53 protein-coding genes (1 of these 53 running past the window's edge) are annotated in these 56,185 nt (G+C 62.8%); 18 read left to right on the forward strand and 35 right to left on the reverse strand.

What is annotated here, in order from left to right; translation table 11 throughout:
- The 3 genes in view from lysS to AC1DEK_RS21440 are tightly spaced (each overlapping or abutting the next) and all read left to right on the forward strand, a layout consistent with a single transcriptional unit that may run on beyond the window.
- On the forward strand, positions 1-817 hold the 3' portion of the coding sequence (lysS, locus tag AC1DEK_RS21430; protein ID WP_478127296.1) for a lysine--tRNA ligase. It extends 740 nt beyond the left edge of the window; only the last 817 of its 1,557 coding nucleotides appear in the window; its start codon lies beyond the left edge, outside the window; it ends in the stop codon at positions 815-817.
- Positions 814-2,091: an Hsp70 family protein gene (locus AC1DEK_RS21435; protein WP_478127297.1), complete on the forward strand. Its 1,278-nt coding sequence runs from the start codon at positions 814-816 to the stop codon at positions 2,089-2,091. Before lysS ends, AC1DEK_RS21435 begins: the two co-directional genes overlap by 4 nt.
- Positions 2,088-2,600 (forward strand): YgjP-like metallopeptidase domain-containing protein, encoded by a 513-nt coding sequence (locus AC1DEK_RS21440; RefSeq protein ID WP_478127298.1) that lies wholly within the window; start codon positions 2,088-2,090, stop codon positions 2,598-2,600. Before AC1DEK_RS21435 ends, AC1DEK_RS21440 begins: the two co-directional genes overlap by 4 nt.
- Positions 2,601-2,608: 8 nt before the next feature.
- Here AC1DEK_RS21440 and nagZ read toward each other — a convergent pair whose 3' ends face one another.
- From nagZ to rnc, 6 genes are read right to left on the reverse strand one after another with little or no spacing between them, the layout of a single operon-like run.
- The gene (nagZ, locus tag AC1DEK_RS21445; RefSeq protein WP_478127299.1) at positions 2,609-3,685 is read right to left on the reverse strand and encodes a beta-N-acetylhexosaminidase; all 1,077 of its coding nucleotides are present in this window, start codon (positions 3,683-3,685) and stop codon (positions 2,609-2,611) included.
- Complete coding sequence (gene acpS / locus AC1DEK_RS21450; protein ID WP_478127300.1) at positions 3,682-4,077, reverse strand: holo-ACP synthase; 396 nt, start codon at positions 4,075-4,077, stop codon at positions 3,682-3,684. Before acpS ends, nagZ begins: the two co-directional genes overlap by 4 nt.
- Positions 4,074-4,829: a pyridoxine 5'-phosphate synthase gene (locus tag AC1DEK_RS21455; protein ID WP_478127301.1), complete on the reverse strand. Its 756-nt coding sequence runs from the start codon at positions 4,827-4,829 to the stop codon at positions 4,074-4,076. The genes acpS and AC1DEK_RS21455 overlap by 4 nt, the downstream gene beginning before the upstream one ends.
- Complete coding sequence (recO, locus tag AC1DEK_RS21460) at positions 4,826-5,575, reverse strand: DNA repair protein RecO (RefSeq protein ID WP_478127302.1); 750 nt, start codon at positions 5,573-5,575, stop codon at positions 4,826-4,828. Before recO ends, AC1DEK_RS21455 begins: the two co-directional genes overlap by 4 nt.
- A gap of 43 nt (positions 5,576-5,618) precedes the next feature.
- A complete protein-coding gene (gene era, locus AC1DEK_RS21465) occupies positions 5,619-6,602 on the reverse strand; it encodes a GTPase Era (protein WP_478127303.1) in 984 nt (327 codons plus the stop codon).
- Entirely contained in the window at positions 6,599-7,240 is a 642-nt protein-coding gene (rnc, locus tag AC1DEK_RS21470) for a ribonuclease III (RefSeq protein WP_478127370.1), read from the reverse strand. The genes era and rnc overlap by 4 nt, the downstream gene beginning before the upstream one ends.
- Between rnc and AC1DEK_RS21475 the strand changes: the two genes are divergently transcribed.
- A complete protein-coding gene (locus AC1DEK_RS21475; protein ID WP_478127377.1) occupies positions 7,211-7,354 on the forward strand; it encodes a hypothetical protein in 144 nt (47 codons plus the stop codon). The two genes, rnc and AC1DEK_RS21475, sit on opposite strands and share 30 nt — an antisense overlap.
- Here the strand turns inward: AC1DEK_RS21475 and AC1DEK_RS21480 are convergent.
- The 15 genes from AC1DEK_RS21480 to AC1DEK_RS21550 form a co-directional block, all read right to left on the reverse strand.
- Positions 7,351-7,707: a DUF4845 domain-containing protein gene (locus AC1DEK_RS21480; protein WP_478127304.1), complete on the reverse strand. Its 357-nt coding sequence runs from the start codon at positions 7,705-7,707 to the stop codon at positions 7,351-7,353. The genes AC1DEK_RS21475 and AC1DEK_RS21480 overlap by 4 nt on opposite strands.
- A 32-nt stretch (positions 7,708-7,739) precedes the next feature.
- Positions 7,740-8,711 carry a signal peptidase I gene (gene lepB, locus AC1DEK_RS21485; RefSeq protein WP_478127305.1) on the reverse strand — a complete coding sequence of 324 codons (972 nt, stop codon included), beginning with the start codon at positions 8,709-8,711 and terminating at the stop codon, positions 7,740-7,742.
- Between the two features lie 2 nt (positions 8,712-8,713).
- Positions 8,714-10,525: a translation elongation factor 4 gene (gene lepA, locus AC1DEK_RS21490; RefSeq protein ID WP_478127306.1), complete on the reverse strand. Its 1,812-nt coding sequence runs from the start codon at positions 10,523-10,525 to the stop codon at positions 8,714-8,716.
- 523 nt (positions 10,526-11,048) lie between these two features.
- Positions 11,049-12,527 carry a DegQ family serine endoprotease gene (locus AC1DEK_RS21495; RefSeq protein ID WP_478127307.1) on the reverse strand — a complete coding sequence of 493 codons (1,479 nt, stop codon included), beginning with the start codon at positions 12,525-12,527 and terminating at the stop codon, positions 11,049-11,051.
- 56 nt (positions 12,528-12,583) lie between these two features.
- Positions 12,584-13,636, reverse strand: coding sequence for a MucB/RseB C-terminal domain-containing protein (locus AC1DEK_RS21500; protein ID WP_478127308.1), 1,053 nt, complete (start codon positions 13,634-13,636; stop codon positions 12,584-12,586).
- Positions 13,637-13,658: 22 nt separating this feature from the next.
- Complete coding sequence (locus AC1DEK_RS21505; RefSeq protein WP_478127309.1) at positions 13,659-14,297, reverse strand: sigma-E factor negative regulatory protein; 639 nt, start codon at positions 14,295-14,297, stop codon at positions 13,659-13,661.
- A 13-nt stretch (positions 14,298-14,310) separates the two neighbouring features.
- Complete coding sequence (gene rpoE / locus AC1DEK_RS21510; protein ID WP_478127310.1) at positions 14,311-14,985, reverse strand: RNA polymerase sigma factor RpoE; 675 nt, start codon at positions 14,983-14,985, stop codon at positions 14,311-14,313.
- Positions 14,986-15,480: 495 nt separating this feature from the next.
- Complete coding sequence (gene fabF / locus AC1DEK_RS21515) at positions 15,481-16,725, reverse strand: beta-ketoacyl-ACP synthase II (protein ID WP_478127311.1); 1,245 nt, start codon at positions 16,723-16,725, stop codon at positions 15,481-15,483.
- A 95-nt stretch (positions 16,726-16,820) separates the two neighbouring features.
- Complete coding sequence (acpP, locus tag AC1DEK_RS21520) at positions 16,821-17,060, reverse strand: acyl carrier protein (RefSeq protein ID WP_007830471.1); 240 nt, start codon at positions 17,058-17,060, stop codon at positions 16,821-16,823.
- 99 nt (positions 17,061-17,159) lie between these two features.
- The gene (gene fabG, locus AC1DEK_RS21525) at positions 17,160-17,903 is read right to left on the reverse strand and encodes a 3-oxoacyl-ACP reductase FabG (RefSeq protein ID WP_478127312.1); all 744 of its coding nucleotides are present in this window, start codon (positions 17,901-17,903) and stop codon (positions 17,160-17,162) included.
- 15 nt (positions 17,904-17,918) lie between these two features.
- Positions 17,919-18,872 (reverse strand): ACP S-malonyltransferase, encoded by a 954-nt coding sequence (fabD, locus tag AC1DEK_RS21530; protein ID WP_478127313.1) that lies wholly within the window; start codon positions 18,870-18,872, stop codon positions 17,919-17,921.
- Between the two features lie 45 nt (positions 18,873-18,917).
- Positions 18,918-19,895 carry a beta-ketoacyl-ACP synthase III gene (locus tag AC1DEK_RS21535; RefSeq protein WP_478127314.1) on the reverse strand — a complete coding sequence of 326 codons (978 nt, stop codon included), beginning with the start codon at positions 19,893-19,895 and terminating at the stop codon, positions 18,918-18,920.
- Positions 19,895-20,947 (reverse strand): phosphate acyltransferase PlsX, encoded by a 1,053-nt coding sequence (plsX, locus tag AC1DEK_RS21540; RefSeq protein ID WP_478127315.1) that lies wholly within the window; start codon positions 20,945-20,947, stop codon positions 19,895-19,897. The genes AC1DEK_RS21535 and plsX overlap by 1 nt, the downstream gene beginning before the upstream one ends.
- 95 nt (positions 20,948-21,042) lie before the next feature.
- Positions 21,043-21,225 (reverse strand): 50S ribosomal protein L32, encoded by a 183-nt coding sequence (gene rpmF, locus AC1DEK_RS21545; protein WP_028248601.1) that lies wholly within the window; start codon positions 21,223-21,225, stop codon positions 21,043-21,045.
- 138 nt (positions 21,226-21,363) lie between these two features.
- Positions 21,364-21,912 carry a YceD family protein gene (locus AC1DEK_RS21550; RefSeq protein WP_478127371.1) on the reverse strand — a complete coding sequence of 183 codons (549 nt, stop codon included), beginning with the start codon at positions 21,910-21,912 and terminating at the stop codon, positions 21,364-21,366.
- Between the two features lie 37 nt (positions 21,913-21,949).
- On the opposite strand from AC1DEK_RS21550, the gene AC1DEK_RS21555 reads away from it, so the two are divergent.
- The 3 genes from AC1DEK_RS21555 to AC1DEK_RS21565 are packed head-to-tail and all read left to right on the forward strand — an operon-like array spanning position 21,950 to position 24,451.
- On the forward strand, positions 21,950-22,531 hold the full coding sequence (locus AC1DEK_RS21555; RefSeq protein WP_478127372.1) for a Maf family protein: 582 nt from the start codon (positions 21,950-21,952) through the stop codon (positions 22,529-22,531).
- Positions 22,528-23,295, forward strand: a complete 768-nt coding sequence (locus AC1DEK_RS21560) for an SAM-dependent methyltransferase (protein ID WP_478127316.1) — start codon at positions 22,528-22,530, stop codon at positions 23,293-23,295. Before AC1DEK_RS21555 ends, AC1DEK_RS21560 begins: the two co-directional genes overlap by 4 nt.
- Before the next feature lie 16 nt (positions 23,296-23,311).
- Positions 23,312-24,451 (forward strand): MFS transporter, encoded by a 1,140-nt coding sequence (locus AC1DEK_RS21565; protein WP_478127317.1) that lies wholly within the window; start codon positions 23,312-23,314, stop codon positions 24,449-24,451.
- Positions 24,452-24,461: 10 nt separating this feature from the next.
- Here AC1DEK_RS21565 and AC1DEK_RS21570 read toward each other — a convergent pair whose 3' ends face one another.
- From AC1DEK_RS21570 to AC1DEK_RS21585, 4 genes are read right to left on the reverse strand one after another with little or no spacing between them, the layout of a single operon-like run.
- Positions 24,462-25,493: a S49 family peptidase gene (locus AC1DEK_RS21570; RefSeq protein ID WP_478127373.1), complete on the reverse strand. Its 1,032-nt coding sequence runs from the start codon at positions 25,491-25,493 to the stop codon at positions 24,462-24,464.
- Between the two features lies 1 nt (position 25,494).
- Positions 25,495-25,860 carry a Rieske (2Fe-2S) protein gene (locus tag AC1DEK_RS21575; RefSeq protein WP_478127318.1) on the reverse strand — a complete coding sequence of 122 codons (366 nt, stop codon included), beginning with the start codon at positions 25,858-25,860 and terminating at the stop codon, positions 25,495-25,497.
- A gap of 10 nt (positions 25,861-25,870) precedes the next feature.
- On the reverse strand, positions 25,871-26,539 hold the full coding sequence (locus tag AC1DEK_RS21580) for an HAD-IIIA family hydrolase (protein WP_478127319.1): 669 nt from the start codon (positions 26,537-26,539) through the stop codon (positions 25,871-25,873).
- A complete protein-coding gene (locus tag AC1DEK_RS21585) occupies positions 26,532-27,584 on the reverse strand; it encodes an RluA family pseudouridine synthase (protein WP_478127320.1) in 1,053 nt (350 codons plus the stop codon). The genes AC1DEK_RS21580 and AC1DEK_RS21585 overlap by 8 nt, the downstream gene beginning before the upstream one ends.
- A gap of 544 nt (positions 27,585-28,128) precedes the next feature.
- Between AC1DEK_RS21585 and AC1DEK_RS21590 the strand changes: the two genes are divergently transcribed.
- The 9 genes from AC1DEK_RS21590 to AC1DEK_RS21630 all read left to right on the forward strand — a co-directional run bounded on the left by AC1DEK_RS21590 (position 28,129) and on the right by AC1DEK_RS21630 (position 40,390).
- The gene (locus AC1DEK_RS21590) at positions 28,129-31,164 is read left to right on the forward strand and encodes an Rne/Rng family ribonuclease (RefSeq protein WP_478127321.1); all 3,036 of its coding nucleotides are present in this window, start codon (positions 28,129-28,131) and stop codon (positions 31,162-31,164) included.
- Positions 31,165-31,885: 721 nt separating this feature from the next.
- Complete coding sequence (locus tag AC1DEK_RS21595; protein ID WP_478127322.1) at positions 31,886-32,476, forward strand: sugar transferase; 591 nt, start codon at positions 31,886-31,888, stop codon at positions 32,474-32,476.
- A complete protein-coding gene (locus tag AC1DEK_RS21600) occupies positions 32,473-33,906 on the forward strand; it encodes a mannose-1-phosphate guanylyltransferase/mannose-6-phosphate isomerase (RefSeq protein ID WP_478127323.1) in 1,434 nt (477 codons plus the stop codon). The genes AC1DEK_RS21595 and AC1DEK_RS21600 overlap by 4 nt, the downstream gene beginning before the upstream one ends.
- 30 nt (positions 33,907-33,936) lie before the next feature.
- Complete coding sequence (gene fcl, locus AC1DEK_RS21605) at positions 33,937-34,902, forward strand: GDP-L-fucose synthase (protein ID WP_478127324.1); 966 nt, start codon at positions 33,937-33,939, stop codon at positions 34,900-34,902.
- Positions 34,903-34,931: 29 nt separating this feature from the next.
- On the forward strand, positions 34,932-35,906 hold the full coding sequence (locus AC1DEK_RS21610; RefSeq protein ID WP_478127325.1) for a hypothetical protein: 975 nt from the start codon (positions 34,932-34,934) through the stop codon (positions 35,904-35,906).
- Position 35,907: 1 nt separating this feature from the next.
- Entirely contained in the window at positions 35,908-36,585 is a 678-nt protein-coding gene (locus AC1DEK_RS21615; protein ID WP_478127326.1) for an acyltransferase, read from the forward strand.
- Positions 36,582-37,937, forward strand: a complete 1,356-nt coding sequence (locus tag AC1DEK_RS21620) for a hypothetical protein (protein WP_478127327.1) — start codon at positions 36,582-36,584, stop codon at positions 37,935-37,937. The genes AC1DEK_RS21615 and AC1DEK_RS21620 overlap by 4 nt, the downstream gene beginning before the upstream one ends.
- Positions 37,934-39,145: a glycosyltransferase gene (locus AC1DEK_RS21625; RefSeq protein ID WP_478127328.1), complete on the forward strand. Its 1,212-nt coding sequence runs from the start codon at positions 37,934-37,936 to the stop codon at positions 39,143-39,145. The genes AC1DEK_RS21620 and AC1DEK_RS21625 overlap by 4 nt, the downstream gene beginning before the upstream one ends.
- 6 nt (positions 39,146-39,151) lie before the next feature.
- Positions 39,152-40,390 (forward strand): WcaI family glycosyltransferase, encoded by a 1,239-nt coding sequence (locus tag AC1DEK_RS21630; protein ID WP_478127329.1) that lies wholly within the window; start codon positions 39,152-39,154, stop codon positions 40,388-40,390.
- A 38-nt stretch (positions 40,391-40,428) separates the two neighbouring features.
- Here the strand turns inward: AC1DEK_RS21630 and AC1DEK_RS21635 are convergent, their stop codons facing one another.
- From AC1DEK_RS21635 to hemC, 7 genes are all read right to left on the reverse strand, one after another.
- Positions 40,429-42,705, reverse strand: a complete 2,277-nt coding sequence (locus AC1DEK_RS21635; protein ID WP_478127330.1) for a polysaccharide biosynthesis tyrosine autokinase — start codon at positions 42,703-42,705, stop codon at positions 40,429-40,431.
- Positions 42,705-43,142 carry a low molecular weight protein-tyrosine-phosphatase gene (locus tag AC1DEK_RS21640; RefSeq protein ID WP_478127374.1) on the reverse strand — a complete coding sequence of 146 codons (438 nt, stop codon included), beginning with the start codon at positions 43,140-43,142 and terminating at the stop codon, positions 42,705-42,707. The genes AC1DEK_RS21635 and AC1DEK_RS21640 overlap by 1 nt, the downstream gene beginning before the upstream one ends.
- A 15-nt stretch (positions 43,143-43,157) precedes the next feature.
- The gene (locus tag AC1DEK_RS21645) at positions 43,158-44,312 is read right to left on the reverse strand and encodes a polysaccharide biosynthesis/export family protein (RefSeq protein ID WP_478127331.1); all 1,155 of its coding nucleotides are present in this window, start codon (positions 44,310-44,312) and stop codon (positions 43,158-43,160) included.
- Between the two features lie 233 nt (positions 44,313-44,545).
- Positions 44,546-45,829: a heme biosynthesis HemY N-terminal domain-containing protein gene (locus AC1DEK_RS21650; protein ID WP_478127332.1), complete on the reverse strand. Its 1,284-nt coding sequence runs from the start codon at positions 45,827-45,829 to the stop codon at positions 44,546-44,548.
- A gap of 4 nt (positions 45,830-45,833) precedes the next feature.
- Positions 45,834-46,910, reverse strand: a complete 1,077-nt coding sequence (locus AC1DEK_RS21655) for a uroporphyrinogen-III C-methyltransferase (RefSeq protein WP_478127333.1) — start codon at positions 46,908-46,910, stop codon at positions 45,834-45,836.
- A complete protein-coding gene (locus AC1DEK_RS21660) occupies positions 46,907-47,674 on the reverse strand; it encodes a uroporphyrinogen-III synthase (protein WP_478127334.1) in 768 nt (255 codons plus the stop codon). The genes AC1DEK_RS21655 and AC1DEK_RS21660 overlap by 4 nt, the downstream gene beginning before the upstream one ends.
- 4 nt (positions 47,675-47,678) lie before the next feature.
- A complete protein-coding gene (gene hemC / locus AC1DEK_RS21665) occupies positions 47,679-48,626 on the reverse strand; it encodes a hydroxymethylbilane synthase (RefSeq protein WP_478127335.1) in 948 nt (315 codons plus the stop codon).
- Positions 48,627-48,678: 52 nt separating this feature from the next.
- On the opposite strand from hemC, the gene ppc reads away from it, so the two are divergent.
- Complete coding sequence (ppc, locus tag AC1DEK_RS21670) at positions 48,679-51,612, forward strand: phosphoenolpyruvate carboxylase (RefSeq protein WP_478127336.1); 2,934 nt, start codon at positions 48,679-48,681, stop codon at positions 51,610-51,612.
- 17 nt (positions 51,613-51,629) lie between these two features.
- On the opposite strand, the gene AC1DEK_RS21675 is transcribed toward ppc, so the two are convergent.
- From AC1DEK_RS21675 to AC1DEK_RS21685, 3 genes are read right to left on the reverse strand one after another with little or no spacing between them, the layout of a single operon-like run.
- Positions 51,630-52,883: an AI-2E family transporter gene (locus AC1DEK_RS21675; protein WP_478127337.1), complete on the reverse strand. Its 1,254-nt coding sequence runs from the start codon at positions 52,881-52,883 to the stop codon at positions 51,630-51,632.
- Positions 52,880-53,629, reverse strand: a complete 750-nt coding sequence (locus AC1DEK_RS21680) for a LytR/AlgR family response regulator transcription factor (protein WP_478127338.1) — start codon at positions 53,627-53,629, stop codon at positions 52,880-52,882. Before AC1DEK_RS21680 ends, AC1DEK_RS21675 begins: the two co-directional genes overlap by 4 nt.
- A complete protein-coding gene (locus AC1DEK_RS21685; RefSeq protein ID WP_478127339.1) occupies positions 53,626-54,723 on the reverse strand; it encodes a sensor histidine kinase in 1,098 nt (365 codons plus the stop codon). Before AC1DEK_RS21685 ends, AC1DEK_RS21680 begins: the two co-directional genes overlap by 4 nt.
- Positions 54,724-54,745: 22 nt before the next feature.
- Here AC1DEK_RS21685 and argH point away from each other — a divergent pair, with 22 nt between their 5' ends.
- Positions 54,746-56,143: an argininosuccinate lyase gene (gene argH, locus AC1DEK_RS21690; RefSeq protein WP_478127340.1), complete on the forward strand. Its 1,398-nt coding sequence runs from the start codon at positions 54,746-54,748 to the stop codon at positions 56,141-56,143.
- Positions 56,144-56,185 lie beyond the last annotated feature (42 nt).

Consider the following 56,185-nt stretch of genomic DNA (forward strand, 5'->3'; position numbering starts at 1 on the left):
GCGCATCGCGCCGGAGCTCTATCTGAAGCGGCTGATCGTGGGCGGCTTCGAGCGCGTGTTCGAAATCAACCGGAGCTATCGCAACGAAGGCATTTCGGTGCGGCACAACCCCGAATTCACGATGATGGAGTTCTACGCGGCCTACTGGAATTACCGCGACCTGATGGACTTCACCGAAACGCTGATCCGCACGATCGCCGACAAGACGGTCGGCAGCCAACAACTGAGCTACCAGGGCAAGGAAGTGGACCTCGCGAAGCCTTTCGAGCGGCTGACGATCCGCGAGGCGATCCTCAAGTACACCGATGCAGGAACGAACGTCGACGACGCGAGTTGGCTGGTCAACGCCCTGCGCAAGCTCGGCCTGACCGAAGAGAAGGACAAGCTCTCGCAACGCAGTCTCGCCAGCCTGCAGGTGATGTACTTCGAGGAGACAGTGGAAGAGAAGCTCTGGCAGCCGACCTTCATCATGGAACATCCGACTGAAATTTCGCCGTTGGCGCGCGCCAACGACGATCGTCCCGAAGTAACGGAGCGCTTTGAGCTCTACATCACGGGCCGCGAGTTCGGCAATGGTTTCAGCGAGCTCAACGACGCCGAAGACCAGGCGGCGCGATTGAATGCGCAGGTCGCAGCCAAGGACAGCGGCGACGATGAGGCGATGTACTTTGACCACGATTTCGTGCGCGCACTCGAATACGGCATGCCACCCACAGGCGGCTGCGGCATCGGCATCGATCGCTTGATGATGCTGCTGACAGATTCGCCGAGCATTCGTGACGTGATCCTGTTTCCTGCCTTGCGTCGGGAATCTTGAACACCCGCGGATCGGCGATCGGAATCGACTTCGGCACGTCGAATTCCGCCGTCGCCTTCGTCGCGGAGGACGGGAAGGCGCGTCCGCTGGCCCTCGAAGGCGCCGCGACGACGATCCCGACCGCCGTCTTCTTCAACGCCGAGGAGCGCACCACGCACTTCGGCCGCGAAGCAATCGCGCTCTACCTGGCGGGCACCGAAGGCCGGCTGATGCGATCGCTCAAGAGCCTGCTGGGCAGCTCTCTGGTGCAGGAGCAGACAGAGATCTTCAACGAGCCGGTGCGCTTCGAGGACATCATCACCCTCTTCCTTTCGGAGCTCGGAAACCGTGCCGGAAAGCAACTCGGCAAGAAGCCGAGCCGCGTGGTGGTGGGTCGCCCGGTTCGTTTCGTCGATGACGACATCGACCGCGACAAACTCGCGGAGGAGACCCTTCGGCGGGCGGTGAAGAACGCCGGACTGGGCGAAGTGTCTTTTCAATATGAGCCGATCGCGGCGGCATTCGATTACGAGCGGCGCATCAAGCGCGAAGCGCTGGTCCTGGTCGTCGACATCGGTGGCGGCACTTCCGACTTCACGGTGGTGCGCCTCGGGCCTGATCGCATGGCCGCCAGCGATCGCGCTGTGGACGTGTTGTCCACCACGGGTGTCCACATCGGCGGCACCGACTTCGACCAGCGACTGAGCCTTGAATGCGCGATGCCGCAGCTCGGCTTTCGCCATATCGGGCCACAAGGCCGCGAGGTGCCGAGCCGCACCTTTTTCGACCTCTCGTCGTGGCATCTGATCAACTGGCTCTACGCGCCGAAGGCGATCCGGCAGGTTCAGGATCTGCGCACCAACTACGTCGAACTGCGTTTGCACGACCGCCTGATGAACGTGCTTGTGAATCGCGAAGGCCACCGCATCGCGAGCGAAGTTGAAGCGGCCAAAATTCGAGCGTCCATGGCCGAAGACAGCGTGGCCATCGACCTGTCTTGTGCGGAGGCCGGCTTGTCGGCGCAGTTCGCGCCCGACGCCATGGCACTACACCTGGCCACGGCGCTCGAGAACGTGATCAGGTGCGCGCGGGAATGCGTTCAGGGAGCGATGTTGGGCGGCAACAAGCTTGATGCGATCTACCTGACAGGCGGCTCGTCGGCGCTGCGCCCATTCCAGAGCGGACTGCGCAAGGCATTTCCCGACGTCGAGATGATCGAAGGCGATCTTTTCGGCGGTGTGGCTGCTGGGCTAGCTTATGCGGCGGCCTCGAAACGCGTCGCGGAAACCGCATGAAGTATCTGGCCGCATATCCTGCGGCGCTTCGCACCCAGATCGAGCAACTCATCGAGCGCAACGGCCTTGGCGAGTGGCTGCAAAAGCGCTACGGCAGCACGCACGACATCCGCACCGACCGCGCGCTGTACGACTATGTGGGCGACATCAAGAGCCAGTTCCTGCGCAATGCAGACCCGGTGTCCAAGGTCATGTTCGACAACAAGCTCCATGTGATCCGGAACGCCCTCGGCACGCATACAACGGTTTCGCGCGTGCAAGGAAGCCGCCTGAAGGCAAAGCGCGAGATCCGGGTGGCGAGCCTGTTCAAGGAAGTGCCGGAAGAGTGGTTGCGGATGATCGTGGTGCACGAACTGGCCCACACGAAGGAGCGCGAGCACGACAAGGCGTTCTACCAACTGTGCACGCACATGGAGCCGCAATATCACCAGTTCGAGTTCGACCTGCGTCTGTATTTGACGCATCTCGACCTGGGCGGCGAACGGCTCTGGTCGGTGACCGCCGCGTAGGTCATCGTTCAATCAAGCCGCTGCATCATCTCGATGGCTTGGCGATAGGCGGTCGATTGCATGAGTGTCGTCCACTCCACTGACGGCACCTTGGGAAGCAGGCTCAGGCGGCGTGTCTCGCTCGCGGGGTTCGGCGCCCATCCGCCATCCCGGACGGCCGCGGCGAAGCCATCCAGCAATTCGTCGAGCACAGCGCCGCCGCCCAGGCTCTGGTTGCAGAGCAGCGCCAAGTCGCAGCCGGCGTGGAGAGCAGCCATGGCGGCGTCCGTATAGCTCAGCAGTCTGCCCTGTACCCGGCGCGCAGCTTCCATGCTGAGGTCGTCGCTGAATACCGCGCCTTCGAAGCGCAACTTGCCGCGCAGGATCTCCTTCAGCCACTTCGAGGAAAACCCTGCCGGTCGCCCATCGACCTTGGGGTAAATCACGTGTGCCGGCATGACCGCTGCGAGCGAGCCGACAAGCCAGTCGTAGGGGCGAGCGTCACCCGCGAGGATTGCCTTGAGGCTGCGCCGATCGACCGGCATCGCGACGTGCGAATCGGCCTTGACGAAGCCGTGCCCGGGAAAATGCTTGCCGCAATTGACCATGCCCGCTTGAAGCAATCCATGCATGAGGCTCCTGGCCAGCATCGCGACAACGCGCGGGTCGCGATGAAAGCTGCGGTCCCCGATGACGCTGCTTTCGCCGTAGTCCAGGTCCAGCACCGGTGCGAAAGTGAAGTCCACCCCGCACGCCCGGAGTTCGGCCGCCATGACGTAGCCGCAGGCCACGGCGACCTGCGCTGCCCGGAGCGGGTCGTTCATCCACATCTCGCCAAGCTTGCGCATGGACGGCAAACGCGTAAACCCATCGGTGCGAAAACGCTGGACGCGACCACCCTCGTGATCGACGCAGATGAGAACGTCCGGGCGCAGTGCCCTGATCTCGGCATTCAGGGCACACATCTGCGCACGATCTCGCCAGTTGCGGGCGAAGTGAATCACTCCCCCGACCCATGGATCAGCGAGCCGACGGCGGTCAGCAGCGTTGAGTTCGGTCCCAGCGACGTCGATGATCAGCGGGGCGTGTGGTGCTTCGTCGGTCATTGCTTTCGCTCGACGACCACGAAGCTCGCCGCATAGTCGGTTTCGTCAGTCACAGTCACGTGGGCAATCAGGCCCTCTCCTTCGAACCATTCCTTCAGGGCGCCGTGCAGCACGATCACGGGCTTGCCGCTCTTCAGGTTCGCGATCTCGCAGTTCCGCCAGGTCATCGGCATCCGCATGCCCATTCCGACTGCCTTGCTGAAGGCCTCCTTGGCCGAAAACCGAGTTGCTAGATAGCGCAGGCCGCGGTGGGGCCAGCGAGCGCTGCGGGCCTGCCAAGTCGCGTACTCGGCGTCAGTCAAGACTTTTCGGGCGAACCGGTCGCCCTGTCGCTGCAACGTGGCGGCGATGCGCCGGACGTCGCAGATGTCGGTACCGATGCCGTAGATCACTGGGCCTCGTCGATTCGGCGCAGATACTCGCGCGTCGCGGCGGCGTATCCGAGTTCGAGCGCGTCGGAGACAAAGGCATGGCCGATGGAGACCTCGCGGACATCGGGCACGGCGCGCAAAAACTCCGTGAGGTTCTCGCGGCTCAGATCGTGGCCGGCATTGACCTCGAGACCGGCCGCCTGCGCCGCCCGTGCGGCTTCGACGTAAAGCTGCAAAACGGCATCTGCCTTCGAGGTATCACGGGAGGCCGCATAGCCTTCCGTGTAAAGCTCGACGCGATCGGCCCCGACGGCTTTGGCAGCCGCCATCATTTCGGGATCCGGATCCATGAACAGGCTCACGCGCACACCTAGCGCGCGCGCTTCGGCAATCACCGGCCTGAGGCGTTCGGCATCTTCGGGAAAGCTCCACCCATGGTCGCTGGTCGACTGTGACTCGCTGTCTGGAACGAAGGTCGCCTGGTGCGGACGCAGTTCGCGGACGAACTCCATCAGGTTGTGAAAAGGATTGCCCTCGATGTTGAACTCCGCGTCGGGCCAGTCCTTGTGCAGCAGCGCGGACAGATCATGCACATCCTGCGGGCGAATGTGCCGCTCGTCCGGGCGCGGATGCACCGTGATCCCATGCGCCCCGGCGTCGAGGCACAGGGCGGCCGCGAACACGACGCTGGGGATGCCGAGCTGGCGCGTATTGCGCACCAGGGCGACCTTGTTGAGATTGACCGAAAGGGCGGTGGAGTTGGAAGTGCTCATAGGGCTTGCAGGTCCCGCATCATCTGTCGCGTACGCAGCGTTGCAACGCCGCAATGGTAGTTGAGCAAGGTGCGCAATTGGGTACGAAGCGCGCCGTTCACACCAGCACACACTCGCAGAGTCGAGGCAAATGGCGCGCGATCATCGAGCGCTGTCTGCAATAGCAACCAATCGGCGCCCTGGAGCGCAGCCTCGTCGTCGAATGCTTCCCGCAAGCCCGCCTCCGGCACGAGCGCATAGCGCGCGGCGGGCGCCAGCGGCGCCAAGGTCAGCGTCTGCGCATCGAGTGCTGGAAGCAAGCCGACTTCGCGCAACAGAAGCAGTTCGAACGCGCGCAGTGCAGCGGCTTGCGTCGCGGCCTGAGCGGCCGCGTGGTCACCTGCCAAAACCTGGACAACCGCCGCATAGGCATCGAAAAGCGCCTCGTGCGGGTCGTCGCGAGCTAGCAGGCGCAGCAAGAGTTCGTTGACGTAGTAGCCCGACAGCAGCGCCTCGCCGGTAGGCATCACGTGCCCACCCATCCACTCGGCGCCCTTGAGGGTGCGGATTTCAGCATCGCCGCTGAAGTTCAACTGCAGCGGCTGCAGCGGCAGCAAGACGGGCCGGAAATTCGAGCTCGGACGCTTCGCCCCCTTTGCAACCAGCGCAATGCGGCCGTGGTGCCGCGTGAAGGTCTCGAGGATCAGGCTCGATTCGCTCCAGTCGTAGCGATGCAGCACATAGGCCGGCTCATGAGTGGCTCGCATACCCGCAGACTTGCTCATCTCGGGTGGCCGTCACCCTTTTTGCTCATTCATAGCCGAAAGATCGCACACGGGCTTCATCGTCGGCCCAGCCGGAGCGCACCTTGACCCAAAGCTCGATGAACACCTTGGCGTCCATCAACTTTTCGAGCTCCTGGCGCGTCTCGGTACCGATGCGCTTGATGCGCTCGCCCTTGTCGCCGATGACCATCGCCTTGTGGCCGTCCCGCTCCACCACGATCGTCGCGGCGATCTTGAGCAGGCGCTTCTGGCCCTTGCGCGCAGGCGGCTCTTCCTCGAACTTGTCGATGATGACGGTGGATGTGTAAGGGAGCTCGTCGCCCGTGAGGCGAAACAGCTTCTCGCGCACCATCTCGCTCGCCAGGAACTGCTCGCTGCGATCAGTGAGTTCGTCTTCGGCGTACCACCAAGCCTGTTCGGGCAGGTATTTTTCGCAGATGCCGAAGAGGCGCTCGATGTCTTTCGAATTCTTTGCCGACATGGGCACGAACTCCGCAAAGGCATGCTTCTGCTGCATCGTCTGCAGCCACGGTGCGACGTCGGCGCGGCGATGCACGTTGTCCAACTTGTTGGCGATCAATACCGTGGGAATACCTGTGCCGAGAAGCTTGAGCACGCGCTCGTCTGCCGGCGTGAAACTACCGGCTTCGACCACAAACAGGATCAGATCGACGTCCGAAACCGCCCCGACCACCGTCTTGTTAAGAGATCGGTTCAACGCGTTGGCGTGGAGTGTCTGAAAGCCGGGCGTGTCGACGAACACGAACTGCGTGGCTCTGAGCGTGCGCATGCCCGTGATGCGGTGGCGCGTAGTTTGTGCCTTGCGCGAAGTGATGCTGATCTTCTGGCCGACGAGAGCGTTGAGCAACGTCGACTTGCCGACATTGGGCTTTCCGACGATGGCGACGAGGCCGCATCGCTGGGAAACGGGATTGGCTGCTGTGGCCGTGTGCGCGGCTTCCGCACCACCTTCTGGCAATTGGGGAGCGGAGTCTTTGGGGTCGTTCATGGGGATGCTTTCGCGCCGCGCGCCTTGAGCCGGATCAACATCGCCGCCGCGGCAGCCTGCTCGCCGGCACGGCGCGAGCCGCCAATGCCGTGCTCACGCAGACCCAGATCAGGCGCTTCGCACTCAACCTCGAAAGTCTGCTTGTGCGCCGCGCCGAGGGTTCCGACTACGCGATAAACCGGCAACTTCATTTTGTGGCCCTGAAGCCATTCCTGCAATTCAGTCTTTGGGTCCTTGGCCACAGCTTCCATGCGCGGATTGATCTCGACAGGCTCGTACAGGCGTTGCACGAGCGCTTGAGCAGCGACGAATCCGGCGTCGAGGTAGACCGCGCCGATGACGGCTTCTAAAGCGTCAGCCAGGATCGATGGCCGGTTGGGCCCTCCTGAACGTGCCTCGCCTTCCCCCAATCGCAAGAGCGGCGACAACGCCAGCTTGACCGCGAGTTGATGCAGGGTTTCCTGTTTGACCAGATTGGCCCGAACCCTGGACAGGTCGCCCTCCGGCATTTCCGAAAGGCGGGTGAAAAGCAGATGCGAGACGGCCAAATTCAGGACGGAGTCGCCGAGAAATTCGAGCCGCTCGTTGTGATCAGAGGAGAAACTGCGATGCGTCAATGCCTGCTGCAGGAGTCGCAGGTCCGCGAACGAATGCTGAAGGCGCGCCTGAAGCGCAGCCAGGCCATTGCCGGTCACGACACGATCGGCGCTGCGGGCCGGCCACCGGCAAACCTGGACGTGCGTTTCATCTAGCTCGATTGGCCTCGGTACTTGAGCACCAAAAAGGCGGGTCCAAAAAGGTGAATTTCACGATCGTAGGCAAAGGACACCACCACCTTGTCGCCGTCCTTCTTCACGTCGAGATCCCGTCCGCTGACGGACTTGAAGTCGTCGATGGCCTGCGCGCGATCGAAGATGGCGCGGACTTCAGGCACGGTCGTGCCTTCCTTGGCCTTGTTGGCGGCCTTGGTGATCGCCTGATATTCAATCAGCGTCGGAATGACCTGGGCCACCACGACGCCCACGCACGCGACCACAATGGCCACGAACAAAAGTCCCAAGAACGAGATGCCGCGCTGCTTCTGCTTTGCCTGCTGAGTCCTCATGCCCTCTTTCCCCTCGATGAATTGCCGAATACTTATTTGAATGTGCCGATCCGCCTCAGGTCACCAAAATTCATCCAGATCAAAAACGCCTTGCCGACGATGTTCGCGTCTGGAACAAACCCCCAATAGCGCGAATCGAGCGAATTGTCACGGTTGTCGCCCATCATGAAGTAATAGCCAGGCGGCACCTTGCACACGACACCTTCAACACTGTAGCGGCAATTTTCCTGATTAGGGAACGGCATGATCTCAACTTCGGAAAGCCCGGCTCGGCGCGTATCGTCGTTGAGCAGCTTGTGCTGCGTGTCCCCCAGCTTTTCGGTGTATTGCTTGAGGTAGCGCATCGTCTCTTCGTCGAAGAAATCCGGCACCGCGTCCTTGCTCACGGGCTGGCCGTTGATCGTGAGCTTCTTGTTGAGGTATGCCACCTCGTCCCCCGGGACTCCCACCACGCGTTTGATGTAATCCATGCTCGGCTTGGGCGGGTAGCGGAATACCATAACGTCCCCCCGCGCTGGCGGTCGACCATCGGTGATTTTGGTGTTGATCACAGGCAGGCGCAGGCCATAGACGAATTTGTTGACCAGGATCAGGTCGCCCGTGAGAAGCGTCGGCATCATGGAACCCGACGGGATCTTGAAGGGTTCGAAGAGGAACGACCGCAGCAGGAACACGACGAGGATCACCGGGAACAGCCCGGCGGTCCAATCCAGCCACCATGGCTGCATGATCAGGCGTTCGCTGGCCTTCGCGTCGACTGTGTCGACCTGCGTGATGCCTTGGCGACTCAGCTCCTCACGCCGTCTCGCGAGCGAGGCGTCGAGCGCTTCGGCCGCGCGTCGGCGTCTGGGCAGGAAATAGAAGCGCTCGGCGAGCCAATAGGCGCCGGTGACAACTGTTGCCAGGAAGAGCAGCAGCGCAAAGTTGCCTTCGACTGCGCCGAAATACCAGGCGCCTACATAGCCGACGAAGGCCGCGAGAATCAGGGAAGTGAGAAATGCCATCTTTAGTCTTCGACTTGAAGGATGGCGAGGAAGGCCTCTTGCGGGACCTCGACCGAGCCGATCTGCTTCATTCTTTTTTTGCCCGCCTTCTGCTTTTCAAGCAGCTTCTTCTTGCGGGTAATGTCGCCGCCATAGCACTTGGCGAGCACGTTCTTGCGCAGAGCCTTGATTGTCTCACGTGCAATGATGTTGGCCCCGATAGCTGCCTGGATCGCAACGTCGTACATCTGCCGCGAAATGATTTCGCGCATCTTCGAAACGACGGCCCTGCCACGGAACTGGCTCTGGCTCCGGTGCACGATGATCGACAGCGCGTCGACCTTTTCTCCGTTGAGCAGGATGTCGACCTTGACGACGTCCGACGCGCGATATTCCTTGAACTCGTAGTCCATGGATGCATAGCCCCGGCTCACCGATTTGAGCTTGTCGAAGAAATCGAGCACGATCTCGCCCAACGGCATTTCGTAGGTCAACATCACTTGCCGCCCGTGGTACGCCATGTTCATCTGGACGCCGCGCTTCTGGTTGGCAAGCGTCATGACCGAACCGACGTACTCCTGCGGCATATAGAGATGAACCGTGACGATCGGCTCGCGAATCTCGGACATCCGGCCGACGTCGGGCATCTTGGAGGGGTTCTCGACCATGATGACTTCGCCATCGTTCTTGACGACTTGGTAGACCACGCTGGGCGCGGTCGTGATCAGGTCCTGATCGAATTCACGCTCCAGACGCTCCTGCACGATTTCCATGTGCAGCAGGCCGAGAAAGCCGCATCTGAATCCGAAGCCCAGTGCCTGCGAAACCTCGGGCTCGTAGTGCAGCGACGAATCGTTGAGCTTGAGCTTCTCGAGGGCGTCGCGAAGAGAGTCGTACTCGCTCGCCTCGGTGGGATAGAGCCCGGCGAAGACCTGGGGCTGGATCTCCTTGAAACCCGGCAATGCCTCGGTCGCTGTGGCGGCAGCACCACCCGTGCCCGGCTTGATCAGCGTGACTGTGTCGCCCACCTTGGCAGCCTGAAGTTCCTTAATCCCGGCGATGATGAAACCCACCTCCCCGGCTTCAAGAGACTGGCGCACTTCAGTTGCGGGAGTAAACACACCCAGGTTGTCGGCGTTGTAGGTGGCGCCCGAGGCCATCATCTTGATTCGATCGCCTTTGGCGAGACGGCCATCGACAACGCGCACCAGCATCACGACACCAACGTAGGCATCGAACCAGCTGTCGATGATCATCGCGCGCAGTGCGCCGTTTGGATTGCCACGCGGCGACGGCACTTTCGCGACGATCGCCTCGAGAATTTCATCGATGCCCATGCCCGTCTTGGCCGAACATGGAATCGCGTCGGTTGCGTCGATGCCGATCACGTCTTCGATTTCAGCCTTCGCGTTATCGGGATCGGCCTGAGGCAAATCCATCTTGTTGAGCACCGGCACAACCTCGACGCCGAGGTCCAATGCGGTGTAGCAGTTGGCCACTGTCTGTGCTTCAACACCTTGGCTTGCATCGACGACGAGCAGCGCACCTTCGCATGCGGAGAGCGAGCGGCTCACCTCATAAGAGAAGTCGACGTGGCCCGGCGTGTCGATCAGATTGAGGTTGTAGACCTGCCCATCGAGCGCCTTGTAGTGCAGCGCGGCTGTCTGCGCCTTGATGGTTATCCCACGCTCTTTCTCGATATCCATCGAGTCGAGGACTTGCGCTTCCATCTCGCGCTCAGCGAGTCCACCGCAGCGTTGGATCAATCGATCCGCAAGCGTCGACTTGCCATGATCAATGTGCGCAATGATCGAAAAATTTCTGATGTGATTCATCAACGGGAACGCTTAAGTACTTGAATTGGCTTGCGCGAAGTCGGAAGCAGGCAAGAAAAAAGGGCGCGTCTACAAGAGACGCGCCCTGAACCAACAAGCAATGGCAACTGCAGTAGTTGGAACTTCATTGTAGGCAAAAAGGGGTGCGCGTACAGCGGGACCGAGGTCCGGGATTGGTCGTTGCAGGCCAGCAACATGGCTCTTATGAACAGCTTATCAACAGGATCGGTGGACCGAATGCTTAACAACTTGTGGGCGAACTGTGGACCACCGGTGGACGGCTATTGGGCATCTCGCATCGTGAAGAAGATCGGGTTCCTTATGCAAAGTTGAACCGCCACGGCTCCTATATTCTACTGATTTTCGTCGTTAGCCGATCCTGTAGTTAGCGAGTGCCAACTACGAAACAACGCTTGGTGAGTCGATTTTTTTTGATCGAGACGCTGTCTCCGCGCGACAACCCGGAAAAAAATCGAACCCAAACCCGACCGCGCGGTGGGGCCACTTGACGCACGAGAAGAGTTCAGCGTGCGGGCCGGAGCAGCGCATATTGCGCCCAGTCGCCTCGACGGAAAAGCAGGCTCACAGGCTTGTTCTTGTCCGACTTCGCAAGGGCCGCCTCGAAGTCCTTCACATTGGCCACTTCCACGTTGCTGATCGCGAGGACCACGTCCCCCTCGCGCAATCCAGCCCGAGCCGCGGCACCCGAGGCTGCATCGACCTTCACGCCACCTTTCAGCTTCAGCTCTTTCTTCTGCGCTTCAGTGAGATCGCTCAACGTCAGGCCCATCGACTTGGCAGCGGCTGATGCTGGCGTTTTGCTGGACGAGTCTTCCCGATCAGAGGTTGGCTTGATTGGCTTGTCAGGTTCGATCTCAGCGACTGTCACGTTCAAGTCCCGCAAATTGCCGCGGCGGAACACAGTCACCGAACTCTTGGTCCCGGGCTTCGTGTTTCCGACCAGGCGCGGCAGATCGCTTGGCTTATCGATGGCTTTACCGTCGAACTTGGTGATGATGTCGCCCGGCTCGATCCCGGCTTTCTCGCCCGGAGACCCTGACTCCACTCCGCGCACGAGCGCGCCTTGTGCCTTGCCGAGGCCAATCGATTCGGCGACATCCTTGGTCACCTGATCGATTTGCACGCCGATTCGCCCACGCGAAACACGGCCGAACGCACGCAACTGATCGCTCACGCGAATGGCTTCATCGATCGGGATGGAGAAGGAGATACCCATGAACCCGCCGGACCGTGAATAGATCTGGCTGTTGATGCCAACGACTTCGCCGCGCATGTTGATCAACGGGCCGCCCGAATTTCCGGGATTGATCGCCACGTCAGTCTGGATGAAGGGCAAGTAGTCGCCGGTATCCCGTTGCTTGGCGCTCACGATGCCAGCGGTGACCGTGTTCTCGAGGCCGAACGGAGACCCGATCGCCATCACCCATTCGCCGACCCGCAGCTTCGAAATGTCTCCGACCTTGACCGCAGGAAGACCTGTCGCATCGATCTTCACGACCGCCACGTCTGTCCGCTTGTCTGCGCCGATGATCTTGGCCTTGAACTCACGCTTGTCCGGCAAGGTCACGAGCACCTCGGACGCGCCATCGACGACGTGGGCATTGGTCATGACGAAGCCATCCGACGAAAGGATGAAGCCCGACCCCACGCCGCGGGGCCGCTCCTCTTCCTGCGGCGCTTGAGGCCGATTCGGCCGGGGACCCTGCCGCGGCACCCCTGGCATGGGCTGGCCGAAGAAGCGCCGGAAGAACTCCTGCATCTCCTCGTCCATTTCGGGGTTGCCGCCCTGCGTCACCTTTTCGACCGTACGAATGTTGACCACGGCGGGACCGACCTGATCGACCAGATCGGTGAAGTCCGGAAGCACGCGCGTTTGGGCGGATGCCGGAGTTGATGGCAGCAATGCAGTTGTCGATACGACAGCGACAGCGCAGGCCAGCAAGCATGAGCGGAATGTGTTCCCCTCGACTTTGAACATCATCAGCTTCTTTCGTTTGAGAGACTTAGACTGAAAACACCATCTATGCGCGCCAACACTCAATGCAAGCGCGCGAGGTTTTGTGCAAAAGCGTCCAGCGCCTGCGGCGGCACCTCACCCACGGCAGTCAGCCACCATTCGCCATCCTTGTCGACCAAGCGGCGCGTGAGCGTGAAAGTGGCTCCGAGCGCAAGGAGCACTTCCTGCGGTTTGCGCTCGGCATCGTAAGGCTCCAGGAACAACGAGACAGAGGCAAGGCCATCCGAGAAAGTCCATTGCATCGTGTGCCCCTGACCTTCGCCGGCGGTAGGTCGTCGATAGCAATTCACCGGCCTGAAGCCGGCAACGTCTTTCTTCAGCGTCCACCCTTCGCGCTGCGCCGTCGTGCGCTCGAGCTCGGACTTCTCGACCCGGTAACCCGCGGTGCTGCTCATCATCTGCGTCAGCGCGTGAACCTTGATCGGTGCATCGAGCTGAAGCTCGGAAAAAGCCGACTGCTCGATCACCTTTTTGTCGCCGTCTACCGTCTGCAGCTTCAAGACCAGCCCTGACCGCCGCTCGCTCCACACGCGATAGCCGAACCGAAGTCTATCCCGCGGTTCGAGTTGCACCACGTCGGTATCGAAGCCAGCCACACGGTCCTTGCCGATCACGCGAACATCATAGAAATTGGCGATCGAGGAATCCGGAGAACCCGACAAACTCGGGAACAGTTCAAGGTTTTCCCGCTTTTCGCTTTTGACGATTTTTGATTCCGGCAGAAAGGTCACGACATGGTCGTTGCGCCGGAAAGTGGACCGGGGCGGCCCCGACAAGGCTTCGATCCGCTCCATCTGCAGATCGCCTTCGCACACGTGCCAGATCCGGGCGCTCGAGAGATTACCGGCTTCGGCGGAAACAACGAACGTGCCCGCATAGCTACGCTGCCGAGAAGCGGCATGCATGCGCTGGAGCCACTCCACGACACCCAGAGCCGGAGCGTCGCCCGCACTACTGGCGCCTTTCGCTGGCGGTGAGGGCATCCGCGTCTGCCCGACAGCAAACTGCGCCATGCACAGTGCGGCCATGAGGATCGCGGACCTGCGCGCGGGTATTTGCATCGAGACAGTCATTGCATGAGGAACAGGCACGCAATTAGCGCGAAGGTCTTTCGAAGGTGGCATTGCGCAGGAAGCCCGACGGCAACTGGGACGCGCCGCCAACCTGCTGATGGGCCTCGAGCAATTGGTCCAGCCTCGGGTCACGAATCATGACCTGAGGATCTCCGGACCCGACGAGCACGCGCGCAGGAACCAATGTCTGCGGCGGCCTGGGGGTGTTCGCCGTTGCGACGACCGCTGAAGGAGCTTGTTGCTGCGCCAGTTGCGCATCCGCGGAACGCCCACCACCCACGCCCACCCAGTTCCAGCCTATCGCCGCCGCCGCTGCCAGAGACGCGGCGCCCGCGACCAGCTTCCAGCGAAACGCAGGTTCGTTGGCGGCTTCGCCATGCACACTCTGTACCGGACTTGCATCCACCGGTGCAGCAATGAGAGGCGGGGCTGCGGGCTCGGACGCCAATCGGCCCTGCAGCCGGGACAGGAACGTCGAACTATCGCTGCATGCCGCATGCGCGCCCGACCGAAGCACATCACCAACCAGATGGTAGGTTTGCCATACAGAACGCAATTCTTCGTCCACGCAAATTCGGCCGATGATCTGTGCGAATTCATCATCGCGCAGATGGCCATCGGCAAGCGCGGACACCTGCTCACGAACCAAGTTTGTGTTCATCTTATTCACCTGCTCACCAGCGCTTGCCGGACTGGTTGTCCAGCAAGGGTTTGACCCTGGCCGAAATCGCTTCACGTGCCCGAAAGATGCGCGACCGCACCGTGCCGATCGGACAGCTCATGACTTCGGCAATCTCTTCATAGCTCATCCCCTCGATCTCGCGCAGCGTCACTGCCTGCCGGAGCTCGGCGGGCAGTGCTTCCATCGCCGCTTCAACGGCCGCCGCAATTTCATTGGCAGCCAAAACGGATTCGGGGGTCTCGTCGCTGATTGGTTCGTTTCCGGGTCGGTAAGTTTCATCGTCGTCTTCGGAAGACGAACGCAAGGCACTCTCCGATACCGTCGGGTCGCGCTTCATGTCTACCAGCGCCTTTTTTGCCGTGTTGACTGCGATCCGATAGAGCCAGGTGTAGAACTGAGCTTCGCCGCGAAACTGATGGAGCGCGCGATAGGCTCGGATAAAAGTCTCCTGGGCGATGTCTTCGACCAGATTGACGTCCCGAACCATCCGTCCAATCAAGCGCTCGATCCGCCGCTGGTACTTGATGACGAGCAGCTCGAACGCCTTCTGGTCTCCGGCGACTGTTCGCTGAACGAGCTGAAAATCGACCTCCCCAGGTTTGGCAGCTTCGGCCGGCCCATCGGCAAGACCGGCGCCGGGTGGCACTGGGGGTGGCGAAGCTGTCATGATGAGGATTTGAGGGCGTTCGGCCCAGTCGAACTCGGCGCGCGACTTGATGGATCGGTCGGAGCAGCGCGCGAATATAGCGCACGGCGCAGATCTGTCCATCGAGCAGGCATGGCATTGCGGTCGAGCCAGATCCAGCGCCGCCTACGACCAGATTGAGACAAGCAGACCAGCAGCAGGAACTGGAGATCCAACGCCACGCTTGCCCGAGCCGTTTGAATCGGAGCTTCTCCTGACGCTGTCCAATGCTGCCCGTCAAAGATCAGATCAGCCGATGCCGAGTGACGGATGGCGCCAACCCATGCCATCATTCCCGCGCCAATGGCGGTCAACAGCAGAAGGCCCTCTCGCCACCCGGTGCTCGGCGTCCGCACGCAGGCAATCGAGACAGCGCAGACGCCAAGTCCCCACGAGATCAGCAGAATGCGCTCCGCATTGCGCGAGCGCCCCACCGGATAGCTCACCGAGGGGGCGCTGTGCATGAGTCGAACAGAATCAAACGCGCTTGAACACCAGCGTGCCGTTGGTGCCGCCAAATCCGAAATTGTTCTTGACCGCGACATCGATCTTGAGATCACGCGCTACATTCGCGCAGTAGTCGAGATCGCACTCCGGGTCTTGATTGAAGATGTTGATCGTCGGCGGGCTCTTTTGATGATGTAGCGCAAGAACCGTGAACACCGATTCGATGCCGCCGGCACCGCCTAGCAAGTGGCCGGTCATCGACTTGGTCGAATTGACGACGAGCTTTTTGGCGTGATCACCAAACGCATTCTTGATGGCGTTGGTTTCGTTCAAGTCGCCCAACGGGGTCGACGTTCCATGGGCGTTGATGTACTGCACCTGATCAGGGTTTACGCCAGCATTGGCCAGCGCCATTTCCATGGACCGCCGCGGACCGTCGACGTTCGGCGCAGTCATGTGAAAGGCGTCTCCGCTCATTCCGAAACCTGAGACTTCAGCGTAGATCTTGGCGCCTCGTGCCTTTGCGCGCTCATACTCTTCGAGCACGAGAACGCCAGCACCTTCGCCGAGTACAAAGCCATCGCGGTCCTTGTCCCACGGCCGAGACGCGGTGGACGGATCGTCATTCCGGGTGGACAGGGCTCTTGCCGCTGCAAATCCCCCCAATCCCAAGGGGGAAACCGTAGATTCGGAGCCGCCGGCAATCATCACATCGGCGTCGCCGTACTCGATCATGCGAGCGGACGTTCCGATTGCATGCAAGCCCGTCGTGCAGGCAGTAACGACAGCGATGTTGGGACCCTTGAATCCATATTGAATGGAGACGTGGCCGGAGATCATGTTGATGATGGACGCCGGCACGAAGAATGGAGACACACGGCGTGGGCCGCGGTTCACCAGTTCGGCGTGGGTGTCTTCAATCAACGGGAGCCCGCCGATGCCGGAGCCGATGTTGCATCCGATGCGCACCGCCTGCTCTTCCGGCAATGCATCACCGGTTGGCAAGCCGCTATCCTGCACTGCCTGCATTGCTGCGGCGAGCCCCAAATGGATGAAGCGGTCCATGTGGCGCGCTTCCTTCTCCGGGATGTACTGCTTGATGTCGAAACCCTTCACTTCGCCTGCAAACCTGCAGGAAAAAGCGCTCACATCGAACTTGGTAATGGTCTCGATGCCCGACTTCCCGGCCAAGAGATTGGCCCAGGATTCGGTGACGGTGTTTCCGACAGGAGCGAGGCAACCGAGCCCGGTCACGACGACGCGGCGTTTGGTCATGCCGGCAAACCTTTCTGGGAGCACTGAGACCGCTGCATGGCACGCGCGAGCATGGAAACTGCGGGGCCGAAGAAACGGAGACTCAGCTTGGCCGATCAGGCCTTTTGGTTCTTGGTGGCGTAGTCGACGGCGTTCTGGACCGTCGTGATCTTTTCGGCGTCTTCGTCCGGGATCTCGATGCCGAATTCGTCTTCGAGCGCCATCACGAGTTCGACCGTGTCGAGCGAGTCTGCACCGAGGTCGGCGACGAATGCCTTTTCATTGGTGACTTGGGACTCTTCAACGCCGAGTTGTTCGGCAATGATTTTCTTGACACGTGCTTCGATATCGCTCATTTTGTTCCCTCTGAGGGTTGTAGGTAAACGGTGGATTTTAGCCGGCCGTGTTGTGGCAATTGCCGCACAGCCGCTGGTGAAAAGTGTTGCGCCCGCAGCTTACATGTGCATGCCGCCATTCACGTGCAGTTCCTGCCCCGTGACGTAGCCGGCTTGCGGAGAGGCCATAAAGGCGACAGCATGCGCTATGTCGGCGGGCTTGCCCAAATGACCCAATGGAATCTGGGCGAGCAGCGCCTGCTGTTGCGCCTCCGGGAGACTGGCGGTCATATCGGTTTCGATGAAACCCGGAGCCACGCAATTGACGGTGATATTGCGGCTGCCGAGTTCGCGCGCCAAGGCTCGCGTCATTCCTGCAACGCCAGCCTTTGCAGCCGCATAGTTGGCTTGCCCCGCGTTGCCTGAAGCGCCGACCACGCTCGTGATATTGATAATTCGGCCATAGCGCTGCTTCATCATGGGCCGCATGACCGCACGCGAAAGGCGGAAAACGGCCTTCAGGTTGGTGTCCAGCACGGCATCCCAGTCAGCGTCCTTCAGCCTCATGGCGAGCGTGTCTCGGGTAATGCCGGCATTGTTGACCAGTACGTGGATGGCGCCGTAAACCTTGACGATCTCATCGATCAGCGCCTCGACCGCCGGGCCGTCGTTGACGTCCAGTGCACAGCCGCGGCCACCATGCGCGCTCAGCGCCGCAGTGATCTTGGCCGCACCTTCTTCGGTGGTGCCTGTGCCAATGACCTTGAGCCCGCGCTGCGCCAGTTCGGCCGCGATCGCGGCGCCGATTCCGCGCGACGCGCCGGTAACCAGCGCGACCTGTCCTTCGAATTTGGGTGTACTCATGAAAAACCTTCGGGCTCAAGCGCCGAGCAATTGCCGCGTTTCGGCGAGCGTCGCCGGGTCGTAGACCGATGCCGCCGAAATTTCGGGCTCGATTCGCTTTGCCATGCCCGCAAGCACCTTGCCTGGCCCGCACTCGACAATGACCTCCACGCCGCGTTCCTTCAAGGCACGCACAGTCTCGACCCATCGCACCGGGCCCGCTGCCTGACGCACCAAAGCATCGCGAATGAATTCGGGATCGGACGTCACGCTCACGTCGATGTTGTTGATCACCGGAATGCGCGGGGCCACAAGCACCACCGACGCCAGCCGCTCACGCAACGCCTCTGCGGCAGGTTTCATCAGGCTTGAATGAAAGGGCGCCGACACTGGCAAAGGAAGCGCCCGCTTTGCACCGCTCGCCTTCAATACCTCGCACGCCTTGTCGACGGCAGCCTTGCTGCCTGCAATCACGGTCTGCTGCGGATCATTGAAATTCACCGCTTCGACGACTTCTGCGCTGGCAGCCCCGAACGCTCGGGTCACCTCGGCGCAACCTGCCTTGACCTTCTCTGCATCCATGCCAAGGATGGCCGCCATTGCACCGACGCCGATGGGCACGGCCTGCTGCATCGCCTGAGCACGGAAGCGCACCAACGGTGCAGCTTCGGCCAACGTCAAGGCCCCTGACGCGACCAGTGCGGAGTATTCACCCAGCGAATGGCCAGCGACGACAGACGGCAGATCGCCGCCCTCTGCAATCCAGGCGCGCCACGCCGCCACTCCGGCGACCAGCATCACAGGCTGCGTGTTCGTCGTGAGGGCCAGCGACTCCTTCGGACCTTCGTTGATGAGACGGCCGATGTCCTGGTCGAGAGCGTCGGAAGCCTCACGCAAGGTTTCAGTCACTGCAGGGTGATCACCCCAAGCGTCGAGCATCCCAACAGCTTGGGAACCTTGCCCAGGGAAGACAAAAGCGAAAGTTTTCATTGTTCGTGGTGATTCAGCGGGGGCTCGGTCGGGGAAACCAGCTTGTCAATAGTTGAGCAACACCGCGCCCCATGTGAAACCGCCGCCAACGCCCTCGAGCATCAAGGTATCACCCTTCTTCACCTTGCCGCTTCGAACAGCATGGTCGAGCGCCAGCGGTATGGAGGCTGCCGAAGTATTGCCGTGCTCGTCAACGGTGACGATCAGCTTTTCACGAGGCAACTTCAGTTTCTTTGCTGTGCCTTCCATGATGCGGATGTTCGCCTGGTGCGGGATCAGCCAATCGATGTCGTTGTCCGACTTGCCGGCCTTCTGCAAGGCAGCGCGAGCCGCGTCTTCCAGCACGCGCACGGCGAGCTTGAAAACCGCTTGCCCGTCCATGTGAAGCAATGGCGTGCCCAGGACCGAGCCGCCCGACACATGACCCGGAACGCACAGGATGCCCACATGCTTGCCATCGGCGTGCAGATCGCTTGAAAGTATTCCCGGTTCGTCGCTGGCCTCGAGAATGACAGCCCCAGCGCCGTCGCCGAAGAGCACGCACGTGGTGCGATCGTTGAAATCAAGAATGCGAGAGAACACTTCCGCGCCGACGACGAGCGCACATTTGGCACTTCCCGTCCGAATCATCGCGTCTGCGACCGTCAACGCATACACAAATCCGCTGCATACCGCCTGAACGTCGAAGGCCGGACATCCGGCAATGCCCAACTTGTTCTGAAGAATGGCTGCCGAGGAAGGGAACACCATGTCGGGTGTGGAGGTCGCGACGATGATCAGGTCGATGTCCGCTGCACTGCGTCGGGCAGACTCCAGCGCATGCTTTGCGGCTTCCAGGGCCAGATCGCTGCTCGCCACGTCGGGAGCCGCGAAATGCCGAGCCCGGATACCGGTCCTCTCGATGATCCATTGGTCAGAAGTCTCGACGCCCCGGGTGGCCAGGTCTCTGGCGAGATCGTCGTTCGTGACACGGCGAGGTGGCAGGTAACTGCCAGTGCCTGTAATGCGGGAGAAAGGAGTCATCAATCGTGGAGCGCCGCGGCGGCGGCCGGCGCCGCCGAATTCTGACGCGCAAGCAATGGCGCGGCGTGGGCGATGCGAGCCCGCACGCGATCGAGCAGGTTGTTGCGAGCGGCATCATAAGCGCGATCAAGCGCGTGCCCGAAGGCCACTTCATCGGCAGAGCCATGGCTCTTGAAGACGAGGCCGCGCAGGCCGAGCAATGCTGCGCCGTTGTACCTGCGGTGGTCAAGCCGCTTTTTGAGCGCTTTTAGGACCGGATAGGACACGATCGCGGCAAATTTGCTGAATAGCCCATTGGTGTATTCGATCCGCAGAAAGTCCACGATCATCGAGGCAACGCCCTCGGTTGCCTTCAGCGTGACGTTGCCGACAAAGCCGTCGCAGACGACGATGTCGGTGGTCCCTTTGAAAATATCGTTGCCCTCCACGTTTCCGTAGAAGTTCAGATCCTGCGAGTTGGCAGCCTTGCGTAGCAGCTGACTAGCTCTTTTGATAGTTTCGCTGCCTTTAATGGCTTCTTCGCCAACATTGAGGAGCCCCACGGACGGGGCCTCGTTGCCAGTCAGCGCCGACACCAGCGCAGATCCCAACACCGCAAACTGCAGCAGATCTTCGGCGTCGCAGTCGACATTGGCACCGAGATCCAGCACTGTTGTTGCGCCGCCCTTGCTGTTGGGCAACTGCGGAGCAATCGCAGGGCGATCAATCCCGTCCAGTGTCTTCAGCAAGTACCTCGCGATCGCCATGAGAGCGCCCGTGTTCCCGGCAGAGATGGCGGCTTGCGCCACACCATCCTTGACTTGCTGGATGGCGACTCGCATGGACGAGTCTTTTTTCTTTCGCAGTGCCACCTCGACAGGATCGTCCATGCCGATCACTTCGCGAGCGGGAATCACCGTCGCCCGAGGGTGCGAAAAATTTGCAAGTGCGTCAGGCATTCCCACAAGAAGCAGCGATGCTTCCGAGTGACGCTCTAGAAATGCTCGACATGCCGGGAGGGTGACCCGCGGACCATGGTCGCCGCCCATGCAGTCAACAGCAAGCGTGATCACGGGCGACGCTGAAACGAGTGCAGGCGGTGTGGGCATCAAAACAAAGGCCCGACGCTACGGGAAAAGTAGCTTCGGGCCCTGGCCTTGAGTAGAAGTTAGGCTTCAGATTTGGTCTTGAGCACCTTGCGGCCGCGATAAAAACCGTTGGGGCTGATGTGGTGACGCAGATGCGTTTCGCCGGTGGTTGGCTCGACGGCAATGCCGGGCACGCCCAGCGCGTTGTGCGAACGATGCATGCCGCGCTTCGACGGCGACTTCTTGTTTTGCTGGACGGCCATACTGGCTCCTGGAAGTATTCGGGTGAGTTGGTGTGCATGCGGGGCGGCGATAACGCTTTGAAGCACTAGCGGCGGCGCGCGCGAAGCCCGTGAGTATAGCCCAACGCGACACCACACGCCAAATGGAAGTGTTGCGGCCTATTTTGTCTTGTCGGAACGCAATGCGCCAAGGGCAGCGAACGGGTTGGGCCGCTCTGCCTCTGCTGCCTCGAAGTCGGGGTCCACGGCGGAGAGTCGCATCGGCTCAGGACAAACCTCGTGCCGCGGCGTGACGGGGATTTCCATCAGAAGTTCGTCTTCAATGAGCTCGTGAAGGTTGAAGTCACGACTCGCCACGAGCACGTCCTCTTCCGCCTCCTCATCTTCCGCCGCGGCGGTCGCTTCGTCGGCGGCAAAACGAAACCAGCGGTCGATATGCAGCGTCACCTCGACAGGCGCAAGGCAACGTTGGCATACCAGCTGAACCCGAACTTCCGCGGTCAGGTGTAGCCACGGCACGTTGGCGCCTTCCGGCCCGTTGCGGGTCTGGCCGGCGGCTTCCCATCGAACGGTCAAATCGTCAGCGGGGGCCGCCAACTCGGCGCGCAGGCGTTCGTAGTTCTGGAGGGGCTCGTTTGCGGAAAGGACTGCAGCAGATGCGGCGAAGCCATTCACGTCGAGCCGGCTGGGGGCAAATTCTCTCGTCATCCGCGCCAGTCTAAACCGCTCGCGCACAATCATGACCATGCAACGCCAAGTGATTCTTGCCTCGACATCGCGCTATCGCCGGGAACTCATGCTCCGACTGCGCCTGCCTTTTGACATTCAGGCGCCTGAAGTTGATGAAACTGCAATGGAAAGCGAAACGCCAGCCGCGCTCGCCGATCGACTGGCACTCGAAAAAGCAAAAGCGGTCGCGCGCCTTTTCCCCGAAGCGATCGTGATTGGATCCGACCAAGTGGCCGACCTGCACGGCGAGCCCCTTGGAAAACCTGGGGACCACGCACGTGCTACAGCCCAATTGCGGCGAATGCGCGGCCAAACCCTGATCTTTCAGACGGCAGTCGCGGTTGTTTGCCAAAGCACCAGCTTCACCCAGCGCGACCTTGCGCCGGTAAAGGTAACTTTTCGCGACTTGAGTGACGCAGCCATCGAGGCTTACTTGAACGCGGAGCAACCCTACGACTGCGCCGGTAGTGCCAAGAGTGAAGGCTTGGGCATCGCATTGCTCGATGCCATCGAAAGCGATGATCCAACCGCCCTCATCGGCCTGCCGCTGATTCGAACAGCCAGGATGCTGCGCGCGGCAGGAGTCGACCTGCTGTGAATATCGAGGCCTACGGAAAGCTGTACCTCGTGCCGGCACCGCTGGACTTCGGGTGTGACGAGCAACTGGATCTTCAAGCCACAGTGCCACGTGGCACCCTACAAGCGGCCGCCCAGATCACGCACTGGATCTGCGAGAACGCGAAGTCGGCTCGGGCCTACCTCAAGCGGATCGACGCCATCTTGCCGCTCGCGGCCCCGCTCCAAGCTCTGCAGATCCAGGAATTGCCGCGCGAAGTGCACAAGAAAGGCGACCACGGCGGCCAGTTCGATGCCGGCCCTCTTCTTTCCGCTGCGCTCGAAGGGCACGACGTCGGCCTGCTCAGCGAAGCAGGCATGCCCGCCGTCGCGGATCCGGGATCGTCCGTAGCGAGGGCAGCGCATGAGCTGGGCATCGCGGTCGTTCCGCTGACCGGTCCTGTATCTCTGCTGCTCGCGCTGGCAGCGAGCGGGCTCAATGGTCAGAACTTCGCTTTTGTTGGGTATCTCCCGCAGGACACCGAGGCGCGAATCCGGCGCATACGCGAGCTCGAAGCGCTTGCCCTGAAGACCGGCCAGACGCAGCTTTTCATCGAAACCCCCTATCGCAATGCCGTGATGCTGCAGGCGTTGACGCAGACGCTCCAGCACAACACCCGCCTGGCCGTCGCGAGCGGGCTCACCCTGGGGTCTTCGCACGTTCGCAGCGAAACGGTCAAAGCCTGGCGCGCGCGTCCTCGGCTGGCGGAAGAGCGTGCGCCGGCGGTATTCGCCATCGGCCGCTGACCACCCCGCCGACGCCATGACGGTCGTTTCCGCAAGCATGCGCTGGGCTTCGCGAGCGCAGTTCTTCTGTTCAGGATTTGTCTTTGCGACGTGGGGAGTCCACATCCCCACCGTGAAAGCGCACTACGGCGTCGATGAAGCGCAATTGGGGCTCGCGCTGCTCGCGGCAGGAGTGGGGGCGCTCCTGGGCCTGACGCAGGCGAGTCGATGGATCGGCCGCTACGGCGCGGCTCGTGTGGCGGGCGTTTGCGGTTCGATATATGCGCTGCTGCTGGCAGGTTTGTTGATCGCGCCAGGCTATGCCGCGCTGCTCGTCCTACTCGCTGCATTCGGTATCGCCACGAGCGTCTTCGACGTGGCAATCAATACCGAGGCAGCGCAACTCGAGCTTCGAGGCGGCAAACCGTTGATGAGCGGCATGCACGGCATGTTCAGCCTCGGCGGCATGGTTGGCGCTACCACGGGCAGTGCGGCCATTGCAGCGGGGATGGCCGCGCACCACCATCTGTTGCTCGTCGCGGCGGCGATGGCGCTCACCGTCTCACTGTCCGCGCGGCGGATGCTCCCGAAAGAGGCAACGGCGTCCGCCAGCGCGGCCGAAGGCTTCCGGATGCCTCGCGGCACTCTCGCGGTACTCGGGGTGCTGGCGGCGCTCGGACTGATTGCCGAAGGCGCCATTTACGACTGGAGCGTCCTCTATCTTCAGCAGGAATTGGGCAGCCCGCAGCAGCAAGCCGCCCTCGCCTATGCGAGTTTTTCCGCGGCAATGGCTCTGACCCGCTTCGGCGGCGATGCCCTGCGCGCGCGCTTTGCGCCGGACGTGCTCCTGCGCGGCAGCGCGCTGCTCGCCGCCTTGTCGATGACGCTGGTGCTGATCACGGACACGCCCTGGATGGCCCTGATCGGATTCGCAGGTGTTGGCGTCGGCTTCGCCAATGTGGTGCCGATTCTTTTTGCGGCCGCTGCGCGCGTGCCGGACGTCGATCCGGCACAAGGCATCGCCGCGGTATCGGCCGTGGCCTACCTCGGCTTCATGTCAGGGCCGCCGGTGATCGGCTTCCTTGCGCAGCTCAGCAGTCTGACGGCCGCGCTGTACGTCGTGGTGGTCTTTGCCGCCGGACTCGCCGCGTCGGCGCGCCGCGCCAATTCAGAGTAGCCCGCTCAATTCAGCGCAAAGCAGGCGCGGCGTGCAGGGCTCGCACCGAGGCGTCGCCGAGGGCTGCACCAAATTTCTTCGCAAGCTTCTCGGCGACGTTGTCGCGACGCGTGTAGTCGATGACTTCTTCAGCTTTGATCACCTCGCGGGCCACATAGTCGACATTGCCGAGCTGATCGGCGAGCCCTAGTTCGATCGCCTGCTGGCCACTCCAGAACAGACCGCTGAACAAGCCGGGAGTGTCCAATTTGAGCCGATTGCCGCGGCCGGTCTTGACCACGTCGATGAACTGCGCGTGGATCTGATCCAGCATTTGCTGCGCGTGCGCACGCTGGGCGTCATTCATCGGGCTGAATGGATCCAGGAAGCCCTTGTTTTCGCCCGCGGTCAGAAGCCTGCGTTCCACGCCGACCTTGTCCATGAGGCCGGTAAATCCGAAACCGTCCATCAGCACACCGATGCTTCCGACAATGCTGGCCTTGTCGACGAAAACCTTGTCGGTTGCGGCGGCAATGTAGTAAGCGGCGGAAGCACAGGTCTCCTCGACAACGGCGTAGATCGGCTTTTTGTACTTGGCGCGCATACGCTTGATTTCGTCGTTGATGATGCCGGCCTGCACCGGACTGCCGCCGGGCGAGTTGATCAGCAGCACAATGCCCTTTGCGCCGTCGTCTTCGAACGCCGTCTTCATAGCCGCGACCACGAATTCAGCGCTCGCATCCGCGCCCGCCGCGATTTCGCCCTTGATTTCAACCACAGCGGTATGCGCGGTCGTCTTGGCGGCTGTTGGCGTCGCGCGCGAAACGGCAAACCACGCCAGGAAGATGAAGAACGCCAGCCACGCGAGCCGAACGAATATCTTCCAACGGCGGCTGGCTCGTTGTTCGCGCAAGGCAGCAAAGGCCAGCTTTTCAAGGGTCGCGCGCTCCCAGCCGGCTTGCTGCGTCGGGTCGTTCTTTGACATGATCGTTGGGTTAGGGCCGGGCGCAGTGCGCTGGAGAGGCTCGAAACCCTCGGGCTCCTTGCGGGTGGAATCTGTCATTTCAGAAGACGAGAGGTTGGAGGTTCCAGTCAGTATGCCAGTGGACAACGCCGTCATGCTCGCTCAACGCGATCTTCACCAGCCCGCCACGGCAAGGGCCCCCGGCACATTCCCCTGTGTCGGGCTTGTAGACGGCACCATGGGTTGCGCACAGCAGCCACTGCCCGGAGTCGTCGAAAAAGCGATCGGGCTGGAAGTCCAACTCCATCGCGACGTGGCTGCAGCGGTTCAGAAAGGCATATGGCCGGCCTTCGAATCGGATCGCAAAGGCGCGGCATGCTTGCCCGCCATGCACCACATCGAACGGCACGCCACGCCCGCCCTCGACCAGATCAGCGGCATTGCAAAGAGGAATGCACTCGCTCATGCGCGAATTGTCACGCGTTCCCAAGAAGCCAGTCGGTCAAACCAGAGACTGAATGCGCCACATGCAGCGGAGACAAGGCGTCGAACTCATGGGGTTTGTGGGCTCCGTAGCTGACGCCGACACTCGCACAGCCGGCGTTGATCGCGAGTTGCAGATCGTGCGTGGTGTCCCCGATCATGAGGGTTCGTTCGGGGCACGCATCGAGCTCTTCCATCAGTTCGAGCAACATCCGGGGATGCGGCTTTCCGAAGGTCTCGTCGGCCGTGCGAGAAGCATCGAACCGATCGCGCAAAGCAACTGTAGCCAGCGCCTCATTCAGTCCGCGGCGCGATTTGCCGGTTGCGACGGCGAGCATGTAGCCGCGCGCCCGAAGCGCATCGAGCATCGGCAGAACGCCGTCGAACAACACAAGATCGTCCTGATGCTGAAGATAGTGATAACGATAGCGCGCACCCAGTTCGGCGTACTTTTCCTTCGGTACGTCCGGGGCGGCTCGAGCGAGCGCTTCGGCAAGGCCGAGGCCGATCACCCAGGCGGCGTCGTTTTCGCTCGGCTTGGCACCGCCGACGTCGACCACCGCCGCCTGAATGCACCGAACGATGAGGCGGGTCGAGTCGTAAAGTGTCCCGTCCCAGTCAAAAGCAATCAGATCGAAACGGCGTGGGCGGCTATCAGTCATGTGGAATCGTCGAGGAATGGGTCGCGAGCACTTCAAGTGCAGCTTGGGGCATCAACGCGTGCAGTTCAGGCGGCAGATTGGCCCGAAGCTCCATGCGTTCATTGGTCGCTGGATGGGTGAATTGCAAGAGCCACGCATGCAGAAACATGCGTTTGAGGCCGATTTTCTGGAGGGCTCGATTGCGCTCGAAATCGCCGTATTTGTCGTCGCCCGCGATCGCGTGACCTGCCGATGCAAGATGCACTCGGATCTGGTGCGTTCTGCCAGTCTTGATGGTGACCGACAGCAGTGATACAGGCGCAGTGTCTCCCTTCAGGGTGAAGCTGGAAAGCACCTTCACCAAGGTGACCGCCCGCATGGCGTCCGGGTGGTCCTTGGCGACGACCCGCACGCGCCGCTCTCCTGCATCAGAGGTGCCGTCAGCACCCGGCAACAAATACTTGGCAAGGGACGCGTCAAGTACCTTCTTGTTGGCCGGCCAACTTCCTTCGACCAGCGCGAGATAGGTCTTGCCGGTCTCGCGCTCGCGGAACTGGTTTTGCAGCGCGGTCAATGCGCTGCGCTTCTTGGCGACCAGGAGGATGCCCGACGTTTCCCGGTCGAGCCGATGCACGAGTTCCAGAAATCGGGCGGCAGGCCGCGCCCTGCGCAATTGCTCGATGACCCCAAAGCTCACGCCGCTGCCGCCATGAACCGCCACGCCCGCAGGCTTGTCGATGGCGACCAACGCATCGTCTTCATGGATCACAGGGAATTCACGGGCGGGCGCTGGCGCAGATGCGCCCTCCTCTGACCGAGGTGATACGCGGACCGGAGGAAGACGCAAGACGTCACCGGAGGCCAGGCGAGTCTCGGCCTGCACGCGCCCCTTGTTGATGCGCACCTCTCCCGACCGGATGATCCGGTAGACGTGGGTCTTCGGTACGCCCTTAAGTTGGCGGAAAAGGAAGTTATCCAACCGCTGCCCGGCAGACTCTTCGTCGACCGTCAGAAAGCGAACTTCGGTCGCCGCGGGGCTCGGCTTCGCACCTATAATGTTTTTCACCAGCGCGGCCATGTAAGTGCTTGATTAATCAGAAGTTTAGAGCACTGCAAGCGGCGCTGTGAGGTCGATGCCGCTTTGATGTCGAGTTCGCAAGCCACGCGCAAACGCGCAAGGCGGCGGGCACTGCACCCGAGTCAAGCCGACGCCCACGAAACACCGATACGGAATACCCCAGCCGGCAGGCTCATAGCTGCCGGCGGATCGAAGCGAGTACCTTGTGTTGATGCTATTGGTTCAACTTGTCCTGCGTTGGCTGATGCCGACGAGTTCGGGCATTGAGCCGCCAGCTGTGCGCGCCACCATTGCGCCAGTCGCCGTTGACAACACGGCGAGTCAACATCACGTCGGGCTCGCGCCCATCCATGCGCCCCCACCCTGGCCGGCATCGAGTTGACTCTCGATGCGGCTGCTCGCGCTCGCGCGGCAGCCACCATCTGCCAGGGCTTAGCGGCAATTCCTTCGTTTCGCGACGCGTCGTCCGTGCATCGTTAGGTCCGTCATGGACCGGTAGAACGAGACGAAACATACAGAAGGACAACGCATCATGAAACGGATGCTGATCAACGCCACGCAGGCCGAAGAGCGCCGCTTGGCCATTGTCGACGGGCAAAAGCTCCTCGACTACGAAATCGAAATCGAAGGACGCGAACAGCGCAAGGGCAACATCTACAAGGCCGTGGTAACGCGCGTCGAGCCGTCGCTTGAAGCCTGCTTTGTCGACTACGGCGAAGACCGCCACGGCTTCCTGCCGTTCAAGGAAATCTCAAAACAATATTTCGCCGAAGGCGTGTCGGCAAGCCAGGCTCGCATTCAGGACGCCATCAAGGAAGGCCAGGAACTGGTCGTCCAGGTCGAGAAGGAAGAGCGCGGCAACAAGGGTGCGGCGCTGACGACCTTCATTTCGCTGGCCGGACGCTATGTCGTCCTGATGCCGAACAACCCCCGCGGCGGTGGCGTGAGCCGGCGAATCGAGGGCGACGACCGCGCCGAATTGAAGGAGGCGATGGACCAGCTCGAATACCCCAAGGGGATGAGCATCATCGCGCGCACGGCAGGCATCGGGCGCTCGGCCCCAGAGCTGCAGTGGGACCTGAACTACCTGCTGAAGCTCTGGACCGCCATCGATGGCGCAGCCCAGGGCGGCAAGGGCGCCTTCCTGATCTACCAGGAATCGTCTCTCGTGATCCGCGCCATTCGCGACTACTTCAATCACGACATCGGCGACATCCTGATCGACACCGACGACATCTACGACCAAGCGCAGCAGTTCATGGCGCATGTGATGCCGGAGCATGCGTCGCGCGTGAAGCGCTATCGCGACGATGCGGCCCTTTTCAGCCGGTTCCAGATTGAGCACCAGATCGAATCGGCCTATGCCCGGACCGTGCAGCTCCCGAGCGGCGGCGCAATCGTCATCGATCACACCGAAGCACTCGTGTCGGTCGACGTCAACTCGGCACGCGCCATCAAGGGCGGCGACATCGAAGAAACCGCCACTCGAACCAACCTCGAGGCTGCCGACGAAGTGGCGCGCCAGATGCGCTTGCGGGATCTGGGCGGGCTGATCGTGATCGACTTTATCGACATGGACGAGTCCAAGAACCGCCGCGAAGTCGAAAGCCGCCTGCGGGACGCGTTGCGACAAGACCGTGCACGCGTTCAGTTCGGTTCGATCAGCAAGTTCGGACTGATGGAAATGAGCCGCCAGCGGCTGAAGCCGGCGCTCAGCGAAGGCTCCTCCATCCCCTGCCCGCGATGCGGCGGTTCCGGCCACATTCGCGACACGGAGTCGAGCGCTCTGCAGATCCTTCGAATCATTCAAGAAGAATCGATGAAGGACAACACCGCGGCCGTCCACGTGCAGGTTCCGGTCGAGGTTGCCTCGTTCCTCCTGAATGAAAAGCGCCCGGAGATCGCCAAGATCGAACTCAAGCAGCGCGTGACCGTGCTGATGGTGCCCAGCAAGACGCTCGAAACGCCCAACTACAAGCTGGAGCGGCTCAAGCACGACGATCCGCGCCTCGACCACATCGAAGCAAGCTACAAGATGGCAGACGAGGTCGAGGACCCAACTTCGGTGACCCGTCGATCGCAGGAGCCCACCAACAGGCAGACGCCGGTGATCAAGGGCGTCCTGCCCGATGCGCCGGCGCCTGTGATGGCACCGAAGCCGGAAGCCGCTCGCCCTCCAGTCGCGACGCCGGCAGCTGCAAGCCAAGCGCCGGCGGCCCCGGCGCCAGTCAAATCGGCGGAATCCGGACTCTTTGGCTGGATCAAGAGCCTTTTCGGTGCTGCTCCGGTTGCCGCCCCCGCTCCCGCCGCCATTCCAGTCGAAGCTCCGAAACCTCGCAAGGAAGGCCGCACGGCTCGAGACGGCGAAGCTCCACGCACCGCTCGAGACGGCGAACAGCGTCGCGGGCGCGGCGAAGGCCGCAACGGTCGCGAGGGTGAACGTCGCGGTGGTCGCTCCGGCGAGCGCCGCGAGGGGGAACGCCGCGAAGGCGAACGTCGCGAAGGACGCAACGAAGCGCGCAACGACAACCAGACCCGGGAACCGCGAGAAGCACGGCCCGTCCGCGACGGAGAACGCCGCGGTCGCGGCGAACGACGCGAAGGCGATGCACGCCAACAGCCGATCGAGGCGGCGGATGTTCAATTCGACGCGCAGGCAATGGCCTCGACCAGCCCTCCGGACAACTCCGCAGCGCCCTCCGAACGCACTCCGCGCGCTCGCGGCGAGCGCAGAGACCGTACGGGTGAACGTGGCGAACGTGGCGAACGCAGCGTCGAAGCCACCCGCGACACGAGCCTCAATGCGGAAGCGACGCCGAATGCTGGACAAGCCGAGCGCGGCGGGCGGAATGCTCGGGAAGAGCGCGCACCCCGCGGCGATCGCGGTGATCGCGGCGAAGGACGTCGGGAACGGCGCAACGAGAGCGTCGCACAAGCCGGGGAGATTTCTACTCCGGAACAGCAGCCGATGCTTGATCGCGACGCTGTTGCGGCGACGGACGGCCATGAGGACCGCGGCCAGGAAGCGGAACTTGCACCGCGCCGCGAAGGCGACGAGCGCCGCGGGCGTTCCCGTGATCGCTACGGCCGCGACCGTCGCGACCGCGCACCGCGCGAAGAGACCGATGCGGCTGCTCCGCTGACGGCTCCAGCCACCGCAACGGCCATGGCGACGCCGGCGGCCACGGAAGGCGATCATCTCCGGGAAGTGTCGGCGCCGGCTCGCAAAGAACCCGCGCTGGCCGTCCCGGCAGCGCCGATCGTAGTCGAGCCTCGCGTGTCTGCCCGCGCACTTCCGAAGGTCCAGCCATTCGTCCTGCCTCTGGACGAACTGGCGCAGGTCGCCGAAGGATCGGGCTTGCATTGGGTCAATTCGGATGCAGAGCGGGTTGCGCAGGTCAGGGCTGCCATAGCGGCAGAGCCGAAGCCGGCACACATTCCCCGCCCACGGCCGCCGGCGATCGTCATCGATGAAGGCCCGCTGGTCTTGGTCGAAACTCGCAAGGACCTGGCCGGAATGGTGTTGCCCTTCGAGAAGGCCACGCAAGACACGGGCGCTCACCCCTGAACTGGGGAGGCTCGCCCTCCGTCTCGATCAAAGGGAGGCTTGTCCTCCCTTTTTTTTGCGTCTTGTGGCCGGCGAGGCGCAGAAAAAGCGGGGACCGCCCTCATCGCCAGACTCCGCCGACACGAGTGTCCGCCAAATGCTGGCACGCGGCGTCCTTCACCTGACCATCATTACGACCACCGCGCCCCGAGGGGCCGCGGCGCGGCTCGCTATTTCCTCTCACGGGAGCTCCAGCTCCCATCCGAAACGGCCTTCCCGAGTCATTCCTGAGGCCGCATCGCCCAAGACTCCCGTTGGGATTTCTTCACGTTTCGCCAAACGGCGTATGTAAACAACACCTTTTCCTACAGCCTCGTTAACAATTTGTCATACCAAAGGACTACACTGTCACCGAGCATGTTGCAATGCACCAAGCATCCGAACGCTTCCCTTTACAGAGGGGAAGCCTAGGCCGTTTGGCGGAAGATGTACGGCTTTTGTTGACACGACAGCGGCAGCAGCATATGTTCAAATTCTTGCCGATAGTAGTAAAGCGTTACACTGCCCCGCTCACTCGATTGAGGCAGCACCCGATACGGGAGAAGTTCAAATGTTTCGTTCCGACTCGACCGCAAATGGCAACGTGGTCCGGCGTTTTTCTTCCGAAGGGGGTGGCCCTTCGGTGCCCCCTGCTTACGCGCAGCCAAGGCGGTTGAGCTACTTAGAACGCACAGCCAAAAGGATGATCGATATCGTCGGTGCGCTCATTTTCTTTGCCCTTTTCGGCCCGCTGTACCTCATCGTGGCGTTGAGCGTGGCCGTCAGCATGGGTCGGCCGGTGCATTTCTGGCAAAACCGGCTTGGCGAACGCGGACAGCGGTTTCGCTTCTACAAGTTTCGCTCGATGGTGCGCAACTCGGAGGACGTACTGGATGAGTTCCTGAGCCGCAACGACATGGCTAGGACCGAATGGGACACGTTCCAGAAGCTCGAAAAAGACCCGCGGATCACCCCCATCGGAATGTTCATTCGCAAGCTCAGCCTGGACGAACTGCCCCAGTTCTGGAACGTGCTGAAGGGCGACATGAGTCTCGTCGGGCCGCGCCCCTGCATGGAACGCCAGCGGAGTCTCTACGGAAAAGGCTGGGAACACTACTGCGCAGTGCGCCCCGGCATTACCGGCCTTTGGCAAGTGAGCGGCCGCAACCGGCTCTCCTATGCGCGCCGCGTCGAACTCGACGTTGAATATGTCTGCAACTGGTCGCTCTGGCTCGACATCAAGATCCTGCTGAAAACGGTTCGGGCCGTCGTGAGCGGAGAGGGGTCTCGATGAATTCCGTCCAGCCCGTCGTGCTCTGCGGTGGTAGTGGCACGCGCCTGTGGCCACTTTCGCGCAAGACTCTGCCCAAGCAGTTCGCCCCCTTGGTGGACAACAAGAGCCTGCTCCTGCTCACGCTCGAGCGCCTTCGCAAGCTCAATACTGAAGTCACTTGTGTAGCCGCCGAAGAGCATCGGTTTCTCGTCCAGGAAGGCATTGACGCCGCACAAGTGAGCGGCAAGCAGTTGCTCGAACCTGTCGCTCGAAATACGGCCGCCGCGATGGCAGCGGTGGCGCTCCTGGCTGAACCCGATCAATTGCTGCTCTTTGCGCCGGCTGACCATCACATCCCGGAAGGTGACCGGTTCGTTGCGACCATCCAACAGGGGATTCCCGCAGCGCTGCAGGGCTACCTCGTGACGTTCGGCGTGGAGCCGACTTTTCCGAGCACGGCCTACGGCTATATCCGTCAAGGCGAGAAGCTCGACGGCGCGCTTGCCACCGAGGCAGGCCATGCGGTGGCAGCGTTCATCGAAAAGCCGGCCGCGGCACGTGCCGAACAGTTGCTGCTTGAGGGCGGCAATCTCTGGAATGCAGGCATTCTCCTGGTGCAGGCCAAAGTGCTGATCGCCGCACTCGCGGAGCATGCCGGCGACATTCTTGACTCATGCAAGGCGGCCACTGCGGCGATTGAGAGGGACGGGGATTTCCTCCGCATGGACAGCGCAGCCTTCGGACGCTGCCGCAGCCAAAGCATCGACTACGCGGTACTGGAGAAATGCAGCCGGGTCGCGGTGATCCCTTTTCAGGGCCGCTGGAGCGATGTCGGCAGCTGGAATGCGGTCGCCGATCTGCACGACGCGGATGTCAACGGCAACCGAATCAGCGGCCACGGCTTTGCAATGGGCGCCAGCAATACTTTCATCCATGCGCCCAGCCGGCCCGTGGTCGCCCTGGGTACGAAGGATCTGCTGGTCGTCGACACGCCCGACGCGCTGCTCGTTGCTCACAGTGAGTGTGCGGAGCAGGTCAAGGATGTGGTCGCCTTGCTGACCGCACAAGGACAAAGCCAGGCAACCCGGCATCGCCGCATTCCGAGGCCGTGGGGGGCCTACGACAGCATTGACGACGGGGAGCGTTTTGCCGTGAAGCGGCTGACCGTCAAACCCGGCGCGCGACTTGCGTTGCGGATGCACCATCACCGCGCTGAACATTGGGTGGTCGTCAAAGGGGCTGCGCGGGTCGTCTGTGACGACGTGGTGCGGCTCGTGAAGGAAAACGAATCGATCTACATCCCCGTCGGTGCGGTCTATCGGCTTGAAAACGCGGGCAAGACCACGCTCGAAGTGATCGAAGTCCAGACGGGTGGCTACTTGGCCGATGACGATGTCGTTCGTTTCGACGAGGCGTCCGCGGCCGCAGAAGGCGAAAAAAAGCTCGCCTGAATCTTCAATCCTGCGCCGAGGTGACATCGAATGAACGAGTTTCAGAAGCGAATCTTTGTGGCGGGCCACCGCGGGATGGTGGGCAGCGCGATCGTCCGCAGCCTCTCTGACAAGGGCTACACGAACATCATCAGCCGGAGCCATTCGGAGCTCGACCTCACCGACCAGGCTGAGGTCAGAGCTTTCTTTGCCGCCGAAAAGCCGCAAGAGGTCTATGTGGCGGCCGCCAAGGTCGGCGGCATCCACGCCAACAACACTTATCCGGCAGAGTTCATCTACTCGAACCTGATGGTCGAAGCGAACCTGATTCACGAGTCCTGGCGCACGGGCGTGAGCAAGCTTCTCTTTCTGGGGTCCAGCTGCATCTACCCGCGTCTCGCGCCGCAGCCGATGTCCGAGGATGCCTTGCTCACGGGCAAGCTGGAGCCGACCAACGAGCCTTATGCCGTCGCAAAGATTGCCGGCATCAAGCTCTGCGAGAGCTATAACCGGCAATACGGATGCGATTTCCGCAGCGTCATGCCGACCAATCTCTACGGACCCGGCGACAACTACCACCCAGAGAACAGCCACGTATTGCCGGCAATGATCCGCCGCTTTCATGAAGCAAAGCTGGCCGACGCACCTGCGGTCGTGATCTGGGGCACGGGCTCGCCGAAGCGCGAATTCCTCTACGTGGACGACATGGCAAGCGCCTGCGTCCACGTCATGGACCTTCCGCGCGAGGTCTATGCCGCCCACACGGAAGTCATGGCGAGCCACATCAATGTGGGAACCGGCGAGGATCTGTCGATCGCCGAGCTGGCGCAGCTGGTGAGCGACGTGGTGGGCTATCGCGGTCAGATTCAGTACGACACCAGCAAGCCGGACGGTGCGCCGCGCAAGTTGCTGGAGATTTCAAGGATTCGCAAGCTGGGATGGACGCCCAGGATGTCGCTGCACGACGGGATTGCGCACGCCTACGAAGATTTCTGCAGCGAAGAACTGGTCGCCTGAGCGGGGTTTGCCGGGCCGGGTTCGCCAACATGCAAAGATCATCGGTTTCATTGATTCCCCCCGGCGGCGGTGGCGTGCAGGACTATGCGAGCACCATCGCAGGTCCGCTTCACGCTCCGCCGCTCGAACTCACGCCGGACACAGACTCATCATCGTGGTCCGGCGATCTTCTGCTGCTCCACTTCAGCGGCTACGGCTTCCAGAAAAGGGGCGTGCCCCTGTGGCTCCTCAAGAGGATTGACAGCCTGCGTTCGCAGTTCGGCTCCTTCGGCGTCGTCTTCCATGAACTTTTTGCGTTCGGGCCGCCTTGGGGCTCGGCGTTCTGGCTCAACAGCATTCAGAAGCGGATCGCGCGCGAGTTGGTGTCCGTTTCAGACTTCTGGTTGACCAATCGGGACGAGTCGGCTCGCTGGCTGCTCGACCAACGCCAAGGCACGCCCCATCGGGTGCTGCCGGTTTTTTCAAACGTCGGAGAGCCGCAATCGATCGATGCCGAGAGACTTCCGAGGCTCGTCGTCTTCGGCAGCGCAGGCGTTCGTGCGAATGTCTACCGATGGGCCGAGGGCGAGGTTTTCCGCTGGGCCAGGAAGTCCGGCCTGGAAATCCATGACATCGGGCCCGCTTCGCAGGACCCGTTGCTCGTCCAGCGGCTTCGAGCAGAAGGCGTCGTATCGCACGGAAAGCTTTCGGCAGACCAGGTCAGCAAGGAGTTGTCGCAGGCAAGTTGCGGCGCCCTCGCCTATCCCACGGACTACGTTTCCAAGAGCGGCGTCTTTGCCGCCTACTGCGCGCATGGCATCTGCCCTGTCTTGCTTTCGAAGGAATACGACGCCCATGACGGGCTGCGGCCCAGCGTGCACTATGCTGCGGGCTTCGCCTCGCTGGACCCTGCGACTTCGGACACACTGGCCATCGGCCGCGAGGCGCGCCAGTGGTATGAACCCCATCGCATCGATGCGCATGTGTCCGCGTTGAAGACTTTGGTGACCGAGGTCCAAAAGTAAAGTGAACGACCTGCAATTTCTCTGGACGTCACGCGAGCGCCCCGAACTGGGTTCGAGGCGCTGGGTGGTGGTCTGGGCGAAACGTGCACTTCAGTTCCGCGCGCTCATGTCCATGACCTGGCACAGGCGCAAGCTGCGTTCAAGAGGCACTCAGATTGGACGGCTTTCAGTGCTGGACTCGCCCGACCTGAAGGGGCCCGGCGCCAACATCAGCATCGGGGAGCGGACATTCATCGCCCGTTCGGTGGAAATCGTCGCCCTTGAAAAGGTCACCATCGGCTCGCGGGTGGTCATCAACGACCGGGTGACGATCCTCACTGGGAGTCACCACGTCGGCGATCCGACCTGGCGCCAGTTCCGAAAGCCCGTTCGTATCGACGACTACGCGTGGATCGCCGTCGGTGCGACGATTCTGCCGGGCGTCACGATAGGCTATGGCGCCGTCGTCGGTGCTGGCGCCGTGGTCGCGAAGGACGTTCCACCGCTGGCGGTTGCGACGGGCAATCCCGCCAGCATTCGCCTGGACGTGCGGCCGCGCGACCTCGACTACGACCCCGTGATCTTCCTGGCGCCCTACGAAGCCTGGATCGGGCGCAGCAAGGGTCCGCTCGTCGCTTCGGCCGATGCTTTCCCGGCATCCGACAAGGGCTCGATGAATCCGGAAAAGCCGTTGCCATGAGCGCCACGCTCGCCAACTCCGCCTTTCCGCGGGCTTTGAACAAGCCGCTGGCGCTCAGCCGCGCCGGCTGGATGTTCCTCACGGTGTTCGTGATCATCGTTTTCGAAGGCGCATTGCGGAAATGGCTGGCGTCTTCGGTCACGTTGCCGCTGATCCTGCTGCGCGACGTCACGGCGCTACTCTTGATCTTTCACGCATGGAGATACGGCCACCTGAGACGGCAGATGAAGGTCGTGTCCGTGATGATCGCCTGGTCGTGCCTGGTGCTCGGATGGGGGCTGCTGCAACTCGTCGGAAGCGAGAGCTCGCCGACCATCCTCATCATCGGCTTGCGCTTCTGGCTGCTCTATAGCTGGTTCGCGGTGGCTGCCTTTGCGAGCTTGACCGAGGCCGACTACCGGGCTTCGATCATCGCAGGCGCCTGCATGATGCTGGTGATGGCGCCGCTTGCCGTGGTGCAGCACTTCTCTCCGCCAGGTGCCCGCATCAACACACAGTTGGACACCACAGACGAGGAAGGGATCTTCGTCGCCGTGGTCGGGGTCGTGCGCACAACCGGCACGTTCAGTTTCACGTCCGGCTATGCCACCTTCATGACGACGATCGCACCGCTGGTTTTCGGTATCTTGTCGGCGCGCAAGAACCGCACCTGGCAATTCATGTTCGCGCTCGCGGTCTTCACGGCCTTCGCCGTGGGGGCGCTGGTGAGCGGCTCGAGAACCGCCGTGATCTCGTCAGGAATGATGTTCGTGGCCTACCTTGCCGGCCGGCTCTTTTTCTCGAAAGTCCAGCACAAGCCGGCGGCTGCTCTCGCCGTCGTTGCCGCAGTGGCGCTTTTCGCGCTCTTCGCCTACTTCTTTCAAGAGTCGATCAGCGTCACCCAAACTCGTTTTGAACAAGCGTCGGAAGCGGAAAACTTCTGGGGTCGCGTTCTCACGATCCTGTTCGGCGAATCGGACGTCTACAAGGCGGTCGGCTGGTTAGGCAGCGGCGTAGGCTACGGTTCGAACTTGGCGACCTTCGTGCGCGTCGGCACTTCGGAGGCCTTCGCGCTGGCCGAATCCGAGGGCGGGCGCATCTTGCTCGAAGGCGGCCTCCTGGGCTTCGCCTATACGTTCTTGAAGATCATGGTCATCGGAGTCGGCATCTTCAAGAGCCTGCGCCTTAGCGCAAAGACGAACTCACCCTATCCCTTGATCGTCTGGCTCGCCGCTACGCTGGCCATATTGACGTGGCAGTCGAGCGGTCAGTTGACCGCCAACGGCCTGTTCGGCATCGTGCTCGCCTTCGCCCTCCTGGTCTTCCGCTACCCGAGGCTCGAGATCTTTCCGCGTCGTATCTCTCAAACGTGAGACTGCTCCACTTCGTTCCATCGGTCGATCCGCGTGGCGGCGGCACCGTCGAAGGCGTCAGGCGGCTTCGGGATGCCCTCGCGGAGCTTGGGCACCAGGGTGATCTGATCACGCTCGACAGCCCCGATGCGGATCACGTGACCGGGTTTCCCGGCCAGGTCACCGCGCTCGGACCCTCGCGCGGCAGCTATCTCTACAACGATCGCGTGGTCCCCTGGCTGCAGGCGCATGCCGACGAGTACGACGCGGTGATCGTCAACGGCCTCTGGCAATACACCGGGCTTGCCGCATGGCGCGCGCTGCGCAGTTCGACGACACCGTACTTCGTCTATACACACGGCATGCTGGACCCATGGTTCAAGCGCCGCTACCCGCTCAAGCACATGAAGAAGTGGCTGTATTGGCCCTGGGGCGAATACCGCGTGCTGCGCGACGCCGCGGCGGTGATCTTCACATGTGAAGAAGAACGCCTGCTCGCGCGCGAATCCTTCTGGCTCTACAGGGCGCGCGAAGTCGTCGGCTCGTACGGAACCTCGACACCGCCTTCGAATGGCCGAACCCTCTCATCGACGTTCCTGTCGGCATATCCCGAGCTTCAAGGCAAGCGATTTGTGCTCTACCTCGGCCGCATCCATGAAAAAAAGGGCGGCGATCTGCTGGTGGATGCGTTTGCGCGCGTGCTCGCCGACTCGCCAGACCTGCATCTGGTGATGGCCGGCCCGGGTGATGACGACATCGTCGGCCGGCTGAAGAGTCGTGCCCAGGAGTTGGGCATCGCTTCGCGCATCTGCTGGACAGGGATGCTCTCCGGCGATCTCAAGTGGGGAGCGTTCTACGCCGCCGACGTGTTCTGCCTGCCCTCGCACCAGGAGAACTTCGGCATTGCCGTGGTCGAAGCGCTCGCTTGCGGCAAGCCCGTGCTCATCAGCGACAAGGTGAACATCTGGCGCGAAATCATGAACGACGGCGCGGGTATCGTCGCGGCCGACACGCTCGAAGGCACCGTCGATCTGCTCCAGCGCTGGCTGGCGTTGCAGAGCGCGGAAGTGACCGCCATGCGCATCGCGGCACTGCGATGCTTCCAGGAACGATTCCAGATCGGACAGGTGGCGGAGACGCTGGTTCGTATCATCGGTGACCACTCTCCCGGCACCTCGCACTTCGGCCCCATCGAGCGCGCGCCGAGCGAGCATCGGAATGCCGCCTGAGGGTCAATGAAGCTTCTCGTCTACGGTATCAACTTCGCGCCTGAACTGACCGGCATCGGCAAATACACCGGTGAAATGGTCGCCTGGCTGACTGCGCAAGGGCACGAAGTGCGCGTGGTCACGGCGCCGCCCTACTACCCCGACTGGGCCGTCTGGCCCGCCTACAGTGCATCGCGCTATGCCCGCGAAGACTGGCATGGAGCGACGGTCATTCGTACGCCGCTCTGGGTGCCCCGCAAGGTGACCGGGCTGCGCCGCCTGCTCCACCTGGGCAGCTTTGCCTTGACCAGCATTCCAGCCCTTCTGGCGCAATGGAAGTGGAAGCCCGATGTGGTCTGGGTCACCGAGCCCCCCTTGTTCTGCTCGCCCGCCGCCCTGGCGTTTGCGCGTCTTCGTTCAGCCAAGGCATGGCTGCACATCCAGGACTACGAAGTGGATGCGGCGTTCGAACTGGGTTTGCTCAAGGGCGCGCGGCTGCGATCACTGGTTACTTCAGTCGAACGCGGCCTGATGCGACGCTTCGACCGCATATCCACGATTTCATTGCGCATGCGGGAGCGCGCGAGCAGCAAGGGCATCGACGAGGCGCGCCTCGTCTCGCTCCCCAACTGGGCCAATGTCTCCGGCATTCGGCCGCTCAGTGCGGAAAGCCCGTATCGCGCCGAGTTGGGCATCGCGTCGGATGCGGTGGTCGCCCTCTATTCTGGAAACATGGGCGCCAAGCAAGGGCTGGAGACGCTGGCGGAGACTGCTTCCGCGCTGGCAGGCCGGCCTGAACTGCAGTTCGTGTTCTGCGGAAACGGCGCGGGCCGCGCAGAACTCATGCGGCGATGCGAAAAGCTGTCGAACGTGCGATTTCTCGATCTTCAGCCGAGGGAACGTCTCGGTGATCTTCTGGGGCTTGCGGACATCCATCTGCTGCCACAGCGCGCCGATGCGGCGGACCTCGTGATGCCATCCAAGCTCACGGGCATGTTGAGCAGCGGCAGGCCCGTGGTGGCCGGGGCGCGGCCCGAGACCGAACTCGGCCAAGTCGCCTCGCGTTGCGGGATTGCGGTTGCCCCCGACGATCCGGCAGCCTTCGCCGCCGCCGTGGTTTCACTCGCATCGAAGCCTGAATTGCGACGTGAACTTGGCCTCACGGCGCGGCGCTATGCCGAAGAACGCTTCGATCGTGACGCCGTGCTCAAGCAGTTCGAGCAGGATCTGGTGGCCTGCGTCAACGGCTCAGGCTCCGGCGGCTGACGCCGCCGCTCCTTTATCGCCCCGTCGACGCTAATGCTTCACTGCTCTTCGGGCAGGATGCTCTCGTAGTTGTAGTTGGTGTGGCGATAGCGGCCGTACTTGTAGGCGGTGTAGCCTCTGCGCCCGATATTCATCGCGTTCAGCAGCACACCAGTGGCGACCTTGCCGCCCATTGAAAGCCGTCGTGTGCTTTCCTTGATTTCACCCATGGTCGAAAGATCGGATCGCGCCACCAGCAGCACGGTGCCGGTATGCGCAGCAACCGTGCTCGTGTCGGCCGCCACCAGCACCGGCGGCGTGTCGATGACAACGAGGTCGTATTGCTCCGACAGGCGTTCCAGCATCGACTTGAACGAGTCGGACACCAACAGCTCGGCCGGGTTTGGAGGCAGTTGGCCGGTCGCCAGGAAATCGAGGCCCGGAACCACCTGCCGGTGCACAGTCTGCTGAACGGTCAAGCTGCCGGCGATCAACTCCGAAAGCCCGCCGTGGCGCTGCAAGCCGAAATACTGGTGCGTGTGGCCGCGTCGCAGGTCGGCGTCGATCAGCAAGGTGCGGCGCCCGGCAGCAGCCATCAGCGCGGCGAAGTTGGCCGAGACGAAGCTCTTGCCGACGCCCGGTGTCGGTCCCGTGATCAGCACCCGGTTGTTGGGTGACTCCAGCATCGCGAACTGCATTGCCGTACGCAAGCTGCGAAGGCTCTCGACGGCAGGGTCGTCCGGATGCTCGATCGCGAGCAGCCTGACGCCCGTCGCGCCGGTCAGGCGCCGCTTGGCAATGGCGTCCTGGTTGGCGCTCATCGGAATCGAAGAGAACACCGGCAAGCCGCTGTTGGCCTCGACCTCGTATGGATCGCGAATGCGGCGCTCCACAAAGGCGTTGCGCACGAACGCGGCGACGATGCCAAGGAACAGCCCCAGCGCCAGGGCCGCGGCCATGATCACGTTGCGCTTCGGCTTGATCGGATAGAGCGGCAGCACGGGCTGGTCGAGCACGCGGACATTGCCGACCTTGCCTTCCTTGACCAGGCGCAACTGCAGCGCGTTGTTCAGCAGCGACTGGTAAAGCTCGGTGTTCACCTTGACGTCGCGCTCCATGCGCACGGCTTCCTGCTGGATCGCTGGCAGGCCCTTGATCTTCGCCTGGATGTCGCCCATGTCCGTCTTGAGGGCCGCGATCTGCGAGTCCAGCGTCTGGATCAACGGGTGCGCCGAGGTGAAGCGGCTTTCCAGTTCACGCCGGCGCTGCTCTGCCTCGAGCAGCTTCGTCTGGCGGTCGACGGCCTGGCCGAGCACGAGGTTGGCTTCCTCGGTGAAAGCCACCGTGCCCTTCTGGTTCCGATAGCGGTTGTAGACCTCTTCCGAAGCCTCGAGTTGTTTCTTGAATTGCGGCAACTGGACGTCGAGGAAGGCGAGCGTCTTCTGCGCCTCCGCCGATTTGCGTTCGATGTTCTGCTTGACGTACTGGTCGCCGACCGCACTCAGGATCCGCGTCAAGCGGTACGGGTCGGTGTCTTCCCGCGAGACATTGATGATGCCGGAAGCCTTGCCGCGTTCCGTCAGGCTGAGGCTGCTCTGCAGGCCGAGAATGGTCGGCAGCTTGGCCAGTCGCTGGAGGTTGAAGTTCGCGCCGGACTTGCCGGCCAGCTTGGTCACGACCAGTTCGATCGGCCCGCGCGTGGATTCAGTCTTCAGGGGCGCGCCCACGGTGCCGGCGACCGGCTCGGTCAAGCCCGGGCCTGAGAGAGTGAAGTTGTTGTCGCCCTTTGCAGTGATCGTGAAGAGCGCGCCCTCCAACTCGACCGGCACGTCGAACTGATCCACCGCGATGGCTTCCTGGCCCGAAACATAGCCGTCGAGCCATAGAAAGCCCGGGTCCGAGAGGCCGGTGGAGCGGCGTGCCAACCAGCCACCGATGTAGGGGATGTAGCGCGGACCCGCGACGATGTAGAGCCGCGTCGCTTCCGCCGCCTGGGTCGCAATCAAGCGCGAGCGGAGAATTTCGATTTCCGCGCTCGCGGGCGTCTTCAGGTCGATCAGGCCGCCGGCCTCTCCCAGGACGCCCTTGCCGCTCGTGTCCGGCTCCTCGACCTGGATGACCATGTTGGTTTCATAGACCGGCCTCTCCAGGAACGCGTAGACGAAGCCGACGGCGAACACCACGAGCGTGATGGCGGCGATCAACCATTTGTTTGCAAGCAGCACCTCGACGTAGCGCCCGAGGTCGAAATCCTCTTCCTCGGTAGGGCCGAACGAGCTGGGACTTGGATTGGGACTCGGAGTGGGTCCGGTCTTGGGTGTGAATGAGGAGTTCATCAACTGGATACTCTAGAAATGCGTTTGGCCCACTGCTGGGTACCGTCCTCGATCAGCGCCAGAGCGCGCCTGAATGCATCGCGACCCTCGCGATAGGGGTCGGGCACGTCCTGATCGCTGAACTCGCAAAGCCGAAATACCTTGCCCTTGGAAAACTGATAGCGCGTCTCGATCTCGCGCCGTTGCTCGCGGTCCATCACCAGGATCAGGTCGGCCCGCTGGCACATGTCCTTGTTGACCTGCTGCGCGCGATGGCCGGCAATGTCGACCGCCCGCTCTTTCATCAAGTCGCAGGCGATCGGGTCCGGCGGCTGCCCGACCAAGGCCTCGAGGCCGGCCGAGGAGAGCTGTGCTTGCGGCAAGGCAGCGCCCAGCAACCCGGTCGCCATCGGACTGCGGCAGATGTTTCCAATGCACACGATGAGGACATTTCGAATGCTCACGTTGCGCGCCTATTGCACCGGCCTGACGACCGCGCGATACGTGGTCGCGGTGGTCGCGGTCGGAAGAATCAGGTTAAGCACGCGGTTCCACTGCACCAGCGGAACAGGGTCCACGTACACCACATCCTTCGGACGAAGGTCGAAGCCGTTCGCCATTGCAATCGCCGTTGGCGTCGCCGCGTCGAGATGGAAGATCGACTGGCCGCCCTTCTCTTCGTTGCGGATGACGTAGATCTGCAGCGGATTCGCCGTGGTCAGGTTCAGACCGCCGACTTCCGTCAGGGCGTCATTGAGCGAGAGATAGCCGTTGCGCATCAGGATGCCAAGCTGCTGGGTCACTTCACCCATCACGGTGACCTTGCTTTCATCGCGGTTGCGCACGTAGATCATGTCCCCCGATTTCAAGGGAATGCGGCTCGGATCGATCCCTGCGTCGGCCATGGCCATCAGGTTGAGCCGAATCGTCTTGCCGTCGCGCGTCAGATTGATGGACGAGCGGTCGCCCGACGGCAATATGCCGCCAGCGCGATTGATCGCCTCGGAGAGCGTCATCGGGATGTCGGTGAACACGAGCAAGCCAGGTTGCCGGATCTCGCCTTCCATGTAGGCCCGCTTGCTCCGGAAAGCCTCCACACGGACGCTCAGTTGCGGGTTTCGGTAGACGCGCGACAGCCGCTTGACCAGCGCATCTTCCATTTCCTGGATGGTCATGCCGGTGACCACGAGCGAGCCGGCGTACGGGAAGCTCAACTGGCCAGTGTTCGACACGATGAAGCCCGGCGCCGGGGAAACGCTGGCCGGGTCGGCCACGGTTGTCGCTGGGACGCCGCTGAACACGATTTCCGGGTGGTCCAGCACGGTGATGCCGACGACGTCACCGGGGCCGAGTCGGTACGGGCCCGGCTCGCCGAGCAAGCCCATGATTTCCGTACCCAATGTGGTCTTCTGCGTCGCAGCGCGCTGGGCCTGGATCAATTGCGGCGTGATCTCGGTGATGGCGCCAGCCGGCGGGGGATCGATCTCGGCCGTCGAGAAGCCGGAAGGCGAAACGGCTTTAGCGGCATCGTTGCCCGCGGAGCGGAAGCCTGGCGCCAGCGGCGCGCACCCCTGTACCAGGAGACCGACAGCAAGCAAACAAGCGGCGTGTAGTGAAAAACGTTTCAAGACCGACCTCATCGTGACCCAAGAATGAATACTTTTGCAAACAGTTACGCACTGTACCTCAGCTAAGGCTGGCACTCAAACCCTTTCTTGGCGTAGTTCATTAGGTAGAGGGCGGCGTAGGAAAAAGGCCGGTCGGGACGTCGTCCAGAATGCCCGACCCTCTCTACGGCCGATGTGCCCTCATCGGCATGCTATTGATTCAATAGCACTTTTCCGCAGCCGGCCGCGCGGCCTCACGGGCTTTCGGTTTGCGCGGCACGCTTCCAGGCTGCGGAAGCCTGATCGGCATCGTCGCGAGCTTCGGCCAGTTGCGCAAGCGCTTGCCAGGCACGCCTGTGTAAATTAGCGTCCTGTAGGCCCAGTCCTGCCTGAGTCAACAACTGTTGGGCCTTGCCCCAAAGCTGCCGCTTCATGCAGGCCATGCCGGCAAGGTATTGCAGGTTGGGGTCGCGCGGGTTGTTCTTCTGCGCTGATTCAATGCGGGCGAGCCACTCTGCGTCGACCGAATCAAGCCCCGCTTCAAGCGCCCGTACCAGTTTCACACGCAGGGATTCGCCCAGACTCTGCGGCTGCTGAACCATGCGTTCCCAGATCGGCAGGAGCCACGCGCGCGCCACCGTCAGGTCGCCGCGCAGTGCCACCATGCGTTGTGCGGCATGGATTGCGACCTCAGGCATTTCGCGCTCGGAGTCTTCGAATGCACTCCATGCGCGCATCAGTTGGGCCGGATCGTGCACGCTCGACAGCAGCTCGGTCGCCAGGCCGCGCACGATACTTTGCGCCGCCGACTGCGAAAACGCCCGATGCTTCGCCAGCAGCCGAGCGGTTTCGAGCGCCTCCAGCGTCCGCCCATCCTGCCGCGCGCCCTTCAGGCGCAGCCTCAGCGCCAGCGTCCGCCGCTGGGCGCCGTGCGGCAGCTCTTCGAGGCGTGCCAGCGCAGCCGGCGCATCGCGATCGTCGAGGGCCCATCGGGCAGCGCGCAACTGCACGCCCTCGCGCGTCTCCGGAGTGACCATCAGTCCGCGCTCCGCGCTCTCATTGAGCGCCTGCTGAAGGTGGGCGTCACGCGCGGCCCGGTCCTGAAGGGCCTGGGCACTTTCAGCCGCCAAAAGATGCGCCATCACGCGAACCTGGTGCGCCTGCGGAAGCTTGGCGTCCAGTGCGGCAAGCGTCCTTTCCTGGACCAGCGCAGCGAGTGCCGCCTTGCGCGCGCGCGAGAAGCGCCCCGCCAGAAGCTGCACGGCCGAATCGAGCAGCGCGCCGTGCAACGCGCGCTCCTTTTGCTGCAGGCGCCATTGGCGCGCTTGCCTCGGCAGCGAAAACAGCGCCGAAAGACCACGCAAAGCGAAGTGCAGGAAAACGAAGGCCACCAGCAGGAGCAACAGCACCAAGTTCAGCGACAGATCAACTCGCCATGGCGGCCAGAACACGGTGATCGTGCCCTGGTTGTTGCCCGCAAAAAGGGCAACGGCGGCCGCGACGGCGAACAGTCCGAGAAGCCAGAGAGCTGCGCGCATGGGCCTAGCGACCGGCGGCCGCGGTGGCAAGCGCGGCCAAGGTTTCATCGACCCGCGGTGGCTCGCTGGTCTTCAGTTGCCCCTGAATCTCCTGAAGCATCGTCGCCGCAGCCTGCACGCGGCGCGATGCCGGATCGAAATAGCGATTGATCGACGTCGAGACGGACGCCAGCTCTCCGCGGGCCGTTTCCACCTGGCGCGACAGCACGGAAAGCCGCGCGTTGAGCAGCTTGAGCTTCAGGTTCTCCCGAAGGAAGAAGGTCTGGTCAGGCGTGAGCAGCACCGCTTCCGGTCGGTCCACACGGCCGACACGCAGCAGCGAACGCGCTTCGTTCTGGACCAGCAGGAGGAAACGCCTCCACCATGGCGCGCCGGGCGGCAAGGGTTCGGACTGAAGCGAATTCACGCCTCTGCCGCCCGCGGAGACAGCATTGGCAACTGGCAGGTCGTCGACGCTGCGGATCAAGTCGTCGAGTCTCCGGAGCGCGTCGCCGGCATCGGCGTTGGCACTGGCGCGGAGCCTGTCGGCATCGTGCTGCATCGCACGCTGCAGCGGCGCGAGGCGCGGTTGCCCGGCGCGGTCGATCCGCAGATCGCCGGCCTTGAGGGCCGCCAGCAACGGCTGCACGTTGCCAGTGACCTGCGCTTGCTGCAATGCCGACCGAATGGCCGCTTCGATATCGACCACCAGGTTCTCGTCGCGCGAGCGCGAGAGGCTTTGCATGAGCTCTTCGAGTTGGGAACGCTGAAGCGCGACTTCGCCGACGCGCGTCTCCACGAGTGCGAGTCGGCCGGCCGTATCGCGAACGATCTCCTGGGCCTGGCGGGCCAATGTGCGCGCCTCGAGGGACTGTGCCAGGGCATCGGCGCTTTGGCGCGCCAGCTGCTCCTGCATGCCGCTGACTCTTTGCCACAGCGCCAGCGAAATGATGAGCGCAACCAGCGCCACGACCGCAAGCAATCCGATCAGCAATCTCCACAGCAAGGCAGCGGCTGATGCGCCGGACAGGGAAGCGGCTTGCACAGGGGGGCGGACAGTGGAATCCGGCATGGGCTCGATCAGGACGGAAGCGTCGCTCATGCGCAGGATTCTATCGATGCGATCAGTGCCGCCAGGGACGGGCTGGAGACGATCACGCGCCCAAAACCCGCTGCACGCGCGGCGTCCGCCACGCGTTCGTGCGTGGCAATTGCGCTTGCGTCGTGCCAGGCGATACCGGGGGTCATCCGCTGCAGATTGGTGATCGCTTCCGAGCTGCTGAACAGCCAGATTGCGGAACCCGTTGCAGCTTCGGCCGCGAGCCGCCGCTCATCGTCGCTGAAGCTGGGGCTCACGCGCCGGTAAGCGGCCACGCCTTCGCAGATGCCGCCTGCCTCCGTGATTTCGCGAGCGAGCCAGTCGCGACCGGTCGCTTGCCCGGACGCGTCGCCGCCGCGAACGATCAGCACGCGGGTGCCCGGCTGCACCTGGCCCCGCACGAGCTGCCAGAGCGCCTCAGAATCGAATTGCGCGGCATCGGAGGCCGGAGCATCAATGGACGACCCAGGCACGCCCGCTTCGCACAGTGCACGGGTCGTGCCGGGCCCGGTCGCCCAGAAGCGGCAGCGAACGGCCGCATCGACCTCCGACTCGCGAAGGAAATGGCCGGCGGCTGCCGCGCTCACGAACATCAAGGCGTCGTATTCGCCGACACGCTGGCGTGCAGCGTCAAGCAACGTCCGGTCGTGGAGCGGGGCGATGGTGATCAACGGCAACGCAAGCGCATCCCATCCCTCCGAACCCAACGCATGCACCCATTTCACCGCCTCTGCGGCAGGACGCGTGACGATCACTCGCCGCGGCATGGTCTCAACGGGCGCCAGCGGCGCGCAGCATCCTGGCGGCGGAGTCACCAAGCGCGCCAGCCTGGGCAAGATCAGCCGCCTCGGCCACGGCATGCACGCGCACCAGCGGCGTCACGCCCTCAGGGTCGCCCCAGGCGGCATCGATGCGCAATGCGCCGTTCGACTGCCATCGGGCGTGCGCCGCGAGCGGCATTGAACAACTACCGCCCATGGCGCGGCTCACTGCGCGTTCGGCGGCCGTGGCAATTCCGTCGGTGCGGCTCGACAACGGCGCGAGCAGGTTGATGAGGTCCGCGCGATCTGCCCGGATTTCGATGCCCAGTGCGCCCTGTCCCGCAGCGGGAAGTATGGTGTCGGGCTCGAATGTTTCGCGGATGCGGTATTCAAGATCGAGCCGCTTGAGCCCGGCGGCTGCGAGCACGATGGCGTCGTACTGCCCTTCATCGAGCTTGCGCAAGCGCGTGTCGAGGTTGCCGCGCAAAGGCTCGATGCGGAGGTCAGGGCGCAGTGCACGCAGCAGCACCACGCGCCGTAAGCTCGAAGTACCGACAACAGCGTTCGCAGGCAGTTCGTCGAGAGAGGCATAGCGCGGCGAGACCAGGGCATCGCGCGGGTCTTCGCGCTCCAGCACGCAGGCGAGCGCGAAGCCTTCGGGAAGATCCATCGGCACATCCTTCAATGAGTGCACGGCGATGTCGGCGCGCCCTTCTTCGAGCGCGAGTTCGAGTTCCTTGACGAACAGGCCCTTGCCGCCAACCTTGCTGAGCGAGCGATCCAGGATCTGGTCGCCACGCGTCGTCATGCCGAGCAGACTGACGGTGTGGCCCTGTTCTTGCAGCAGCGCCTTGACATGCTCGGCTTGCCACATTGCCAGGCGGCTTTCGCGCGTGGCGATCACGATGTTGCTCAAGACCGTTCCAGTGAGAGAGAGTACCTGCAGGGATGCTAGCATGTTGCGCCGCAGCAACGTTGCCGCAGGCCGACCTGACGAGGAGAAGATTCGCATGAAGACGACCCCCGCCCCTGCTGCCGCCAAGCGCAGGCCCAGTGACGAAGACCTGCCGCTGATTGCCGACATCCGATTGCTCGGACGCATCCTGGGCGACGTGATCCGCGAGCAGGAAGGCGAGGAGAGCTATGCACTCGTCGAGAAGATCCGCAAGCTGTCCGTTGCCTTTCGGCGCGACGCGGACCATGCCGCGGACCGAGCGCTCAAGAATCTGCTCAAGGGTCTGAGCGCCGAGGCGACGGTCAGGGTCATTCGCGCGTTCACTTACTTCAGCCATCTGGCCAACCTCGCCGAAGACCGGCACCAGATCCGCCGCAGCACCGAGGCCGAACGGGCCGGAGAAAGCGCCGAAGGCAGCCTGGCGGTCGCCCTCGCACGCATCCGCAAAGCCGGCATCAAGCCCGAAGCCGTGGTCGAATCGCTCGCGCACAGCTATGTGTCTCCGGTGCTCACGGCACATCCGACGGAGGTGCAACGCAAGAGCATCCTCGACGCCGAGCGCGCCATCGCACAACTGCTCGCGGCGCGCGACGACATCGCGCTGCGCCAGCTCGCGTTCGCCGGCAAGAAAGATGCCCTCACGCCCATCGAATACGCCGAGAACGAGAAGCAGATGCGCACCCGCGTCACCCAGTTGTGGCAGACGCGCCTATTGCGCTTTTCCAAGCTGACGGTGGCCGATGAGGTCGAGAACGCACTCAGCTATTACGAAGCGACCTTTCTGCGCGAGATTCCGCGCGTGTATGCCGAGCTTGAGAAAGCGCTGGGCAACGGATCCGGCAGCGCGCCTCCCGTGGCGCCTTTTCTTCGCATGGGCCAGTGGATCGGAGGCGACCGCGACGGCAACCCCAATGTGACCGCCGAGACTCTGGAATACGCCCTGCGTCGCCAAGCCGAGCTGGCATTGCGCCATTACCTGACCGAAGTGCACTTCCTCGGCGGCGAGCTTTCGTTGTCGGCCACGCTGGTGGACGTGTCGGTGGAGATGCAGGCCATGGCCGAGCGCTCGCCCGACAAGAACGAGCATCGCGTCGACGAACCCTACCGCCTCGCGCTGACCGGCATCTATGCGCGGCTGGCAGCCACGCTGCGTGATCTGACCGGCGGGCAAGCCGCTCGCCACGCCGTGCCGCCGCAGAATCCGTACCTCAAGGCCGAGGAGTTCCTCGCCGATCTGCACACCATCGAAGAGTCCCTGGTGGATCAGCACGGCGCCGTGCTGGCCTCTTCACGTCTGCATCCGCTCATCCGCGCAGTGGAGGTGTTCGGATTCCATCTCGCCACGGTGGACCTCCGGCAAAGCTCGGACAAGCACGAGGCAGTGGTGGCCGAGCTCCTCGCCAATGCGCGCATCGAGCCCGAATACGCCGCGCTGCCCGAAGAAGCCAAGCAGACGCTGCTGCTGCGTCTGCTGGACGATGCGCGCCCCTTGCGCGTTCCCGATGCCGACTACTCGCCGCTCGCGAAGAGCGAACTCGCCATCTTTGCGGCGGCCCGCGCCGCGCGCGCGAGGTTCGGCGCGGCGGCCATCCGTCACTACATCATCAGCCACACCGAAACCGTGAGCGACCTGCTCGAAGCGCTGCTTCTTCAAAAAGAGGTTGGCTTGCTGCGCGGCACCTTGGGTGGTGGTGCCCCCACGCACGGCACTGACGTGTCCTTGCTGCCCCCCGAGGGGGAGCGCGCTGGCTTGGGGCGGCCCGGCGCTGCGCGCGGCAACGCCACCTGCGACCTGATCGTGGTGCCGCTCTTCGAGACGATCGAAGACTTGCGAAACGCCGCGCCGATCGTGCGCGCCTTCTATGCCCTGCCCGGCATCCATGCCCTGATCCAGCGCTCGGGCGCCGAGCAGGACGTGATGCTCGGCTACAGCGACAGCAACAAGGACGGCGGGATCTTCACCAGCAATTGGGAGCTCTATCGCGCCGGGCTGGCCCTCGTGGCATTGTTCGACGAATTGAATGCGGAGAGCCGCGTGCCGATCCGCCTGCGCATGTTCCATGGCCGTGGCGGCACTGTGGGCCGTGGCGGCGGCCCCAGCTACCAGGCAATCCTTGCGCAGCCGCCCGGCACCGTGCGCGGGCAGATCCGGCTGACCGAGCAAGGCGAAGTGATCGGGTCCAAGTACGCCAACCACGAGATCGGCCGGCGCAACCTCGAGACCCTGGTCGCGGCCACGCTCGAAGCCACGCTGTTGCCGACGGCCAAGGCGGCGCCAAGCACCTTCATGGCCGCGGCGGCAGAACTCTCGGCCGCCAGCATGGCCGCCTACCGCGCGCTGGTCTACGAGACGCCCGGTTTCGGCGACTACTTCTTCAGCGCCACGCCGATCCGCGAAATCGCCGAACTCAACATCGGCTCGCGCCCCGCTTCGCGCAATCCAAGCCGCAGCATCGAAGACCTTCGCGCCGTGCCGTGGAGTTTCAGCTGGGGGCAATGCCGGCTCACGCTGCCGGGCTGGTACGGCTTCGGTTCCGCCATCGAGCAGTTCCTGGCGGCTGGCAATCCGGCCGCGCGCAAGGAGCGCCAGGCGCTGCTGCAACGCATGTATGCGCAATGGCCGTTCTTTCGCACCCTGCTGTCCAACATGGACATGGTGCTCGCCAAGAGCGATCTGGCCCTGGCGTCGCGCTATTCGGAACTCGTGGCCGAGCGCAAGCTTCGGCAGAAGGTCTTTTCGATGATCGAGGCCGAATGGCACCGCACGTCGGACGCCCTCGTTCTGATCACCGGCGCGCGCCAGCGGCTGGAGGGGAATGCCGAGATGCAGCGGTCGATCCGCCATCGCTTTCCGTACATCGATCCGCTTCATCACCTGCAGGTCGAATTGATGCGACGCTATCGCGCCGGCCAGGTCGATGAACGCCTTCGCAGTGGCATCCACATGTCGATCAACGGCGTGGCCGCAGGGCTTCGAAACACCGGCTAGAAAGGCCGATCGGGGAGCTACTCGCCCAGCAGCTCTCCGATCGGCTGCAGATCCTCGATGTGGTCGCAGATGGCCTTGGCGACCATCATGATCGGAATGCCGAGCAGAAGCCCCCAAATGCCCCAGAGCCAGCCCCAGAAAATCACCCCGACGAACACGGCGACGGGATTCATGCGGCTCGAGCGGCTCGTGAGAAACGGAACGAGCAGGTTGCCCACCAGCGTGTGGATCAACAGCGAAACGCCCCCCACCAGCAGCCCCATCTGGATGCTGTTGAATTGAAGGAATGACACCAGCCCGGCGGCGGCCATGACGATGACCGAGCCAATGTACGGAATGAGGTTGGTCACCGCCGCAACAATGCCCCAGACCGCCGCGTTCTCGAGTCCGATGCCCCAGAAGGAGATGCCGGTGGCAACGCCGACCAGCGCGCTGGTCAGGATCTGCACCATCAGGTAGCGCTCGATGTTCTTGGTGATGTCGTTCAGCACGTGCACCGTGATCTTTTTCTTCTCCAAGCTGGGCCCTGTGATCTTCACGAGCTTGCGGCGAAACGTGTCCCCCGACCCCAGCGCGAAAAACGTCAGGAAGGCGACGAGCGTGAGCTGGCCGGCGGCGGCGATCAGGCCGACCGTGCCGCTCCACAGATAGTCACTCACATTGAACGACGGCTTCTCGATCACCACGCGAGCCACGCCTTTGCGGGCCGCAACCTTGGCCGAGTTCTCTTCCGCCGCCTGCTCGAGCTGCGCGGCTGCCTTCTGCACGGTGTCAAGGGCACTCGTGTCCGTGTTGCGGGGGCTGGTGCGCATCGCGAGCCTCAGCTTCTGCGCCGCAACCGGCAAGGCATCGAGCAGCGCCGAGGCATTGCCGTAAAGCGAATAGCCGGTCCAGCCGAAAGCTCCGCCGACGCCGAGCAGGATCACGGCCGCGCCAATCCAGCGCGAGATCCTGCAGCGTTCGAGCAGGTCGACCAGAGGCGACAGGGCATAGGTCAGCATCAGGCTGACCATCAATGGAATGAACACCGCTGCTGCCCAATGCAGCGCGAAGACACTGGCGAGGACGGCAAGCAGCACCAATGAGGCGCTGCGCACATCGACCGGCATGTGCAGCAGCACGCGTTCGGTCGGCGGCTCTTCGGCGGACGGAACCTCCTCTCCGGTTCTTTCGCTCGCCTTTTCTGCAGACGCCAGTTCGGCTTCGCCTTCGACCTCGACGACTTCGAGTTTTTTCTCGATCTTCAAGTCGGACTCGGTCACGGCGCTCATCGCGGCTCCTTCAACACTTCTCGAACCGTCGGCAGCTGACGCCGCGAGACCACAACCGGCTCGGGAATACCGTCCAGCCGCAACGCCCAGCCTTCCGCATCCTCGCCATCATCGTATTTTTCGAGCGCACGGATCGCCCCGCGTGCCACCAGCGCATTGCGGTGCACGCGCACAAAACGCGCCGGGTAGCGCTCTTCGAGCTCGGCAAGCGAGCCATCGAAGATATGGCTGCGAGATGCCGTGCGAACGGTCAGGTACTTGAACTCGGACTTGAGATACAGCACTTCGGACAGCGGCACTCTTTCGGTACGCCCGCGGTCCTGGATGAGCAGCACGTCCTGCGGCTCGGCCTGGGGGGTGGCGCGGCGATCGCGGAGATGGCGCTCGACCTTCTGCAGCGCTTGCTGAAGGCGTTCGCCCCTTACCGGCTTCGTGAGGTAGTCGAGGGCCTCCAGGTCGAAAGCTGTCACGGCATGAGCGGCATAGGCCGTGACGAACACCACCGCCGGCGCACCTTGCTGGCTGCGCAGACTGCGTGCAAGTTCAAGGCCGTCGATGCCGGGCATATGGACATCCAGCAGCACCAGGTCGAAGTGCGTTGCAGAGAGGCATTTCAGCGCGACATCACCGTTCGCGGCCTCGGCCACCACTTCGGCCGCGGGCGACCGGCATTCGGCCAGCAGCGCGCGCATGCGCGAGCGCGCCAGGGCTTCGTCATCGACGATCAATGTGCGTAGAGTGCTCATGATGCAGCGGGAATGGCAATGCGGACACGGTAGTGCTTCTGGTCCATGCCGGCACTGAATTGCGCCTGCATGTCGTGCAGAAGCCGCAGCCGGTCGCGCACGTTGGCGAGCGCGATCCCGTGGCCGCGCGGAAGGGGCTGGTCCGCCCATCGCAGTGGAGGAAGGCTGTTGATGACTTCGATCAGCACCAGGCTGCCCCGGCGTTCAGTGCGGATGCGAAGCTTGGCAGCTTCAGGGCTCGGCTCCACGCCATGCTTGACCGCGTTTTCCACCAGGGGCTGCAACAGCAGTGGCGGCAGACGAGCCGAATTGGCATCGGGATCGATGTCCCAACGCACCCGCATGCGGTCGCCGAAGCGCACCTGCTCGATGGCAAGGTAGCGCTGCGCCAGCGCGATTTCATCAGCAAGGGTGACCGAGTCCCCGGGATCGGCGAGCGCCTGCCGGAACAGCTCGCTCAGGTCTTCAAGCATTGCCTCGGCTTTCGCGGGCTCTTCGCGCACGAGCGCGATGGCGCTGTTGAGGGTGTTGAAGAGAAAGTGCGGCCGGATGCGTGACTGAAGCTCTTCGAGCCGCGCGGTGGTGGCGGCAGGCGTCTGCCCGCGCGCCCGGAGTATCAATGCCGCCATCATCAAGCTTGCGAACAGCGCGCCCGCCAGGGCACTGCCGATCCATGGGGCGACGCCGACCGCGCCGGTCAGGCGAAGCAGGGCGCATCCGTAGAGCCCTGACGCAGCGCCGAGGATGGCACCGGCTGCGTACTGCCCCCGCTGGGGCAATCGCCCCAGCAGCTTCTTGAGCGCACAGGCAGCCAGCAGCCAGAGCAAGGTCGCGGGCAGCGCGCCGCCTGTCACGGTGGCTGCAAGCAGCAGCCACTCGGCGATCGTCGACGCGAGAAACAGCGCGACAATCGCGACGACTGTCTCGACGAACAGCACCGCACGCAGCACCACGCCGATCTGGCACGCATCGAAAACCACCGACCCGTCGCGCAGCGGCGCTCGCACACCGGCTTGCGAAGGCGTGGGCGAAGAAGGGGTGGCCGATAAAATCGACGGGTTTCGCATCAATGAAACACTGGGTGACCAACCCATTATTGCCTCCCGACTGTTTCCCATGACCCAAAACCAATTCGACAAGAAATCCGAAGCCTGGTCCGCCCTGTTCTCCGAACCGATGAGCGACCTGGTCAAACGCTATACCGCCAGCGTCTTCTTCGACAAGCGGCTGTGGCAGGCAGACATCGAGGGTTCGCTGGCGCATGCGGCGATGTTGGCAGCACAGGGCATCATCGGCGCGCAGGACCACGCCGCAATCGAACGCGGGATGAAGCAGATTTCAGAGGAAATCGAGTCCGGCAGCTTCGACTGGAAACTCGATCTCGAAGACGTACACCTGAACATCGAGGCGCGCCTGACGCAATTGGTCGGCGACGCCGGCAAGCGGCTCCATACTGGCCGAAGCCGCAACGACCAGGTCGCGACCGATGTCCGGCTCTGGCTGCGCGGCGAGATCGACCTCATCGGCGGGTTGCTGGTCGATCTTCAGAGGTCGCTGCTCGAGCTCGCCGACAAGAACGTCGACGTGATCATGCCGGGCTTCACCCACCTGCAGGTTGCGCAGCCGGTGAGCTTCGGGCATCACATGCTGGCGTACGTGGAGATGTTCTCGCGCGATGCCGAGCGCATGGCCGACGTGCGCAAGCGGGTCAACCGGCTGCCGCTCGGCGCCGCCGCTTTGGCGGGGACAAGCTACCCGCTCGATCGCGAGGCCGTTGCCAAGGCGCTGGGCATGGACGGCGTCTGCCAGAACAGCCTCGACGCCGTGAGCGACCGGGATTTCGCCATCGAATTCACCGCCGCGGCTTCGCTCGCCATGGTGCACATCAGCCGGCTGAGCGAAGAGCTCGTGCTTTGGATGAGCCAGTCCTTCGGCTTCATCGACATTGCCGACCGCTTCTGCACGGGCAGCTCGATCATGCCGCAGAAGAAAAATCCGGACGTCCCTGAACTCGCGCGCGGCAAGACGGGCCGCGTGGTCGGGCATTTGATGGCGCTCATCACCCTCATGAAGGGGCAGCCGCTGGCCTACAACAAGGACAACCAGGAAGACAAGGAGCCGCTCTTCGACACGGTCGACACGCTCAAGGACACGCTTCGCATCTTTTCCGAGATGGTGGGCGGAATCACCGTCAAGCCCGAAGCCATGGAAATCGCCGCCCTGCGCGGCTATGCAACCGCAACCGACCTCGCCGACTACCTGGTGAAGAAGGGCCTGCCCTTCCGCGACGCTCACGAGACGGTGGCGCACGCCGTCAAGGCAGCGATATCGCACAAGGTGGACCTGTCGGAGCTGCCGCTTGCCGTGCTGCAGGGCTTCAATCCGACCATCGACAAGGACGTCTACAGCGTGCTGAGCTTGCGCGGCTCACTGACCGCGCGCAATGTTCTCGGCGGGACTGCGCCAGCCCAGGTGCGCCAACAGATCGCACGGCACCGCGCACGCCTCTCCTGAGCAATACGCCCTTGGGCGAGGCCGCGTCGGCCGTCGGGAGTG

It is taken from the genome of Variovorax sp. 10N420, assembly GCF_056394705.1.

What these genes read in the sequence shown, in the direction of transcription:
- AC1DEK_RS21440 (WP_478127298.1), top strand. Translation starts at nt 2,088, where the DNA reads ATGAAGTATCTGGCCGCATATCCTGCGGCGCTTCGCACCCAGATCGAG.
- nagZ (WP_478127299.1), bottom strand. Translation starts at nt 3,685, where the DNA reads ATGACCGACGAAGCACCACACGCCCCGCTGATCATCGACGTCGCTGGG.
- AC1DEK_RS21455 (WP_478127301.1), bottom strand. Translation starts at nt 4,829, where the DNA reads ATGAGCACTTCCAACTCCACCGCCCTTTCGGTCAATCTCAACAAGGTC.
- recO (WP_478127302.1), bottom strand. Translation starts at nt 5,575, where the DNA reads ATGCGAGCCACTCATGAGCCGGCCTATGTGCTGCATCGCTACGACTGG.
- era (WP_478127303.1), bottom strand. Translation starts at nt 6,602, where the DNA reads ATGAACGACCCCAAAGACTCCGCTCCCCAATTGCCAGAAGGTGGTGCG.
- AC1DEK_RS21475 (WP_478127377.1), top strand. Translation starts at nt 7,211, where the DNA reads ATGCGTCAATGCCTGCTGCAGGAGTCGCAGGTCCGCGAACGAATGCTG.
- AC1DEK_RS21480 (WP_478127304.1), bottom strand. Translation starts at nt 7,707, where the DNA reads ATGAGGACTCAGCAGGCAAAGCAGAAGCAGCGCGGCATCTCGTTCTTG.
- lepB (WP_478127305.1), bottom strand. Translation starts at nt 8,711, where the DNA reads ATGGCATTTCTCACTTCCCTGATTCTCGCGGCCTTCGTCGGCTATGTA.
- lepA (WP_478127306.1), bottom strand. Translation starts at nt 10,525, where the DNA reads ATGAATCACATCAGAAATTTTTCGATCATTGCGCACATTGATCATGGC.
- AC1DEK_RS21495 (WP_478127307.1), bottom strand. Translation starts at nt 12,527, where the DNA reads ATGATGTTCAAAGTCGAGGGGAACACATTCCGCTCATGCTTGCTGGCC.
- AC1DEK_RS21500 (WP_478127308.1), bottom strand. Translation starts at nt 13,636, where the DNA reads ATGACTGTCTCGATGCAAATACCCGCGCGCAGGTCCGCGATCCTCATG.
- AC1DEK_RS21505 (WP_478127309.1), bottom strand. Translation starts at nt 14,297, where the DNA reads ATGAACACAAACTTGGTTCGTGAGCAGGTGTCCGCGCTTGCCGATGGC.
- rpoE (WP_478127310.1), bottom strand. Translation starts at nt 14,985, where the DNA reads ATGACAGCTTCGCCACCCCCAGTGCCACCCGGCGCCGGTCTTGCCGAT.
- fabF (WP_478127311.1), bottom strand. Translation starts at nt 16,725, where the DNA reads ATGACCAAACGCCGCGTCGTCGTGACCGGGCTCGGTTGCCTCGCTCCT.
- acpP (WP_007830471.1), bottom strand. Translation starts at nt 17,060, where the DNA reads ATGAGCGATATCGAAGCACGTGTCAAGAAAATCATTGCCGAACAACTC.
- fabG (WP_478127312.1), bottom strand. Translation starts at nt 17,903, where the DNA reads ATGAGTACACCCAAATTCGAAGGACAGGTCGCGCTGGTTACCGGCGCG.
- fabD (WP_478127313.1), bottom strand. Translation starts at nt 18,872, where the DNA reads ATGAAAACTTTCGCTTTTGTCTTCCCTGGGCAAGGTTCCCAAGCTGTT.
- AC1DEK_RS21535 (WP_478127314.1), bottom strand. Translation starts at nt 19,895, where the DNA reads ATGACTCCTTTCTCCCGCATTACAGGCACTGGCAGTTACCTGCCACCT.
- rpmF (WP_028248601.1), bottom strand. Translation starts at nt 21,225, where the DNA reads ATGGCCGTCCAGCAAAACAAGAAGTCGCCGTCGAAGCGCGGCATGCAT.
- AC1DEK_RS21550 (WP_478127371.1), bottom strand. Translation starts at nt 21,912, where the DNA reads ATGACGAGAGAATTTGCCCCCAGCCGGCTCGACGTGAATGGCTTCGCC.
- AC1DEK_RS21555 (WP_478127372.1), top strand. Translation starts at nt 21,950, where the DNA reads ATGCAACGCCAAGTGATTCTTGCCTCGACATCGCGCTATCGCCGGGAA.
- AC1DEK_RS21565 (WP_478127317.1), top strand. Translation starts at nt 23,312, where the DNA reads ATGACGGTCGTTTCCGCAAGCATGCGCTGGGCTTCGCGAGCGCAGTTC.
- AC1DEK_RS21570 (WP_478127373.1), bottom strand. Translation starts at nt 25,493, where the DNA reads ATGACAGATTCCACCCGCAAGGAGCCCGAGGGTTTCGAGCCTCTCCAG.
- AC1DEK_RS21575 (WP_478127318.1), bottom strand. Translation starts at nt 25,860, where the DNA reads ATGAGCGAGTGCATTCCTCTTTGCAATGCCGCTGATCTGGTCGAGGGC.
- AC1DEK_RS21580 (WP_478127319.1), bottom strand. Translation starts at nt 26,539, where the DNA reads ATGACTGATAGCCGCCCACGCCGTTTCGATCTGATTGCTTTTGACTGG.
- AC1DEK_RS21590 (WP_478127321.1), top strand. Translation starts at nt 28,129, where the DNA reads ATGAAACGGATGCTGATCAACGCCACGCAGGCCGAAGAGCGCCGCTTG.
- AC1DEK_RS21595 (WP_478127322.1), top strand. Translation starts at nt 31,886, where the DNA reads ATGATCGATATCGTCGGTGCGCTCATTTTCTTTGCCCTTTTCGGCCCG.
- AC1DEK_RS21600 (WP_478127323.1), top strand. Translation starts at nt 32,473, where the DNA reads ATGAATTCCGTCCAGCCCGTCGTGCTCTGCGGTGGTAGTGGCACGCGC.
- fcl (WP_478127324.1), top strand. Translation starts at nt 33,937, where the DNA reads ATGAACGAGTTTCAGAAGCGAATCTTTGTGGCGGGCCACCGCGGGATG.
- AC1DEK_RS21610 (WP_478127325.1), top strand. Translation starts at nt 34,932, where the DNA reads ATGCAAAGATCATCGGTTTCATTGATTCCCCCCGGCGGCGGTGGCGTG.
- AC1DEK_RS21620 (WP_478127327.1), top strand. Translation starts at nt 36,582, where the DNA reads ATGAGCGCCACGCTCGCCAACTCCGCCTTTCCGCGGGCTTTGAACAAG.
- AC1DEK_RS21630 (WP_478127329.1), top strand. Translation starts at nt 39,152, where the DNA reads ATGAAGCTTCTCGTCTACGGTATCAACTTCGCGCCTGAACTGACCGGC.
- AC1DEK_RS21635 (WP_478127330.1), bottom strand. Translation starts at nt 42,705, where the DNA reads ATGAACTCCTCATTCACACCCAAGACCGGACCCACTCCGAGTCCCAAT.
- AC1DEK_RS21650 (WP_478127332.1), bottom strand. Translation starts at nt 45,829, where the DNA reads ATGCGCGCAGCTCTCTGGCTTCTCGGACTGTTCGCCGTCGCGGCCGCC.
- AC1DEK_RS21655 (WP_478127333.1), bottom strand. Translation starts at nt 46,910, where the DNA reads ATGAGCGACGCTTCCGTCCTGATCGAGCCCATGCCGGATTCCACTGTC.
- AC1DEK_RS21660 (WP_478127334.1), bottom strand. Translation starts at nt 47,674, where the DNA reads ATGCCGCGGCGAGTGATCGTCACGCGTCCTGCCGCAGAGGCGGTGAAA.
- hemC (WP_478127335.1), bottom strand. Translation starts at nt 48,626, where the DNA reads ATGCTAGCATCCCTGCAGGTACTCTCTCTCACTGGAACGGTCTTGAGC.
- ppc (WP_478127336.1), top strand. Translation starts at nt 48,679, where the DNA reads ATGAAGACGACCCCCGCCCCTGCTGCCGCCAAGCGCAGGCCCAGTGAC.
- AC1DEK_RS21675 (WP_478127337.1), bottom strand. Translation starts at nt 52,883, where the DNA reads ATGAGCGCCGTGACCGAGTCCGACTTGAAGATCGAGAAAAAACTCGAA.
- AC1DEK_RS21680 (WP_478127338.1), bottom strand. Translation starts at nt 53,629, where the DNA reads ATGAGCACTCTACGCACATTGATCGTCGATGACGAAGCCCTGGCGCGC.
- AC1DEK_RS21685 (WP_478127339.1), bottom strand. Translation starts at nt 54,723, where the DNA reads ATGGGTTGGTCACCCAGTGTTTCATTGATGCGAAACCCGTCGATTTTA.
- argH (WP_478127340.1), top strand. Translation starts at nt 54,746, where the DNA reads ATGACCCAAAACCAATTCGACAAGAAATCCGAAGCCTGGTCCGCCCTG.